The sequence below is a fragment of the Streptosporangium sp. NPDC049046 genome (genome assembly GCF_040649155.1).
Taxonomy (GTDB): Bacteria; Actinomycetota; Actinomycetes; order Streptosporangiales; family Streptosporangiaceae; genus Streptosporangium.
Map to the genome: position 1 here is coordinate 286,500 of NZ_JBEZEZ010000009.1, position 42,671 is coordinate 329,170.

General features: G+C 69.1%; 38 protein-coding genes and 2 tRNA genes (1 of these 40 only partly in view). 19 read left to right on the plus strand and 21 right to left on the minus strand.

Translation table 11 applies throughout. The annotated features are described in order from the left end of the window. Positions 1-45 carry the end of a hypothetical protein gene (locus AB0B96_RS15630; RefSeq protein ID WP_362899132.1) on the plus strand. It extends 366 nt beyond the left edge of the window, so 45 of the gene's 411 nt are visible here — the last part of the coding sequence; its start codon lies off the left edge, out of view; the stop codon is at positions 43-45. Continuing rightward, positions 42-812, plus strand: coding sequence for an ATP-binding protein (locus AB0B96_RS15635; RefSeq protein ID WP_362899134.1), 771 nt, complete (start codon positions 42-44; stop codon positions 810-812). The genes AB0B96_RS15630 and AB0B96_RS15635 overlap by 4 nt, the downstream gene beginning before the upstream one ends. Positions 813-913: 101 nt before the next feature. Here AB0B96_RS15635 and AB0B96_RS15640 read toward each other — a convergent pair whose 3' ends face one another. The 10 genes from AB0B96_RS15640 to AB0B96_RS15685 all read right to left on the minus strand — a co-directional run bounded on the left by AB0B96_RS15640 (position 914) and on the right by AB0B96_RS15685 (position 9,802). Further along, complete coding sequence (locus AB0B96_RS15640) at positions 914-1,831, minus strand: nucleotidyl transferase AbiEii/AbiGii toxin family protein (RefSeq protein WP_362899137.1); 918 nt, start codon at positions 1,829-1,831, stop codon at positions 914-916. Continuing rightward, positions 1,828-2,961 carry a type IV toxin-antitoxin system AbiEi family antitoxin domain-containing protein gene (locus AB0B96_RS15645; protein WP_362899139.1) on the minus strand — a complete coding sequence of 378 codons (1,134 nt, stop codon included), beginning with the start codon at positions 2,959-2,961 and terminating at the stop codon, positions 1,828-1,830. The genes AB0B96_RS15640 and AB0B96_RS15645 overlap by 4 nt, the downstream gene beginning before the upstream one ends. Before the next feature lie 129 nt (positions 2,962-3,090). Further along, positions 3,091-3,981, minus strand: coding sequence for an ABC transporter substrate-binding protein (locus AB0B96_RS15650; RefSeq protein WP_362899141.1), 891 nt, complete (start codon positions 3,979-3,981; stop codon positions 3,091-3,093). Then, positions 3,981-5,093: an LLM class flavin-dependent oxidoreductase gene (locus AB0B96_RS15655; RefSeq protein WP_362899143.1), complete on the minus strand. Its 1,113-nt coding sequence runs from the start codon at positions 5,091-5,093 to the stop codon at positions 3,981-3,983. Before AB0B96_RS15655 ends, AB0B96_RS15650 begins: the two co-directional genes overlap by 1 nt. Beyond that, positions 5,083-5,961: an LLM class flavin-dependent oxidoreductase gene (locus AB0B96_RS15660; protein WP_362899145.1), complete on the minus strand. Its 879-nt coding sequence runs from the start codon at positions 5,959-5,961 to the stop codon at positions 5,083-5,085. The genes AB0B96_RS15655 and AB0B96_RS15660 overlap by 11 nt, the downstream gene beginning before the upstream one ends. Before the next feature lie 141 nt (positions 5,962-6,102). Beyond that, positions 6,103-6,252, minus strand: a complete 150-nt coding sequence (locus tag AB0B96_RS15665) for a hypothetical protein (RefSeq protein WP_362899147.1) — start codon at positions 6,250-6,252, stop codon at positions 6,103-6,105. Further along, complete coding sequence (locus AB0B96_RS15670; RefSeq protein ID WP_362899149.1) at positions 6,249-6,971, minus strand: ABC transporter ATP-binding protein; 723 nt, start codon at positions 6,969-6,971, stop codon at positions 6,249-6,251. Before AB0B96_RS15670 ends, AB0B96_RS15665 begins: the two co-directional genes overlap by 4 nt. Next, a complete protein-coding gene (locus AB0B96_RS15675; RefSeq protein ID WP_362899151.1) occupies positions 6,968-7,810 on the minus strand; it encodes an ABC transporter permease in 843 nt (280 codons plus the stop codon). Before AB0B96_RS15675 ends, AB0B96_RS15670 begins: the two co-directional genes overlap by 4 nt. Further along, on the minus strand, positions 7,807-8,820 hold the full coding sequence (locus AB0B96_RS15680; protein WP_362899153.1) for an ABC transporter substrate-binding protein: 1,014 nt from the start codon (positions 8,818-8,820) through the stop codon (positions 7,807-7,809). The genes AB0B96_RS15675 and AB0B96_RS15680 overlap by 4 nt, the downstream gene beginning before the upstream one ends. Further along, positions 8,813-9,802, minus strand: coding sequence for an ABC transporter substrate-binding protein (locus AB0B96_RS15685; protein WP_362899155.1), 990 nt, complete (start codon positions 9,800-9,802; stop codon positions 8,813-8,815). Before AB0B96_RS15685 ends, AB0B96_RS15680 begins: the two co-directional genes overlap by 8 nt. A gap of 126 nt (positions 9,803-9,928) precedes the next feature. On the opposite strand from AB0B96_RS15685, the gene AB0B96_RS15690 reads away from it, so the two are divergent. Both AB0B96_RS15690 and AB0B96_RS15695 read left to right on the plus strand, forming a co-directional pair. Further along, positions 9,929-10,705, plus strand: a complete 777-nt coding sequence (locus tag AB0B96_RS15690; RefSeq protein ID WP_362899157.1) for an IclR family transcriptional regulator — start codon at positions 9,929-9,931, stop codon at positions 10,703-10,705. Between the two features lie 156 nt (positions 10,706-10,861). Then, positions 10,862-14,110: a penicillin acylase family protein gene (locus AB0B96_RS15695; protein ID WP_362899159.1), complete on the plus strand. Its 3,249-nt coding sequence runs from the start codon at positions 10,862-10,864 to the stop codon at positions 14,108-14,110. Positions 14,111-14,166: 56 nt separating this feature from the next. Here AB0B96_RS15695 and AB0B96_RS15700 read toward each other — a convergent pair whose 3' ends face one another. The 3 genes from AB0B96_RS15700 to AB0B96_RS15710 form a co-directional block, all read right to left on the minus strand. Next, positions 14,167-15,933: an IucA/IucC family protein gene (locus AB0B96_RS15700; protein WP_362899161.1), complete on the minus strand. Its 1,767-nt coding sequence runs from the start codon at positions 15,931-15,933 to the stop codon at positions 14,167-14,169. Next, positions 15,930-17,681 carry an IucA/IucC family protein gene (locus AB0B96_RS15705; protein ID WP_362899163.1) on the minus strand — a complete coding sequence of 584 codons (1,752 nt, stop codon included), beginning with the start codon at positions 17,679-17,681 and terminating at the stop codon, positions 15,930-15,932. The genes AB0B96_RS15700 and AB0B96_RS15705 overlap by 4 nt, the downstream gene beginning before the upstream one ends. A 215-nt stretch (positions 17,682-17,896) precedes the next feature. Continuing rightward, a complete protein-coding gene (locus AB0B96_RS15710) occupies positions 17,897-19,060 on the minus strand; it encodes a siderophore biosynthesis protein (protein WP_362899165.1) in 1,164 nt (387 codons plus the stop codon). A gap of 375 nt (positions 19,061-19,435) precedes the next feature. Here AB0B96_RS15710 and nudC point away from each other — a divergent pair, with 375 nt between their 5' ends. Continuing rightward, positions 19,436-20,413 carry an NAD(+) diphosphatase gene (gene nudC / locus AB0B96_RS15715; protein WP_350947840.1) on the plus strand — a complete coding sequence of 326 codons (978 nt, stop codon included), beginning with the start codon at positions 19,436-19,438 and terminating at the stop codon, positions 20,411-20,413. Positions 20,414-20,629: 216 nt separating this feature from the next. Here the strand turns inward: nudC and AB0B96_RS15720 are convergent, their stop codons facing one another. Both AB0B96_RS15720 and AB0B96_RS15725 read right to left on the minus strand, forming a co-directional pair. Then, positions 20,630-20,884, minus strand: coding sequence for a glutaredoxin domain-containing protein (locus AB0B96_RS15720; protein ID WP_350947839.1), 255 nt, complete (start codon positions 20,882-20,884; stop codon positions 20,630-20,632). A gap of 58 nt (positions 20,885-20,942) precedes the next feature. Further along, positions 20,943-22,154 carry an alpha/beta hydrolase gene (locus tag AB0B96_RS15725; protein WP_362899168.1) on the minus strand — a complete coding sequence of 404 codons (1,212 nt, stop codon included), beginning with the start codon at positions 22,152-22,154 and terminating at the stop codon, positions 20,943-20,945. A 175-nt stretch (positions 22,155-22,329) separates the two neighbouring features. On the opposite strand from AB0B96_RS15725, the gene AB0B96_RS15730 reads away from it, so the two are divergent. The 5 genes from AB0B96_RS15730 (at position 22,330) to AB0B96_RS15750 (ending at position 26,381) form a co-directional block, all read left to right on the plus strand. Further along, on the plus strand, positions 22,330-24,402 hold the full coding sequence (locus tag AB0B96_RS15730; RefSeq protein WP_362899170.1) for an ATP-dependent DNA helicase UvrD2: 2,073 nt from the start codon (positions 22,330-22,332) through the stop codon (positions 24,400-24,402). Then, on the plus strand, positions 24,399-25,265 hold the full coding sequence (tesB, locus tag AB0B96_RS15735) for an acyl-CoA thioesterase II (protein WP_362899172.1): 867 nt from the start codon (positions 24,399-24,401) through the stop codon (positions 25,263-25,265). The genes AB0B96_RS15730 and tesB overlap by 4 nt, the downstream gene beginning before the upstream one ends. Positions 25,266-25,380: 115 nt before the next feature. Next, positions 25,381-25,683, plus strand: a complete 303-nt coding sequence (locus AB0B96_RS15740) for a hypothetical protein (RefSeq protein WP_362899174.1) — start codon at positions 25,381-25,383, stop codon at positions 25,681-25,683. Between the two features lie 127 nt (positions 25,684-25,810). Next, positions 25,811-26,080, plus strand: a complete 270-nt coding sequence (locus AB0B96_RS15745) for a WhiB family transcriptional regulator (protein ID WP_329085648.1) — start codon at positions 25,811-25,813, stop codon at positions 26,078-26,080. Between the two features lie 145 nt (positions 26,081-26,225). Then, positions 26,226-26,381, plus strand: a complete 156-nt coding sequence (locus AB0B96_RS15750) for a hypothetical protein (protein WP_350947834.1) — start codon at positions 26,226-26,228, stop codon at positions 26,379-26,381. Positions 26,382-26,963: 582 nt separating this feature from the next. Here AB0B96_RS15750 and AB0B96_RS15755 read toward each other — a convergent pair. Together AB0B96_RS15755 and AB0B96_RS15760 are read right to left on the minus strand one after the other, a co-directional pair. Next, a complete protein-coding gene (locus tag AB0B96_RS15755) occupies positions 26,964-28,301 on the minus strand; it encodes an AarF/UbiB family protein (RefSeq protein WP_362899176.1) in 1,338 nt (445 codons plus the stop codon). A 136-nt stretch (positions 28,302-28,437) separates the two neighbouring features. Beyond that, positions 28,438-29,538, minus strand: a complete 1,101-nt coding sequence (locus tag AB0B96_RS15760; protein WP_362899178.1) for a ThiF family adenylyltransferase — start codon at positions 29,536-29,538, stop codon at positions 28,438-28,440. A 480-nt stretch (positions 29,539-30,018) separates the two neighbouring features. On the opposite strand from AB0B96_RS15760, the gene AB0B96_RS15765 reads away from it, so the two are divergent. Both AB0B96_RS15765 and AB0B96_RS15770 read left to right on the plus strand, forming a co-directional pair. Further along, positions 30,019-30,534, plus strand: a complete 516-nt coding sequence (locus AB0B96_RS15765) for a M48 family metallopeptidase (RefSeq protein WP_350947831.1) — start codon at positions 30,019-30,021, stop codon at positions 30,532-30,534. Beyond that, complete coding sequence (locus AB0B96_RS15770) at positions 30,531-31,130, plus strand: hypothetical protein (protein ID WP_350947830.1); 600 nt, start codon at positions 30,531-30,533, stop codon at positions 31,128-31,130. Before AB0B96_RS15765 ends, AB0B96_RS15770 begins: the two co-directional genes overlap by 4 nt. A gap of 15 nt (positions 31,131-31,145) precedes the next feature. Here AB0B96_RS15770 and AB0B96_RS15775 read toward each other — a convergent pair whose 3' ends face one another. From AB0B96_RS15775 to AB0B96_RS15785, 3 genes are all read right to left on the minus strand, one after another. After that, positions 31,146-32,063 carry an endonuclease/exonuclease/phosphatase family protein gene (locus AB0B96_RS15775; protein WP_362899181.1) on the minus strand — a complete coding sequence of 306 codons (918 nt, stop codon included), beginning with the start codon at positions 32,061-32,063 and terminating at the stop codon, positions 31,146-31,148. A gap of 259 nt (positions 32,064-32,322) precedes the next feature. Then, on the minus strand, positions 32,323-32,868 hold the full coding sequence (locus tag AB0B96_RS15780; protein WP_362899183.1) for an NUDIX hydrolase: 546 nt from the start codon (positions 32,866-32,868) through the stop codon (positions 32,323-32,325). Further along, entirely contained in the window at positions 32,865-34,169 is a 1,305-nt protein-coding gene (locus AB0B96_RS15785) for a zinc-dependent metalloprotease (RefSeq protein WP_350947827.1), read from the minus strand. Before AB0B96_RS15785 ends, AB0B96_RS15780 begins: the two co-directional genes overlap by 4 nt. 79 nt (positions 34,170-34,248) lie before the next feature. Here AB0B96_RS15785 and AB0B96_RS15790 point away from each other — a divergent pair, with 79 nt between their 5' ends. The 7 genes from AB0B96_RS15790 to AB0B96_RS15820 all read left to right on the plus strand — a co-directional run bounded on the left by AB0B96_RS15790 (position 34,249) and on the right by AB0B96_RS15820 (position 41,298). Further along, positions 34,249-35,325, plus strand: a complete 1,077-nt coding sequence (locus AB0B96_RS15790) for an NAD-dependent epimerase/dehydratase family protein (protein WP_362899204.1) — start codon at positions 34,249-34,251, stop codon at positions 35,323-35,325. Positions 35,326-35,426: 101 nt separating this feature from the next. After that, positions 35,427-35,852: a molybdenum cofactor biosynthesis protein MoaE gene (locus AB0B96_RS15795; protein ID WP_350947826.1), complete on the plus strand. Its 426-nt coding sequence runs from the start codon at positions 35,427-35,429 to the stop codon at positions 35,850-35,852. Positions 35,853-35,935: 83 nt separating this feature from the next. Next, positions 35,936-36,982, plus strand: coding sequence for a PDZ domain-containing protein (locus AB0B96_RS15800; protein WP_362899186.1), 1,047 nt, complete (start codon positions 35,936-35,938; stop codon positions 36,980-36,982). A 320-nt stretch (positions 36,983-37,302) separates the two neighbouring features. Beyond that, positions 37,303-40,245 carry a UPF0182 family protein gene (locus AB0B96_RS15805; protein ID WP_362899206.1) on the plus strand — a complete coding sequence of 981 codons (2,943 nt, stop codon included), beginning with the start codon at positions 37,303-37,305 and terminating at the stop codon, positions 40,243-40,245. A gap of 71 nt (positions 40,246-40,316) precedes the next feature. Beyond that, positions 40,317-40,393 (plus strand) — tRNA-Met (locus tag AB0B96_RS15810). Between the two features lie 225 nt (positions 40,394-40,618). Further along, positions 40,619-40,695 (plus strand) — tRNA-Met (locus AB0B96_RS15815). 174 nt (positions 40,696-40,869) lie between these two features. After that, positions 40,870-41,298, plus strand: a complete 429-nt coding sequence (locus AB0B96_RS15820) for a PH domain-containing protein (RefSeq protein WP_362899188.1) — start codon at positions 40,870-40,872, stop codon at positions 41,296-41,298. A 402-nt stretch (positions 41,299-41,700) separates the two neighbouring features. On the opposite strand, the gene AB0B96_RS15825 is transcribed toward AB0B96_RS15820, so the two are convergent. After that, the gene (locus tag AB0B96_RS15825) at positions 41,701-42,111 is read right to left on the minus strand and encodes a hypothetical protein (RefSeq protein WP_362899190.1); all 411 of its coding nucleotides are present in this window, start codon (positions 42,109-42,111) and stop codon (positions 41,701-41,703) included. Between the last annotated feature and the right edge of the window lie 560 nt (positions 42,112-42,671).

Below are 42,671 nucleotides of genomic sequence, written 5' to 3' on the forward strand. Positions count from 1 at the left end.
CGGAGGCCGTACCCGGGCATGCTGCGGCAGGGAAGAGCGGCGTGAGCGGGCGGCATCGGCGGGGCGAGCCCGTCGACCAGCGCGGTCCACGGCGGTGGGACCGCGAGCAGCGGGAGGTCGCGGACCAGCTGGATCGGGCCGAGACCGGCTGGCTGGTCATGTACGGGGTGGGCGGGCGCCGGTTCTACGCGATCGCGGTGGGAGGCGAGCCGCTGGTCGTGCAGGCGGGCACGGCCGAGGAGTTGTGTGCGCTGATGCGCGAGGCGGAAGAGACCAAAGCGGAAACCCACCGGTACGGGCAAGGAGATCTGATGGTCGCAGGCACCCCTGACGGACTCTGGACCGTCTGCTGGGACATTCCCCGTGACCCGGCGACCGTCGCCGAGGCCCGCCGGATGACGCGTGACGTCTTCACCCGTTGGGACCTGCCGCCGGAGTTCGTCGACGACGCGGTCCTGGTGGTCGGCGAGCTGGTGGCGAACGCCACGGTGTACGGAGAGGAGCCGATCCGGCTGTCGCTGTGGAGCACGGCCCAGGGAGTCTGCGTACGGGTCACCGATCACGGCTCCGAGCGGCCCCGCAAGCTCAGCCTGGGCGAGGATGCCTCGCACGGCCGAGGGCTCGCGATCGTGGAGGTGCTGGCCGACCGGTGGGGTGTGATCCCGGTAAGGGGCGGAATCGGCAAGACGGTCTGGGCCGCCTGGGGAATCTCCTACGTGGAGTCCGACCCGTCCCACGCCGTCGACTGCGCGGGCTCGACGCCTGCCGGGGTACGCGCGGTGGTGTCCCACAGGAGTGACCGGCTCCTTTGATGGTGGCGGAATCGGCTGCCCTCTGCGTACTTCGGCTTGCAGATCTGGGAGATGGCACTGCCCGGCCTTGCCGCCAGGTCGGCTTGCGCTTGAAACACCACTCAATCAGCCATCGACCATACTGCCGAACGAGGATTCCACCGCCCCACGGACGTGCCGGCAAGTATGGGAGTGATGAACCTGTCTGCGGCTACCTGAGCATCAACCAAGGAAAGGCACCCCCTGAGTCCAACGACCTCGGCCGCGGCGGTGGGATAGCCCTTGATCCAGGAGGAATCGGGTACGGTAAATCGATCCGGCAACGTCAAATCCGTTCCCATCCCGGTGCGGCGATGGACTTCGCTCTTCAGTGCGATTTGTACGGCGGCTCCGTGCAGACCTTCCCGTTGGCTGATCAACAGCAGGTCCGCGAGGTCGCGGAAACGACTGGACGCGACGCCCTGGTGACGCTCGTACATGGCGCAGATTTTATCCGCAACGTGATCGGCGAGCGGATACAACTGCACGAGCGGCCAATCGTCCGGCCATGGCATGAGAGCGCTTGATGCGAGGCTTACGGTCTCGGGGGTGTCGGTAGGATATCGGCCGACAACAAGATCAACCTTGATCGTGTCCAGCGTGCGCGTTCCCAAGGTAACGGTGAAGGTTTGTTTTGCTCCACCTGTTTCATCGGAATGTTCAATCGTGCTGGTGGGGCTGAAAACGAAAAAGTCCCCCAGGTCGAGTGCGGCGGCATCGAGTAATGCCCTGAGCGCTTCTTGTGCGCTCGAAGCTGTGAGGCGTTGCAGATCGATGTCCCGACTCAGTCGGGCCTGGATCGGATAACGCAGCAGGAGGGATTGGCCTCCTTTGAGCAGCCATCCGTCGGGGTCGTGACGAAATACTCGTGCAGCCAAGCGACTGAAGTAGAAGCTACGGAAGACCAGGGAGGGGTTGAGTCCATGCTGCTTAGCAAGAGCTCCTAGGCGTTTTTTCATAGCCATCTCAACGGCTCGGGGGGTGGTGTAGAGATCACTCACTGGGCATCTCCGGAAGGTGAGTCGTCGCTGCTGCCCGTAGTCGATCTTTGTTTAAAACGGTTAGAACTGCCTGCCTTCGTTTTTGTGGCGGGAGAGCGGCAAGCGGCGGTTCGGGAAGTTTTGGAAATCTGATGATTGTCTATTTTTGGTGATCCGGCATCGCGCGCTATTCGTTCGGTCAGTGATGAGATCAGTTGAGCTTGCAGGCCGGAGAACAGGGTGTTGTGGATGTCGGTGGAGATCTGTTTTAGCGATTCTCGGGATGCTGATCTGATCGAATCAAGAGCGCCACTCTTGGCTATTTGTTCGGCCAGTGATGAGATCGCTTGAGCCTGTATTTTGGAGAGTTGGAGGTTGGGGCGTTCAGTGGAGATCCGGTCCGCTCGCTCGTTTTCATTTTCAGAAAGCAGTGCGAGTGCGGAGATGAAACCTTGAGCGACACCCTCTTGCCTAAGTCGCGCGGCTTCCTCGATGGGCATCTCCGTACCGGACTGTTCCACCAGGTATTCCAGCAGTTGCCGTCCCGAGGCGGAGCGAGGTAGCCCATAGGAGGCCGTGAACCGGTCAACCCGTCGAGCGAGAGAGTCACGGTTTGTCAGGCCGCGCCGATCGGCGTCGGCGATCACTCCGCCGATATGCGCGCCATCCACATGTGCGGTCAGTAGGTCGACCACGGTTCGCTCGGCCGTGGTGACCGGCAGTCCGTCGACCAGTACGACATCGGCCGGTTCGAAATCGGCGCGATGTATGCGTACTCCCTGTTCGCGGGTGGTGCGGCGGCGAGGTGCCGAGATCTCCACCATCGACGTCGGGAGATCCCCGAGCTGATGGAGCTCGCAGGCCGAGCCGTGGGAGATCACTCCCCCGTACGTCTCAATGCTGTGGCGTCGCCATGCCGGCTGCCTGGGTTCAAGTCGCAGCCAGGCGACCTTGATGTCCAGATGTTCAGGCTGCACCGCACTCGTGATGAGGTAGACGCCGTGGCCGACGCTTTCCAGGAAACCGGCGTCAACCAGTCGCAGTAGATCCACAGCGCTGAGACCTGCGGTTTTGGCCTGGGCCGCTGTCACCAGACCCCACTGATCAGCAGTCAGCTCACCCACCGTCCTGAGCGCCCGATCTCTTCTCATGCAGCAAAGATTACACTCATGATGCAGCGATGGTTGCAAATAGATGTAACCATCGCTGCATCATGGGGTAAAAATGCGGAGGCGGGGCGGCCCTCCCGATGCCCGGAGCCGCGGGATCACAGTGAGAGGTCAGCCCGTGACCAGCTTGCCGAGTTCGGGGAGTACCGCGTCGGTGACGGTGATCCTCTTCTCGATCAGCCCGTTGGCGTGGAAGAGGTCGGCCACGTGCTGCTGCTCGGCGACGAACTCCTCACTGATCGGGTGCAGGCCCCACGGGCGGGTGCGCAGTGCGTGCTCCCAGGCGTCCAGGTCGCCGCCGTCGTCCTTGGCGAACAGCTCCGCCGCCGCGCGGGGGTTTCGCCGTGTCCACTCGTCGGACTCCTGGAGCGCGGAGACGATCCTGGCCAGTTCCTCGGGCTGTTCGAGGGCGAAGTCGCGGCGGGTGAACCACAGGGAGCGGTGGCTGAACAGGCCGTCGGTGGCGACCAGTTCCCGGACGGCCGCCCGCTGCTCGACCCCGGTGAGGTAGGGGTAGGAGCCGACCCACGCGTCGACCTCGCCGGACAGGAACAGCTCGGCGGCGTTGCCATAGGCGTCGACCGGGACGATGTCACTCCAGCCGAGGCCGACCCGCTCCAGAGCGAGCAGCAGCAGCGTGGTCTGCCACGAGCCGTGCCCGAGGGCGACGCGCTTGCCCTTCAGGTCTTCCAGGTTCCGGATCGGCGAGTCGTCGAGGACGACCAGGCGGCCGTTCTCGATCCGGGGTTCGGAGATCGCGACGTAGACGACGTCGTGCCCCTTGGCCTGGGCGGTCACCGGGGGCGTGGCGCCGGTGCCGATGAAGTCGTAGCCGCCGTCGAACAGATGGTCGCTGTGCACCGACGGCAGCGCCCTGGTGGGGTCGACCCGCTCGCCGGTCGGCAGGGAGCACAGGTTCACCCACTCCACGTCGGGGAGTCCCCGGTGACGTAGCACCCAGAGCGAGTTGTTCTGGGGGAAATATCCGACTCGGGTGGTCATCAGGACCGTCCTTTCAACAGGGGGAGTACGTGTGTGCCCACCCGGTGTGCCTCTTCCAGGTGCGGGACTCCGGCGAGGATGAGGGCGTCCACGCCGAGCCCGATCAGTTCGTCGAGCCGTTCGGCGACCTGGTGGTAGTCGCCGACCAGGCCGAAGGCGGGGCCTTCGCGCAACTCGCCGAACCCGCCCCAGACGCCTGGCGAGACCTCCAGGTCACGGAGGTCCTCACCGGCCGAGGTGAGGAAGGACCGGCTGCGCCGCACGCCGACCGAGTCGCCGGAGCAGGCCTCCCCGCCGGAGTCGCGGGGCACCCTGGCTGCCCAGCCACGGCGGAGCTCGTCCCACGCCTCCTCCTCGGTCTCGCGGGCGAGCACGTCCACCCGGACCGCGAACTTCGGCGGGGTGTCGCTGTGCGCACGGACCAGGTCGAACTTCTCCGCCAGCGCGGGGTACGGCTCCAGCCAGGACAGGTAGTAGTCGGCGTGCCGCCCGGCGGCGGCGATCGCGGCGGGGGAGGAGCCGGAGAAGAAGATCTCCGGGAACGGCTGCCCGGCCAGTTCCTCGGGCAGGCCCGCGTTCTCCACCCGGTAGAAGCGGCCGTGGTGGGTGTGGGAGCCGTGCCACACGCCCTTGAGCACGTCGAGGAACTCCGAGGTGCGCGCGTAGCGGTCGTCGTGGTCGATCCGGTCGCCCCACCAGAGCTGTGCGGGTCCACCGCCGCCGGAGATGACGTTGTAGACCACCCGCCCGCCGGTGGCCCGCTGCAGAGTGGCGGTCATCCGGGCCGCCTGCACCGGATGCAGGAATCCCGGCTGGAAGGCGATCATGAACCGGTAGGAGCGGGTCTCCCTGGCAAGGGTGGCCGCCGCGGCCCACGGGTCGTCGGTGTGCGGGAAGGACGGCAACAGTCCGCCGACGAAGCCGGAGTCCTCGGCCGCCCTGACCACCTCGGCCATGTAGTCGGCATGACTGTAGCCGTCGGGGGCACCGTCCCTGAATCCCGGCGCGAGGGCGCCCGGCAGGTCGGCGAAGCCGCCGCGGCTGCCGCCCCTGCGGCGCAGCGAGGGCTGGTCGCCCTCCATGTGGATGCGCCAGTAGATGTCAACCGACACGGGTGTTCTCCTTCAGCAGCGGAAGCAGGTGCTCGCCCAGCCGGTAGGTCTCCTCAGGCTGCCGTCCGGCCTCAAGGAAGAACTCCGAGACGCCCCGGTCGGCGTACTCCCCGATCGCGGCGGCGACGGTGGCGTAGCCGCCGGTCAGCCCGGTGAAGCCGGTACGGCGAGCGGCGGCCAGCGCCTCGTCGTCGTCCTCGCGGGCCAGCACCGGCAGCCGCAGGCCGTACGCCACGCCGGGCAGCCGCGCGGTCAGCGCCTCCAGATCGTCCTGGGGTGAGAAGACGTGTACGTCGGCGTGGCGGGCGGAGAGGTCAAGCGCCTCCTGCGAGGTGCCGCCGAGATAGACGGTGGGGAAGGCCCGCCCGGAGAGCGGGGGCGCGAAGCCGCCCCCGGCCACCTGATAGAAGCGGCCCCGGTACTCGAAGTCTCCCCGATAGACGCCTTTGGCGACGGTGAGGAACTCCTCGGCCCGCGCGTACCGGTCGGCTCCGGTGAGAAAGTCCCCCTGGGCCCTGGCCACCGCGGGATCGAGGGCCGCCGCGAGCCACCAGCCGAGCCGGTCGGCGGAGAAGCGCCGCAGCGAGGCCGAGAGCTTGGCCAGGTAGACCGGGGTGGCGATCCCCGGGTGGAACTCCGCGATCACCCGCAGGTGGCGTGAGTCGCGCAGCACCCCGGCGGCCAGTACCAGCGACTCCCGCCCCTCGGGATCGAAGGGCACCAGCGCGCCGGAGAATCCCGCCAGCTCGGCGGCCCTACCCGCCGGTCCCGCCGGATCCGAGCGGGCGGGCCGTACGTCGGTGATGAAGCCGGGCAGCACGGTACGGGCGGCGCCCCGGGTGGGCAGCGTGACGTTGAACCTGGCCATCACGCCACCGTGCCGAGCGGAACGTCGTGCGGCTGTGACACCGTGTCCGAGGAGACGTCGTGTGCCCATGCCATTGTGCCGGGGCGTCGTGCCGCGCGGGAATGCTCTCGGGGGCCGGCCGGAATCGGTGGGACAGCCATGTCAGATCTTTCCTAGAGGTTCGGTGGAGATGGGAAAGGGCCGCGCTGGGAGGGTGAACTCCTGCCTGGTCTCCTTCAGGAAGCCGGACAGGCCGGTCAGCACGGGCTCGTTCGCAACGATCCGGCTCAGCGCGGTCGCCTCCGTGCTCACCGTGCCACCCTCACGGGCCCGGGTTCCTTGGCGGAGACCCCGAGGTCGGCGAGCAGGCGGCGGCGGAGCGCCACGAAGTCGCCGTCCGCCCGGTCGCGGGGGCGGTCCAGTTCGACGGTCAGGTCGGTGACGAACGCGCTTTCGCGGAGCACGGCGATCCGGTCGGCGAGCAGGATGGCCTCCTCGACGTCGTGGGTGACCAGGACCACGGCGGGGCGATGCCTGGCGCACAGTTCGGTGATCAGGTCCTGCATGTGCAGCCTGGTCAGCGCGTCGAGCGCGGCGAACGGCTCGTCGAGCAGCAGCAGTTCGGGCCCGCGGACCAGGGCACGGGCCAGCGCGACCCGCTGCGCCTCACCGCCGGACAGCGTCGCGGGCCAGGCGTCGGCGTGGCTGCTCAGGCCCACCTCGGCGAGCGCCTCCAGGCCCTTGGCGCGGGCGCCGCGGCCCTGCCCGAGGATTACGTTCGCCAGCGCGCGCTTGGAGGGGATGAGCCGAGGCTCCTGGAAGACGACGGTCCGCACCGGCGGGACCAGTACGCTCCCGCTCGTGGCGGCGTCCAGTCCGGCGAGGATCCGCAGCAGCGTCGTCTTGCCGGTACCGCTGGCACCGAGCAGCGCGAGGAACTCACCGCGCCGCACCCGCAGGTCGATCCCGTCCAGCACGGCGCGGTCGCCGAAGACCTTGCGCAGGCCCGTGGTCTGTACGGCCAGGCTCATCGGGCCGCCACCGCCTTCCGCCACGGCATGGTGAATCGCTCGGCCAGTCGGAGGACGACGTCGGCGGTCAGTCCGATCAGCGCGTAGAGGATGACGCACAGGGCGAGGATGTCGGTGCGCAGGTAGTCGGTGGCCCTGGCCATCAGGTATCCCAGACCGGCAGTGACGTTGATCTCCTCGGCGGCGATCAGCGCGATCACGCTGAGCGTGGTCGACAGCCGTAGTCCGGCGAAGATCGAGGGCAGCGCGCCCGGCAGTACCACCTCCCTGACGAGAGCGAGGCGGCCGAGCCCGAACGAGCGGGCGGCCTCCACCACCTTGCGGTCGACGTTGCGCACCCCGCTGGAGACGTTGATGTACATCGGGAAGGTGCAGGCCACACTGATCAGCAGGATCTTGGAGGTCTCCTCGATCCCGAACCAGACCATGAACAGCGAGGTCAGCGCCAGGAACGGGATGGCACGCAGCGCCTGCATGGAGGAGTCGAGAAGCTCCTCGCCGAGCCTGCTCAGCCCGGACAGCACCCCGATGACCAGTCCGGCGGAGGCGCCGAGCAGCAGGCCGAGACCCGCGCGGGTGAGCGAGACGCCCAGCGCCTCCTGCATCTGCCCGTCGGCCCACAGCTCACCGAAGGTGCCGACCACCTCCTGCGGACCGGCCAGCACGTCAGGGGTGATCATCCCCGACGCGGTTCCCGCGTACCAAAGTCCGACGAGCAGGACCGGGCCGAGGGCGCGCAGGGTCAGGCTCGCCGCCGGATGGCGGCGGGCGTTCCTGGGCGGATCCGGCGGGACGAGCCCCGCCGTCTCCCGCCCGACGGACGTGGCCGATGTCGTCATGAGGCCGCGTCCGGCAGCGCGGTGATGTCGACGACGTACTGGGAGACGTCCAGCGGCGCGGTGAGGACCTTCTGGTCGAAGAAGAACTTGGCGACCTCCTGGTACTTGGCGATCTCGGCGGCGGTTACCGGCTGGGCGGGCTTGCCCTGCTTCTGGATCTGGACCACCAGGTCCTTCTGGACACCGGCCACGGCCTGCGGTCCGGTGGAGGTGAAGACGTTTAGGTAGGCAGCCGGGGCGGCGTTCTCCTTGACGGTGCCCTCCTCGATGAACGCGTACAGCGCCTTCAGTACCTCGGGGTGCTCGTCGATCAGGGTGTTGGAGGCGGCGTAGATGACGTAGTTGTCCGACCCGATCTCCTCCCCGTCGGCCAGGATGCGGGCGTCCAGGCTGGTCACGGCCGGGACGAGGAAGGTGGAGAAGGTCGACCAGGCGTCCACCTTGCCGGAGCCGAAGACCGGTGCCGTCTGCGGAGGGGCCAGGTAGACCCGCTTGACCTTCTCGACCGGCACGTTGAACGTCTGCAGTGCCTTGAGGAGCAGGTATTCGCTGGTGCCGCCGTGGCCGACCGCCACGCTGTGCCCGGCGAGGTCGGCCACGGACTTGATCGGGGAGTCCTTCTTGACCACGATCCCCTCGCCCGCGAGGTCCGGCGGGACGGTGGCGAAGATCTTGAAGCTGGGCTTGACGGCCAGCGCCGTGACACCCGCGGTGATCGAGCCGACGGCGATGTCGAGCGACCCGGCGTTGATGGCCTGCGCCGCCGGAGCGAAGACGGAGAAGTCGCCGGCCCACTGGACCTTCGCGTTCGCCTTGGCCAGGGCGGCGTCGAGGCTTCCGTCCTTCTTCGCGACCGCCAGGAAGCCGCTGTTGCCCGGATCGGAGATCCGCACCACCACCGGCTCGGCCTTGGCGTCCGGCGCGGCGGCCGAGGTGTCCGCCGAGGGAGTGGAGCCGCACGCGACCAGCAGGGCGAGGGGCAGTACGGCGGCCAGGGGGAGTCTACGCATGGGATTCTCCGTGGGTTCGGGCATTGGCGAGGGGGGTGTGGTCGGCCCAGGAGGCGACGTCCACCGCCGACTCCAGGAAGCCGTGGCCGCGCAGGAACCGCTCCTGCTCGGCGAGCAACTCCAGGCGTTCCGCGGACAGGTCGAGGTGCAGGGAGGCTCCCGAGTGGTAGGCGCCGGCCACTCCCGCCGAGCCCGCGCCGGTCTCGGCGCCCAGGATCCTGGCGACGTCGGCCGGGTGGTCCGCCGCCCAGTCGGCCGCCCGCAGCAGCACCGCGAGGAACCGGGTGACCAGGTCGGGGCGCTCGTCGAGTAGCCGCTGGTGGACGGTGATGGGGCGCGGCGTCCCGTTGTTGATCCGTGCTCGCCGGTCGGGAACGGCGTCGAGGTCGACCGCCACCTCGGCGCTGTGGCGCAGGGCCGCCTCGACGGCGAGCGCGCCCTTGACATAGACCGCGTCGACCTTGCCGCGGGCCAGGGCCGCCAGTTCGGCCTCCCACTGCCCGTGACCCGGGGTGGCCTCGACGTCCACCAGGTCCGCGTCGCCCAGGCCGAGTCCGGCAAGGGAGAGCGCACCCCGGAAACCCTGCAGCGCCATGGCCCGCCAGAAGTCGATGGCGAGGTGGTGCCGGGGGACGGCCAGACGTAGCCCCTTGAGCTGCTCCGGGCTCTCCAGGCCACTGCCGTCACGGGCCAGGATGACCTGGCGCTCCTCGATCCAGGTCAGGCCGACGAGCCGGGTGGCCTCGCCGCGTGAGCGGGCCCAGAGCGCGGGGACGTTCCCGCCCTCGCGGAACAGGCCGGTCAGCTCGTGGGTGAAGTGGTGGTCGGCGGAGACGTCGGCTTCGGCGTCCTGCAGGGACCGGACGCCGATCCCGTCGGGTGCGAACTCCTCGGTGAGCCAGCCCCGGTCGGCGGCGACACCGGTCGCGGTGGGCACCGGACACCGGGTGAACCAGATCGTGTCTGGCACGGCTGTGGTCATGCGAAAGAGTTTGCTAGTAAATTGGTAGGAAATGCAAAGTATGTCCCGCGATACGGGAAACCTTGACCCCATCAACCGCTTCTACCTGCTCATATCCCTCCCTACCTGAGAGAAGGAGATTCCCGCATGACGGCATCGAGCCGCGTGGACGGCGTCCAGTCGGTCCTGCGGGCGGTCGGGATACTCAACTGTTTCCGCGAGGGCGAGCCCGCCCTGACTGTCTCGGAGCTCGCCCGGCGGACGGGCCTGTCCACCTCCACCGCGCACCGGCTGGCTCGCAGCCTGCTCGACACCGGATTCCTGGAACAGGACGTCGAGACCGCCCGCTACCGGCTGGGTCCTTCGATCGCCGAGCTGGGCCAGCTCTCCTTCCACCGGCGCGGCCTGCACAAGGTCGCCCCCGAGCTGGGGCAGCTCGCCCGCGTCACCTCGGCCACCGTGGACCTGGCCGTCCGCAACGGCCCGCACGCGGTCATCCTGGTCGGAGGGTCCCTCAACCCCGATCGGGGAATCGGCCTGCACCGCCCGCTCCACTCGACGGCGCTCGGCAAGGTCCTGCTCGCCTGGGCCCTCCCGGGGAACGGCGACCTCGCCGCGCTCGGCCCGCTCCAGGCCCAGACCCAGCGGACGATCATTGACCACGCCGCCCTCCGCGCCGAGCTGGACCAGGTGCGCCAGAGCGGCTACGCGCTCAACGACGGCGAGTCCTCGGAGGGCGTCCGCACCGTAGCGGTCCCCGTGCTGGACCGCGCCGACCACGCCCGCTATGCCCTCGCGGTACGGGCCACCCCCCGGCTCATCGGTGACGCGCGGATCCCCTGGTTCGTCAAGCAGGCCCGCGCCTGCGCCCGTGTCCTGGAGGTCCTCCTGTTGCCTCCCGCCGAACGTCGCTGGCACTCGTGATCCGGCGATGACGGCGCCTCCGGCTTCGACCGATCGCCTTGACGGCCGGTCATGAACCGGAGATGACGATTATCACAGCGGCCATTGATTCGGTGTTGGCCGGAACGTATGTTCCTCTCAACATCCGAGTACGCCTCATGTTTAGGGGATCCTCCTATGCATGCACGCCTCCGGCGGATGACCACGGCGGCCTCCGGGCTCCTTCTGGTCCTCACGCTGGCATCCCCCCTCGTGCCCGCAGCCGCCGCCTCCACGACCTTATCCACGACCGGCGAAACGACCGGCAACACGGCCGGAGCCGCGACCGCGGCCGTCCTCCCTCCCGACGACTACTGCCTCGGAGAGTGCGCCGACATCCTGCCCCCGGGGCAGAACGGCAACGCCACCCTCGCCGGGATCCTCGCCCACCAGGCCCTGGGCACCAAGCCGAAGCACAGCGACGACCAGCTCGGCAAGTACGCGAACCTCCTGTCCGGCTACACCGGCCTCACCAACGACCAGATCGCCGACTTCTTCAACGACGCCTCGTTCGGCGTCCCCGCCGGACAGGTGGAGAGCACCACGAGCCCTCGTTCGGACGTGACGATCGTCCGTGACAAGGCGACCGGGACCCCGCACATCACCGGGACGACCCGCGAGGGCACGATGTTCGGCGCCGGGTACGCGGGCGCGCAGGACCGACTGTGGGTGATGGACCTGATGCGGCACGTGGGCCGCGGTGAGCTCACGCCGTTCGCCGGTGGCGCGCCGGGCAACCGGGCGCTGGAGCAGAGCGCCTGGCGCAACGCCCCCTACACCGAGGCGGACCTCCAGGCGCAGATCACCAGGCTGAGGGACTCCGGCCCCCGGGGCGCGCAGCTCTACACCGACGTGCAGCACTACATCGCCGGTGTCAACGCCTACATCGACCGCTGCATGGCGGACCGGAACTGTCCCGGAGAGTACGTACTGACCGGGCACCTCGACGCGATCACCAACGCGGGCGGCCCGGTGAAGTTCACCATGACCGACCTGGTCGCGATCTCCGGCGTGATCGGCGGGTTGTTCGGCGGTGGCGGCGGTGCGGAGATGCAGTCCGCGCTCGTGCGGGTCGCTGCCCGAGCCAAGTACGGTACGGCGGTCGGCGACCAGGTCTGGGCGGCGTTCCGCGCGCAGAACGACCCGGAGGCGACGCTCACCCTGCACAACGGCCAGAGCTTCCCGTCCGGCGCCGCGCCCGCCGGAGCCACCGGGGTCGTCCTGCCCGACCCGTCGACGGCGCCCGTGGACATCACCGCGAACGAGACCGGCTCCGCCACCTCTGCGGCGGCGACGGCCCAGAAGGGCGTGCTCGACGGCCTGCTCGTCGACAACTCCAAGCCCGGAATGTCCAACGCCGTGGTGGTCTCGGCGGCGAAGTCGGCGACCGGGAACCCGATCGCGGTGTTCGGCCCGCAGACGGGCTACTTCGCCCCCCAGTTGCTCATGCTGCAGGAGCTCTCCGGGCCGGGCATCCGCTCGCGCGGCGCCGCCTTCGCCGGGCTCAACCTCTACGTGCTGCTCGGCAGGGGCACCGACTACGCCTGGAGCGCGACCTCCAGCGGCCAGGACATCACCGACACGTACGCCCTCCAGCTCTGCGAGCCCGGCGGCGGCGCGCCCACCACCGCGTCCAACCACTACCTCTACCGGGGCGTCTGCACGGAGATGGAGACGCTGAGGAAGACCAACTCGTGGAAGCCCACCGTCGCCGACTCCACCGCCAAGGGCTCGTACGACCTCGTCATCCAGCGCACGAAGTACGGGCTGGTGAGCTGGCGCGGCAGCGTCGGCGGGCAGCCCACCGCCTTCACCGCGCTGCGGTCGACGTACCAGCACGAGGTCGACTCGGCGGTCGGCTTCCAGATGTTCAACGACCCGGCCCAGATGGGTGACGCGGCGGCGTTCGCGAACTCGGCCTCGACGATCGGCTTCGCGTTCAACTGGTTCTACGTCAACTCCAAGGACGCGGCGTACTTCATGTCGGGCAACACCCCGGTCAGGTCCGCGGTGTCCGACCCGAACCTGCCGATGACGGCCGACGCGGCCCATGAGTGGGCGGGCTTCGACCCGGCCACCAACAGCGCGACCTACACCGCTCCCGCCACCCACCCCCAAGCGGTGAACCAGGACTACTTCGTCAGCTGGAACAACAAGCAGGCCAAGGACTACGGCGCCGCGGACGGAAACTTCAGCTTCGGGCCGATCCACCGGGCCGACCTGCTGGACGCCCCGATCAAGGCCGCCCTGTCGGGAAGCGGCAGGCTCGACCGGGCGGGCACTACGAAGATCATGGCTGAGGCCGGTGTGACCGACCTGCGCGGGAAGAGGGTCCTGCCCGACCTGCTCCGGGTGATCAACAGCGCGGCCGTGACCGACCCGGCCCTCGCCTCGGCCGTCTCCAAGCTGTCGGCCTGGACGTCGGCGGGATCTCGCAGGCTGGAGACCTCGCAGGGCGGCAAGACCTACGCCCACGCCGACGCGATCCGCGCGTTCGACGCGTGGTGGCCCAAGCTCGTCCGCGCGCAGTTCAGGCCGGGGCTCGGTGACGGCCTCTACCAGTCGATGGTGAACGCGATCCAGATCAACGAGTCACCCTCCGGACACCAGCAGGGCGACCTTTCCACCCTGCCCACCTCGGCGAACGAGGCCCAGGCGCACAAGGGTTCGGCGTTCCAGTACGGCTGGTGGGGTTACGTGAGCAAGGACGTCAGGAGTGTGCTCGGCGATGCGGTCTCCGGACCGCTGCCCGCCAAGTACTGCGGGAACGGCACGGTGGCGGGCTGCCGTACCGTCCTGCTGGAGAGCCTGGCGGCGGCGCTCGCCGAACCCGCGGCGACGACCTACCCCGGAGACGACGTGTGCGCGGCGGGCGACCAGTGGTGCGCCGACGCCGTCGAGCAGTCTCCGCTCGGCGGGATCACGCACTCGCTGATCTCCTGGCAGAACCGGCCGACCTACCAGCAGGTCGTGTCGTTCCCCGCCCACCGGGGCGACACGATCAACAACCTGGCGGAGGGGAGGAGCGCCTCGGCGTCGAGCACCCAGCTCTTCTACCCGGCGAGCAGGGCCGTCGACGGCGACCCGACCACCCGGTGGTCGAGCTCGTCCAGCGACAACCAGTATCTCCAGGTCGACCTCGGGTCGGCCACGACCGTGGCGAGGGCGCTGCTGCGCTGGGAGGCGGCCTACGGGGCGGCCTACTCGATCCAGACCTCGACCAACGGCTCCACCTGGACCACCGTCTACTCCACCACCACGGGAAACGGGGGCGTGGACAACGTGAGATTCACCCCGACCACCGCCCGGTACGTCCGCATGCAGGGTGTCACGCGGGGGACGTCGTACGGCTACTCCCTCTACGAGCTGGAGGTCTATCCCCGGTGACGAACACCTGACGTGAAGAGGTGACGGTCGCCGCCGGCAAGACGGCGGCGACCGTCTCAGGTCGTGGCCAGCGGGTTGGCGACCGTCACGTATCCCGCGGAACGGTCCGCCGAGCGCGTCCACCGGACCGACAGGTTGGCCTTGGCCGGTAGCGGCGCTCCCGACAGCAGGTCCGACAGCGGCCGGGGCCACCCGCGCGACGCCGCGTACTTCGCCAGGACGTCTCCCGCCACCGCCCACAGCTCCCGGGTGGACCCGGTCCCCGCGAGGGAGGCGGCGATCTCGGCGAGGTGGTTGACCATCAGGCAGTAGACCACCCGGTTCCAGCCGGAGGCCGCGTCGTAGGCGAGCGCCTCGGCGACCCGGTCGGGCACCCCGGACAGGTCGTGCCGCCCCGCGACGAGCTTCGTGCCCTCCAGGTCGCGGAAGACGGCCTCCACGGGCAGCCCGTCCGCGTCCACACCGATCAGGACGTTCTGCAGGTGAGGTTCCAGCACCACGCCGTGACTCACGTAGGCGTCGAGCACCGGCGGCGCCACGCGTTCCACGTACGCCCGCCACCAGCGCACCGGATCGGCCGTCGGCACCCCGGCCAGGCCCACTGACACCCCGGCGATGCCCGTCGGCACGCCGCCCGGCACCGTTCCGGTCATCGGCGGCCCGGCCACGCCCGGCACCGCTCCCGCCGCCCGCCACCGGGCGACGTCCGGCACGCCGCTTCGCACCGCTCCGGTCACCGGCGACCGCACCGTGCCCGGCATGTCGCCCGCCACCTGCCACCCGGCGGCCAGCGCGCCGCTCAGCAGCGGGGTCACCCCCGGCCTGCACACCGACCACGGGCCGACCCGGACGATCACGCCGAGCCCTTCCAACAGCCGGGTGCCCAGCTTCGCGGAACGGTAGCCGGGCTCGGGCAGCCAGCGGGTGCCGGGGAAGGCGGCGGCCAGGTCGAGGAAGACCGGTTCGAGGCGACGGCTCAGCTCGACCGCGCCCGCCAGCTCGTACCAGGAGTTCTTCCGCACGCAGTTGGTGATCCGCACATCCAGGCTGAACTTCAGACACCGGTCGATCAGCGGCTCGTAGACCGTGCGGACCGACGACGTGGGAACCGCCATCCGGGCGCTTTCCCCCAGGTCGATCAGGCGGCCGTCGGCGAGTGGCGCGGCCAGGTCCGCCGCGAGCAGTTCCAGCTGCCACGGGTGCGCGGGCAGCGGCGAGTAGCCGGGCGGCGCCTGGCCGAGTTCGTCGAGCACGCCGGTGTCACCCTCCCCGGCCAGCACGTCGTTCCTCACCCCGAGCAGGCGCAACGGGAAGCTCGCGTGCGCCTCCGGCGCGTATCGCAGCCAGTCCGCGCCGCCGCGCGCCTTCGGGCTGGGATGGAACGGATGCCCGCCGACCAGTGCCTGCTCCGAGGCGAGCCACGGGTCGGTGGGCGGCGGCACCTCCTGCCGGGCCGCGACCAGTGCCGCGATGGCGTCCCTGCTCGCGGCGACCTGGGCGGCGAACTCGTCGTTGCCCTCGCCGAGTCCGGTGCCGAGCTCGGTCTCCACCAGCCGGACGAGCACGTCCACGGAGAGCGGCCGCCAGGAGCCGTCCTCCAACCACTCGGGCCGCCCCTCGAAGCGCAGCGCGAGCCCGCCGTGCGCGCGGACCCGCAGGCGAGTGCCGGCGACGCGCAGCAGCACGTACGGCCCCTCGTGCCCGACCTGCCCTCGGGGGCCCGCGATCTCCCTCACGCAGCAGCGCAGCAGCGCCGCCAGCGAGACGTCCTCGGCGGCGGCGGTGGCGACGGCGGCGGGTGCGCCGAGGGCGAGGCTGGTCATGTCGTCCTTCGCGGGAGCTGGGGGGTTCGCGGGAGCTGGGGAGGGTGGCGGAGATAGTTCGGCCCGCTCGTGCCGTAGAACTTGTTCACGTCCCGCGCGCCGGTGCGGGCCTTGTCCACCAGGGTCCCGGCGGTGATCATCGATTTGCCGACGAGCCGGTCGGCGTCGAGGGTCCTGGCCCGCAGCAGCCGGGCCATCGGATCCTCCCCATACTCGTCGAGCGCCTCGGTGAGCGTGTCGCGGACCAGTTCGAAGGCCCTCGGCGAGGGCAGCGCTCCGAACGTCACGGCCGCCGCGGCCAGGTGCAGGGTGATGGTCACGAACACGTCGGCGAGCGCGTGCGGGTCGTCGGTGAACATCCGCGCGTCGGTGAGGTCCGGCACCGCGAGCCCGGAGGACCGCAGCCTGTCCGGCGAGGTCAGCAGGCCGTCGTTGTCCTTGACGAGCAGCCGCAGGACACCGTCACCCGAGCCTCCGTCACCCGCGATGTCGCCTCCGGGGGCGTTCCCGTTCGCGGTCTCGGCGCCGAACACCAGCGAGAGGTTCTGCTGGTGGGCCTCCAGCGCCGTGCCGTACCTGACGAAGAGCCGCACGTGGAAGCGGAACAGCACCCGCAGGTATCGGCCGAGCAACCGGGTGACGTCCCCGCCGAACCACCGCCCGGCGAGCTCTTCGACGACCAGCCCGCCTCCGGGCAGCGGCGCGGGCAGCGCCGCGACCGGGACGACCTCCCCGGCGGGATGATGGCGCAGCAGCCAGCCCAGGTATTCGTGCCCGGCGTGCCCGTACATCTGCTCGTCGGCGAGAAGCACCTCGGGATCGGGCATGGCCCGCAGAAGCAACTCGGCCCGCGCCCCGTCGGCCAGTGTGTCCGGCTTGATCGACCTGCGGTTGCGCAGCCCGAGGGTGCTGGTGGTGAGCGGCAGCTTCAGGTGCGTGCCGGGGACGATCTCGACCGTCCGCATCGAGAGCGTGGGCCTGACCTCCAGGTGCGCCGACGGAGCCATGATCGCCCACGGGATCTCCTCGACCGCGGGGACCGTGAGCGGGTGTACGGGGAACAGCACGTGAGTCCGCGCGAGATCCCCGGCCAGGCCGACGGCGGCGAACCCGGGCGCCACCGGGGGCTCCGTCCCGACGAGCCGCTCTCGCGGCACCGCCGCCCAGCGCAGCTCGAAGGCGGGCGCGAACTCCGGCGCGTACGCGGTCAGGTCCTCGTCGGACAGGCCGCTCCTGGACCGGGCCGTCGGATAGACGGGGTGATCGAGGAACGCGGCCAGCGTCTCGTACCACACGCCGTCGCGCCCGTTCCCGCTCGCCGTCGTGTGCGTGAGGCCGGGACGCGTGGCGACGGCGGTGGCCGCCAGCCGGGCGAGTACGTCCTCACGGTGGGTGTCGTGGAGGTCGAGGGCGCGCAGCGCCTCGCGGCACTCGGTGACGAACGACTCCACCCCGGCGGTGTCGGCGAGAGAGGAGATCTCTCGCAGGGTGCGCAGGACCTCCTCCAGGTGAAGTGTCTCCTCCGGGGCCACCACGAAGTCCTGGAACAGCGAGCCGGGGGTCAACCGCACCCGCCTGCCCCCGGGCAGGAGCAGCGCGACACCGGTCTTGTCGCGGGTCACCCGCGCGGCCAGACCGCCGTAGTCCTCGCGCAGGAGCGCGTTCAGCACCCGGGTTGCGAGGTATCGTTCCCGTTCGCTCCCGGAACCTCCGCCGGCCGCGCGGGCCGTCGCGACGCTCCGGTTCACCGGGTCGCCCGTGGATCGCCGGCCCGCCGGCACCTCCGCGGGACCTCCGCGGACCACGCGATCGGTCGCGCGTTCCCGGTCCGCGTGGTCGCCCGTGCTTCCGGGGTGTACCCGGTCGTTCGCGGGGTCTCGGTCCGCGTGGTCGCCCGTGGTTCCAGGGCGCACTCGGCCGCCCGCGGGGCTCCGGCTCACCCGATCGTCCACGCTGTTCCGGCTCACGCGATCACCCACGGGTTCTCCGAGGTGAAGGCCGCGACGGCCGCGTCAACGCGGGCCCGGTCGGGGCCGATCGCGCGGACGATGCCCACGTAGTCGCGGTTGGTGTTGCTCAGGTCGATCCGGTCGCCCGTCGCGCGCAGCGGCCGGTGCCAGACGCGGACCGGGTCGCCGGGCGCGGGAACGACCGTGCCCGGAGCGCTCACCACGGTTCCAGGCCGGTCGGCGACGAGGCTCAGCGCGGTCGCGTGCCCCTCGCCGGAAGACCGCGGTCGCGCATCGAGACGCGCCCCGAGATGCACGCCGAGAACGAGCTCGAACAGGGGCGCGTCCAGCATGCTCGCCAGCAGGAAGTCGCAGTGGTCGCCGATCACCCGGTAGTTGACCTCGACGATCCTCGGCCCGGCCGGAGTCATCACGTACTCGGTGTGGCAGGCCCCGAACCCGACCCGCAGTGCCCCGAGGGCCCGAAGCACGTGGTCACGGCCGGGGGGCGGCTCCCAGTCGAGCCGTTCCTCCACGAAGTACGGCAGCGGCCCGAGGGTGGTGCGGAAACCGCCGAGCACCCTGATCCGCTCGCCGTCGCCGAGCGTCTCCATCGTGTGCAGAGGGCCGTCGAGATACTCCTCCACGACCAGCGTCTCTCCGGGGCGCCTGTCCCGGATGGCCGCGACGGCCTCCGCGAGCTCGCCCGTGTCGCGGACCAGTACGACGTCCTCGCTCGCCACGCCCTCGCGGGGCTTCACGACCGCGGGGAACGGCAGGTCCGCGGGCGGCGGATCGTCCGGTGCCAGCCGTGCGGAACGGACGGTCTCGACTCCGGCGGCGGCGAGCCGCCGCCGGGTGAGCGCCTTGTTCTTGGTGTCGACGCAGGCCCGCCAGTCCTTGCCCGGCAGGCCGAAGTACGCGGCGGCGAGCGCGGTCTCCGCCTGGATGTGGTCGGAGTTCGAGAAGATCGCGTCCGGGGCGTGGTGGTGCGCGACGGTGTCGATCACCGCCCGCGCGTCGCGCACGTCGCAGCGGAGCACCTCGGCCCCGGAGTCGCGGTACCGCTCGGGCCGGTCGGTGAGGACGGTGACCTCGCAGCCGAGCGCGCGGGCCGCAGGGAGAAAGCCGTCGGTGACCGAGTCGGTCGGTTTCAGCGCGGTGAGGTACAGCCGCAATGCAGGGACCCCCGATATCAGGCAAGGCTAACCTAACTCGGAGATCCTAGCCTGCGGCCGAACAGCGCGCGGAGGCGATCAGCTTATTGACAGTAGATGTCCGTGTCGCCCAATGATGAGAGCCCGCGGAGCCCGCTGTACAGGGCGGGAGAACCGGACGAGGGGTGAGGAAGGAGGAGAACCGGTGATGCACCGAGGCGTGTGTCGCCTCTCCCGCGCGTACGCAGAGAAAGGGGGAGGGTTCGTGCGCCGAGACGTGTGCCACCTTCCTCGCGCGCATGCCGAGAAGGAGGGAGGACCTGTGCGCGCAGAGGGGCGGATGGGGGCTTCGTCCTGCGGCGTAGTATGTGCACTCGGTGGGGGAGGCTGAACGGCGTGGAAATCGCGGCACAAGAAGAACTGTTGGGACCGCTGCTGCTCGCGCGCAGTGCCATTGACCGGTCGGCGGCGCTTCGCGGCGACGCCGAGTGGCTCGAAAAGGCCTGGGCGGACACCGCGACCAGGGTCGTGGTCATCGACGACGGACAGGCGCTGGTCCGGCGCAGCGGCGGAGAGGCCAAGCTGGTCCTGCTGCCCACGGCGGAGGCGCCGGACGGGGAGCGTTACCTGCTCGGCGTCGACGCCGAGGGCATCGCCTACTTCGCCGTGGCGGCACCGTTGGCGGACAGCGTCCACACCGGTTCCTTCAACCGGATCGTCGCCCCGCTCGCCTCCTCGGAGCTGGAGGAGGGCCAGACCCTCACCGCCGGACTCCGCCAGGTGGGGGCGATGCTGGAGGATCTGGACGCGGGGCTGCTGGTGTACGCGGTCGCCCTGGAGGCATGGCACTCCACCCACGAGTTCTGTCCCCGGTGCGGGAGCGCCACCGAGGTGCGCGCGGGCGGGCACGTACGCGTCTGTCCCAAGGACAACAGCCAGCACTTCCCCCGGGTCGATCCCGCGGTGATCATGCTGGTTCGCGACGAGGACGACAGGTGCCTGCTGGCCAGAGGGCCGCAGTGGCCCGAGGGGCGGCTCTCGGTGCTGGCCGGGTTCGTCGAGCCCGGCGAGTCGCTGGAGCACGCCGTGGCGCGCGAGGTGGTCGAGGAGGTCGGTGTGCGCGTCGTCGAGCCGCGCTACATGGGCAGCCAGCCCTGGCCCTTCCCGCGCAGCCTGATGCTCGGCTTCTTCGCGCGGGCCACGTCGACGGAGTTCGTCCTCGATGCCGAGGAGATCGCCGAGGCCCACTGGTTCAGCCGTGCCGAGCTGCTGGCCGCGGTGGAGAGCGGCGAGGTGCGCCTGCCGCCCGAGGTGTCGATCGCCCGCAGGCTCATCGAGGCCTGGTACGGCGAGCCGCTCACCGGCGACTGGTGACCCTCTCCGCGGGAAGGCCACGACCCGTCCCCGCCGAGGAGAAACGCCGGGAAAAGACCTCGCCGCCCTCGGGATCTCCCACCTTGCGGGGGAAAACCTCCGACAGGCGGCGGATCGCCGGGTCACGAGGTCGAGGACGTCCCGGCATACGAGAGCCCCGGTGTCCATGGAAGCGATACCGGGGCCCGGCAGTGGACCTGACAGTGGAGAGGGCGGTTACACGCCCGCGCCCGCCAGGATGCGCTTGAGCTCGATCACCGAGGGGTTGGTCCTGACGACCTGGCCGGTGGGGGAGTCGACCACGACGGTGGGGACGACCTGGTTACCGTTGTTCACGCTCATGACGAACGTGGCCGCGTCCGGGTCGCTCTCGATGTCGACCTCCTTGTAGGAGATCCCCTCGCGGCTGAGCTGGCTCTTCAGCCGCTTGCAGGGACCGCACCAGGTCGTGGTGTACACAGTGAGCGCCATGTCGTGAAAAATCCCCTCATGTGATGTCCGGCGCCATTGGCAACACAGCGAGGGCCGTTCATCTTCCCAATGGGAGCAGTTTCTCCGCGACCCACTGCTGAACCCGGTCCGCCACACCGGGCAGCCGGTAAAGAGGTGAGCTGTGCGCGATGCCGGGCTCGGTGACGATCGTCACCGGCACGCCGACCTTGCGCAGGTGCTCCTTGAGCTGCTCGCTGTGCTCCGGCGACACGAACTCGTCCTCGGAGTGCACGACCAGCATGGGCGCGTCACCGCGGCTCGCGTGCCAAGGCACCTCCATGCTCGCCCAGACCCTGGCGCACTTGCCGGTGGGCTCACAGCCCCCGGCGAGCCTGATGGCCGACTCGCGAAGCTTGCGCCTCTCCAGGTCGAAGGTGTCGATGCCCTCGGTGTACGCCGTGAGCGGGGACATCACCGGGGAGATGCCGACGACGCCGCGCATGCCGGGCCAGCCGTTCTTGTAGGTGCCCACGGCCCCGGCGAGGTGGCCTCCGGCGGAGAAGCCGACGACCACGTAGTTGTTCGGGTCGAAGGACCACAGTGCCGCATTCCGTCGTGCGGTGGCGATCGCGCTCAGCGTGTCGGTGCGCTGTGCCGGCCAGGAGGCGTCGGTGGAGAGGCGGTAGTTGATGTTGAAGACGACGTAGCCCTGCTCGGCGTAGCTGCGGCTTATCTCGGTCATGTACTTCTTGTCGCCCGACGACCACCAGCCGCCGTGGATCAGGAAGACACCCGGCCGCTTCAGCTCGTCGGTCTGGTACCAGACGTCCATGCGCTGGCGGACGTGCCGACCGTACGCGACGGTGTTGACGACCGTGCCCTGCACCAGGGGGTCGGGCTGGCCCACCGGAGGGGGCGTCGGGTTGCCCGCGCGGGTCTTCTGGGTGGAGGTCTTCTTGGGGTCGCCCGTGCCCGTACCGCCCGTGCTTGTTCCGCTCGTGCCCGTACCGCTCGTGCCGGCCTTGCTCACGCCGGTCCCCGTGCCGGTCGTTCCCGCGGTGGCCGTACCGATCTCGGCGACCCCGGTGGTCGCCTTCGCCGTGCCGTACGTGCTGCGATCCGTATCGTCCGCGCCGGCCTTCGCGGTACCGGTGGTGGCTCTGCCTGTGGGGGCCTCCGCCGAGCCGGGTGCGCCGCCGGTCTGGGCCGGAGCCGAGACCGTGTGGGCGTGCGCGGTCGTGTACGCCACCGCGGGTACAACCATCGCCGTCGCCAGGGCGAGTGCACCTACGGTTACCCCAGTTCGCACGAGCCTCTTCCTTCCCCCGGATCGGTCGCCCCCATTGTGGAGCAAAAAGCCCGCTTTGTGCATCTCGGCGAACCACATAGGTTGACGGCGGCATGTTGCCAGAATGACTGATGCTTGGCCAGTGACTGGGAGGATGTTGCCGCCCGGTCCGTTCGACTGCGTGTAAGGAGGCTCCGTGGAGCCCGACAACGTTCTGGCGGCACTGGACCCCGAGCAGCGTGAGGTGGCGGAAGCCGTCAGAGGACCGGTCTGCGTCCTCGCGGGGGCGGGGACGGGCAAGACCCGTGCCATCACCCACCGCATCGCGCACGCGGTCCGCAGCGGAGTGGTCGACGCCCAGGGCGTGCTGGCGGTGACGTTCACCACTCGCGCGGCCGGTGAGCTCAGGCAGCGGCTGCGGCACCTCGGCACGCCGGGCGTGCAGGCACGCACCTTCCACGCCGCCGCGCTGCGCCAGCTCACCTACTTCTGGCCGCGCGTCATCGGTGGCGACCCGCCCAGGGTGATCGAGTCGAAGCTGCCGCTGCTGATCGACGCCTGTCGCGTCCTGCGCAAGAACCAGGACCGTTCCGAACTGCGTGACATCGCCTCCGAGATCGAATGGGCGAAGGTCACCCAGATCGCCCCCGAGGACTACGCGGAGGCCGCGAAAAAGGCGGGCCGCGTCTCGCCCGTCCCCGCCGAGGAGGTCTTCCGGCTCTACGAGGCCTACGAGAACCTCCGCCGCGACCGGCACCTGGTCGACTTCGAGACCATCCTGGAGCTCACCGCGGCCGTGATGACCGAGCACCGCGAGGTGGCCTCCCAGATCCGCCAGCAGTATCGCTACTTCGTGGTCGACGAGTACCAGGACGTCAACCCCCTGCAGAAGCTGCTGCTCGACACCTGGCTCGGCGGACGCGACGACCTGTGCGTGGTCGGCGACCCCAACCAGACGATCTACTCCTTCACCGGGGCCACCCCCCGCTACCTGACCGGTTTCTCGGTCGAGCACCCCAACGCCACCGTGATCAAGCTGGTCCGCGACTACCGTTCCACGCCCCAGGTCGTCTCCCTGGCCAACCGGGTGCTCGACAGGGCACGCACCCCGCACAAGCTCGCCCTGATCGCCCAGCGCCCCGACGGCCCCGAACCGGTCTTCACCGAGTACGACGACGAGACCGCCGAGGCGGAGGGCGTGGCCCGGGCGGTGAAGAAGCTCGTCGGCACCGGGGTGCCCACCCGCGAGATCGCCGTGCTGTTCCGGGTCAACGCCCAGTCCGAGGCGTACGAGCAGGCCTTCGCCAAGGCCGGCCTGCCGTACGTGCTGCGCGGCGCCGACCGCTTCTTCGAGCGTCCCGAGGTCCGCCAGGCGGTCGTGCTGCTGCGTGGCGCCGCCCGCTCGGCCGAGCCCGGCGACACGCTCGCCTCGACCGTGCACGACATCCTGGCCGGCATCGGGCTCACTCCCGAGGCCCCCGGCGGCGGCAAGGCCCGCGAGAAGTGGGAGTCACTGAAGGCACTGGCCGATCTCGCCGAGGACCTCGCCGCCACCGGCGCCGATCTGCCCGCCTTCGTGGCCGAGTTGGAGCGCCGGGCCGGAGAGCAGCACGCGCCGCCGGTCGAAGGGGTCACCCTGGCCTCGCTGCACGCCGCCAAGGGCCTGGAGTGGGACGCCGTCTTCCTCGTCGGCGTCGCCGACGGCATGCTGCCGATCATCTACGCGGAGACGCCCGAGCAGATCGAGGAGGAGCGCCGCCTCCTGTACGTCGGCGTCACCCGCGCCCGCGCCCACCTCGCGCTGTCGTGGGCGCTGGCGCGTTCACCCGGCGGGCGGCGTTCCCGCAAACCGTCCCGCTTCCTGGACGGGCTCACCGGCCGCTCCGCGCGGAAAAGCCGCGCCGACGCCCCGGCCGCGGCGGCCGACCGCCGCCAGGTCGCCGCGCCGATCAGCTGCCGGGTCTGCGGCAAGACCCTCACCGCCGCCACCGAGCAGAAGCTCGGCAGGTGCGCGGGCTGCCCCGCCGACTACGACGAGGCGCTGCTCGGCGCGCTCAAGTCGTGGCGTACGGGAGTGGCCAAGCACGAGAAGATCCCCCAGTGGGCGATCTTCACCGACGTCACCCTCCAGGCCATCGCCGAACGGGCACCGCTTTCTGAGCAGGATCTCCTCGCCATCACCGGAATCGGACGGGTCAAGCTTGATCGTTATGGTGAGGCGGTAATCGAACTATGCCGTATCGCCGCAAACCAGACGGAGGGCGCGTGAACGAGGCGTTGAAGGAGCTTCTGGATCTGCTCGACCTGGAGCAGATCGAGCTCGACATCTTCAGGGGGCGCAGCCCGAAGGAGCGCATCCAACGTGTCTTCGGCGGCCAGGTGGCCGCCCAGGCACTGTTCGCCGCAGGACGGACGGTGCCCGACGACCGCCACGTCCACTCGCTGCACGCCTACTTCATCCGTCCCGGAGACCCGGCCATCCCGATCGTCTACAACGTCGAGCGGGTCCGCGACGGCCGGTCCTTCACCACCCGCCGGGTGGTGGCCATCCAGCACGGTAAGGCGATATTCACCATGTCGGCCTCCTTCCACGTGACGGAGACCGGCGTCGAACACCAGGCGGCCACGATGCCGCAGGTGGTCGACCCCGAGGGCCTACCGCTCTTCAAGGACCGGATTCTCCAGGCGGTGGGGCCGGACTCGCCGCTGCGAGAGTGGGTCTCCAGGCCGAGGCCGGTGGACGCCCGCTACGTCACCCCCCTCACCTGGGAGGCCTACCGCGACCCGGAGCTTCGCGGTTCGAACACCAACGTGTGGTTCCGCTACGACGCGGAACTGCCCGACGATCCGCTGCTGCACGTGGTGCTCGCCGCCTACGCCTCCGATTTCACCCTGGTCGACACCGTCCTTCTCACCCACGGCCTCGCATGGGGCGCGTCCAACCTCTTCGGCGCGTCGCTGGACCACGCGATGTGGTTCCACCGTCCCTTCAGGGTGGACGAGTGGATGCTCTACGCCCAGGAGTCACCGTGGTCCGGGGCGGCGCGAGGGCTCGCCAAGGGGGAGATGTTCACCCGGTCCGGGAAACTGGCCGTGTCGGTAGTTCAGGAGGCGATGATCCGCGTGAGATAGTCGCAAAACCGCAGGTGGAAAATAGGTTGCCCACTCCCCGGGCCGGGGTTTAAGGTCATGGACATGCAAGTCGGACGCTACTGTCCGACGATCAACGAATGGAGGTGAGTCCGCTGTGAAGAGCATCCTGATGCAGTCCCAGATGGGGCTCACTTCTGCGCGCCGTAACACCGTTCTGCCTTGCGACAGTCAGGTCATCCTCGCCGGTGGCGTGGCTGCTCTGGCTCTGCAGGTGGACTCTGACCGCTTCCACGCCGAAGCCGGCCGTCGTTGGTTCGCTCCGGCCGATTTCCCGGCGACGGACGTCCCGGCTGTTCGGAGTGGGCTGGGCGGCAACTACGCAACAACGACCAAGCACATCGGAAACGGTGGACTGCGCGGTCCGCAACCCTGGGGGCAACCTCCGGTCATAACCTGACCGAGGAAAAAGCCTTCAGGCCGCGGATCCGCACACAGGATCCGCGGCCTTCTTGTTTGTCCGCGTCATTCCTGACCCCCACCCCAAGAGGTAACCGAAGATCAACACCTAGCTGAGAGGTGAACAGATGGGGGCCCAGACGGTCATGGACCTGATCGACGAAGCCACAATCCCCTGTCGTACCGACCCCGACCTGTGGTTCGCCGAGTCTCCGGAGGACGTGGAGTTCGCCAAGGCGCTCTGCGGGGGCTGCCCGATCCGTGAGGCCTGCCTGGCCCGCGCGCTGGAGCGCGAGGAGCCGTGGGGCGTCTGGGGCGGCGAGCTTGTTCTGCGGGGGGCGATCGTTCCCCGGAAGCGTCCGCGCGGGCGTCCCCGCAAGAACCCGGTCGCTGCCTGAACAACCCGGTAACCGCCCGAACCACCCAGAACTCGAATCGCCGAGAACCCGGATCACCAAGAACTCGGCCGACCACGAACCACACGTTTCCGAAGGGACCATTCCGATGAGCCACTCCAACACCAGAGGCCTCCCCCTGCCGTCTATGCAAGAAGAACTGGTCCGTGACCGAATACGGACCCTCCACCGGGAGGCGGAGGAGCATCGCAGGGCCGCAGGTCTTCAGCGCCTCCGGCGCGCCCAGCGTGAGGCGGAGCGCGCCTCGGCGCGCCTGCGGAGCGCGATCCTGCGCCTCGTCTGATCCGTCATCATCTGTCATGATCTGTCCGTCTTGATTTGTTCGACCCGACCGGTAGGGACCGGCGGCGACGCGTAGAGCACGCACGAGAAACACGCGAAGCCGCACGGAAGGAAGCCGCACGGAAGAGGACGTTAAGAGCGAGACGGGCCGGACAGAGGCGACGGACTCGAAGAGCGAGACGAACGAGGGGTGACCCGCTCAGGCGGGCCACCCCTCAAGCGTCTCGCCGGATTCACCACGCCGCGGTGTGTCGCAGGACGTTGCGGCACGTCGAGAGGCATCGAGAGGCATCGCACCGCGTCGTGGTAGGTCCCGGGAGAGGAGTATCGCGGCACGTCGTGGCACATCGAGGGGTATCACAGCACGTCGCCGCGTCACGACAAGGGGACAGCCCTCGGGCGCCGATGAGCCATCGGCGCCCTGTCCGGGTAGAAGCCGAAAAACCGGAGCGCTGTCCGGGTAGAAGCCGTAGAACCGGAGCGCTGTCCGTGCAGAAGTCGAAGAACCGGAGCGCTGTCCGTGCGGAAGTCGTAGAAGCGGAAGAAGTCGTGGGAGTGGAAAGTCGCGGCAGGGAGAGATCCCTCAGGCGCTGGTGAGGGTGGGTTCTCCCGAGTCCTCGTCGGTGAACCCGGGAACCCAGCGGATGACCTCCTCGCGGAAGCGGGCGGTGGCGCCGAGCTGACAGAGAACACCGACCCCCGCCGCGTGCACCCGGTGGATGAGAACGTACGAGGCCGGCAGGTTGAGCTGGCGCACCACATTGCCGGGACGTAGGTCGGTGGCCGTGGCGGCCTGCTGCTGGAGCCACTCCCTGCTGAAGGAGAACTCCTCCACGGCGGTCGGCTCGACGTAGGGGGCGAGGAACGCCCGCAGGGCTTCGGGGTCGATCTCGATGTGCGGCTGAATGAAGCCCTCGTCGCGCAGGCCCTGCACGACGGTCGCCATGTCGCCGTTGTTGAAGATGCGGGTCAGCTTTCCGAAGACCGGCGGGTATCCGTCGGGCATCCGGTTGACCGCGCCGAAGTCGAGCACGCACATCCGGCCGTCCTCGACGATCCGGAAGTTGCCCGGGTGGGGGTCGGCGTGCAGCATGCCCAGCCGCGCGGGTGAGGAGAACAGGAACCGGACGAGCTGGAGACCGGCCCGGTCACGCTGCTCCTGGGTGCCGTCGGCGATGATCCGCGACAGAGGGGTGCCGTCGACCCATTCGGAGACGAGCACCTGCTCGTTGGCGGCGATCACGTCCGGGATCAGGAAGTCAGGATCGTCCTTGTACTCCAGGGCGAAGGCGTGCTGGGCCTCGGCCTCGTGGAGATAGTCGAGCTCCTCGACCACCCGCTCGCGCAACTCGCTCAGCACGGCCTTGATGTCGAGGCCGGGCAGCAGCACCCCGAAGAGCTTGCCGAGCCTGGACAGCTGGGTGAAGTCGGAGAGCAGCGCCTTCCCCGCCCCCGGATACTGGATCTTCACCGCGACCGTCCGGCCGTCGTGCCAGACCGCCTTGTGCACCTGCCCGATCGACGCGGCGGCGGTGGGCCTGTCGTCGAACGACAGGAAGTTCTCCCGCCAGTCGTCACCCAACTGCTCGACGAGGACCTTGTGCACGGTCGCCGCGGGAAGCGGCGGAGCCGCGTCCTGGAGTTTGGTCAGGGTCGCGCGGTAGGGGCCGGCGACCTCGGCGGGCAGTGCCGCCTCGAAGATGGACAGCGCCTGGCCGAGCTTCATCGCCCCGCCCTTGAGCTCCCCGAGAACCTTGAAGATCTGCTCGGCGGTGCGTTCCTGGATTTCCTGGGCGACGATCTCGGCGGACTTGCCCCCGATTCGTTTTCCGAGACCGAGAGCGGTGCGTCCGGCGAACCCGATCGGCAGGGCGGCCAGCTTGGCAGAGCGCGCAACGGCGCGGCGCGGAAGGTCACTCACCTTGGTTAGCGGCGCATCCGCTGCTACAGCGAGACGCCGCTCCCTCCCTTCGCTGTGTATCCGTCAGCGGCGGGTAGCCGACCGCTGTGTCCGTCAGCTGTGTCTGTCAGCTGTGTGTTTGTGAGCCGTGCGTCCGTCAGCGACAGGCAGCCGACGCGACCATTGTCAGCGACCCCAACTCGTTTCGGAAGCAACGACATTGAGGATGAACACTCCAGGATCGCCTCTTCCAGCTCCAATCTGGCAATACTTCCACTGTGCTGTTGGTCACAGCGGGCTCACGGCCGTCGATCACGGCGAGTGCGTGACCTGCGGCAGTCGCCGCCACCAGCGTCGACAGCACCGTCCCGCACGCGATTTCTCCCGCGGGGAAACCACCCAGCCCGGCGCTGACGACAGGCCAGCCAGGGTCACGATCTCGTCGGGTCAAATCTAGGCAGTGCAGGCATGTGCTCCGTCCAGGCAGCACCAGAGGGCCGACCGACCCGGAGCCCTCGAAGGCGGTGACCAGCAGGTGCGGGATCTCCCACTCGACGAGCTCCTTGACCAGGAGACCGTCCAGGGGCCCCACCGGAGCGAGCACCGCCAGGTCGAAAGGTCTGGCCCCATCGGCCAGCTGGGCGGCCCCGTCGCCGGTCCACGCCGTGAGGCCGGGTGCGAGCCTCTTGGCCACCGCGACCGCGCCGTCCTGCCTGCTCATTCCGACCTCCGTCCAGCCGAGCCCGCCGGGGACGACGTCCCTTCGCCGGGCCGTACCGGGATCGACGACGCAGATCCGGCCGACCCCCGAGGCGGCGAGCAGGGCGACGACCTGCGCGCCGACCCGCCCCGCGCCGTAGACCCGCACCTGGGCCTCTCGCCTGCGCTCCAGCACGGCGAGACCGCCGTCGATCGTGCCCGGTGTGAGGGAGAGCGCGTCGAGATCCGGCTGGAGCCTGTCACACTCGGCCATCGCGAGTGTGCGCAGCGGACCGGGGGCCGCGCCCGCGTCGTCCACCACGCCACGGCTGACCAGCAGATCGAGCAGAGCCCGGCCGTCCTCCTCGCCGAGGCCCACCTCGGCGGCACCGGCCAGCACGCCCGCGAGGTCACGGACGCCGTCGAGACTCTCGACCCAGCGGCGGACTCCCGGCTCCAGATCGGTCAGCACCACCGCGTGACGAGGATGCAGACCGAACTGCAGGGTGCGTCCGTCGCGGGCGACGCGGCGCAGGGCGGGCTTCAGACGTGGTCTCATCGCAGAACCTTTCTCAGGAGGAACCCGCAGGTGAGCCGGGGAGAACGGCCGGGCCGGCCGGGTGGGCCGGGTGGGCCCAGCGTGGCACGGCCCCTCAAGATCCCAGACACCTTTCCCGTCGCCTGTGGATAACTCTCAACCTGTGGATAACTCGCCCCCGTGCCGCCCCCGTCCTGTCGACCGCTCAAAAGATCTCCCTGGCGGGTAAGGGGCGTGGATCTCGACGCCGCGCCGCGCCGGAAACCCCTCGCCCGGCCCGTCATGATGATCTACGACGGCATGCTTGAAGGCTCGGCAGGCCGGAGAGAACAGCGGGTCCCGCGTTTCGGCGACGCATGAGACGGCTGATATCCAGGTTAATTAGATAAGTCACGGTCATAGTTGATCATCCATGCTGAACAATCGGCGAACGGGGATTGACCAGCGGGAACGTGTTCTACCCTCTGGTGTGAATTCGCCATTCTCGGCTACCGTTCATATGTGCCCCCCGAGACAGTCGAGGTCCGTCGTAGTTCTCGCCGCCGGCGGACGGTTTCTGCGTACCGCGACGGCGAGAAAACGATCGTGCTCCTCCCCGCCGGTTTGAGTAGCACCGATGAGGAACAATGGGTGCGCCGTATGCTCGATCGCCTCGCGGCCAAGGAGCAGCGCAGACGTCCCTCCGACGACGATCTCCTCGATCGGGCCGTCGATCTGTCGGCCCGATATCTGGGCGGGGAGGCGAGACCGTCGAGCGTGCGCTGGGTGGAGAACCAACAGCACCGCTGGGGCTCGTGCACCCCCGATCACGGGACCATCAGGATCTCCACGCGGCTCCGGGGCATGCCGTCGTGGGTGGTCGACTATGTGATCATGCATGAGCTCGTCCACCTGCTGGTGCCGAGCCACGGCTCACGCTTCTGGGCGCTCGTGGAACGATATCCCAAGGCCGAGCGGGCGCGAGGCTTCCTGGAGGGATTCTCCACGGCGGCCCACGGTTCCGCGGAGGGGTTTTGACGGAAGAACGAGTGGTGGCCGTCCTGGTCACGCCCTCCGTGGCGGACGCGGCCCCCGCGGGGATCGACGCCGCCCTCTTCCGTACGGCCCTCGCCGAAGACGCCTACGAGCTCGTCGCCGGGCTCGACTTCGTCTCTCCGGTCGTGGTGACGAGCGTCCCCGGCATGGAGGAGATCGTCTGGCCGGGCACCCCGGTCGTCGAGATCCCCGATCTTTCCGGGAGCGCCCTGGTCGAGGCGGCCTTCGCGGCCCTGCCGTACGGACGACAGGCGGTCCTGCTGAGCGCGGACGCGCCCGACCTGCCCCCGTTGCTCATCGGCAAGCTCTTTCGCGAGCTGGGCCGGGCCAGGATCGCCGTCTGCCCGGACACCGGGGGCGGCACGGTGGCGCTCGCCGCCCACCTGCCCTATCCCGACTGGGCCGCGGTGGGTTTCGACGACCTCGACCCGGTCAAGGCGCTCCGCGCCGCCGCGCCCGGCAGCCGCATGGTCGCGAGGGGGCCCGGCTGGCACCGCCTGCGCACCCCCGACGACATCCGTCTCCTCGACCCCGGCCTGGAGGGCTGGGACAACACCCGGGCGCTCCTGTCGTCCTGACGTTTCGGAAAGCCGTCAGGACGGCGAAGGTAGTCGCAGGTCGGCGAAGACCGCCCGGTGGTCGGTGCCGGGCACGGTGTGCACGCTGACCGCGTCGACTCCCACCCGCCGGTCCACCACGATGTGGTCGATCGTGATCAGTGCGGGGACGCGTCTGTTGACCGGCCAGGTGGGGGTGAGGCCCTCCCCGGCGACGGCGGCCGCGTCCCGGTAACCGCGGCTCAGGAAACGCCGCATCGCCGCGTGGTCGAGGCTGGCGTTGAAGTCGCCCGCGAGGATGCGGATCGTGTCGGGTGCGGCGGAGGGCAGGGCCTCCAGCGCGGCCGTCCAGTCGTACACCTGCCTGCCCAGCGGCGGGAAGGGATGCACGTCGACGATCTCGACGGGTTTGGTGCCGGGGACCGTCATCAGCGCGGCGGGCATGTTGTGCCCGATCGCCTCGAACAGGTCCTTCCTCGGAGTCAGCGGATACCTCGCGTACAGACCGCTTCCACCGGCGCTCCACTCCGGCTCCAGCACCTGGTACGGCAGGATCTTCTCCAGCCCGGCGGCCCGCAGATCCTCGACCATTCCCGGGGTCAGCTCCTGGGTGCTGAACACATCGGGATCCAGCCGCCGGACCAGATCCATCACGGCGTCGGGCTCGGCACGTCCGAAAAGCGTGTTGAGCGTCAGCACCCGCAGCGGCGTTCCCGCCGCCGCCACCGCGGGATCCCCGGAACGAAAGGCCCTGGGGAGCACGCTGAGGCTGAGCGCCGCGGTGGTGACCAGCGCCACCGCCGTCACCGCCCGGTTGCGTGTCAGCGCCGACAGCAGCAGCGGTACGAGCGAGGCCGCGGCCACGTACGGGGTGCCGGTCATGAGCTGGGTGGTCAGCGAGTCGCGTTCGAGCCCGGCCACCCGGGCCACCGCCCAGGCGGCGAACGGGGTCACCGTGGCCCAGGCGAAGGTTTTGGGAACCTTCCAACGCCGTCGGCGCGCCGACGGCGCGGCGGTGCTCCCGGTGCTCCCGGTGCTCCCGACACGTCCGGTGCCCCTGTCAGCCGCTGTCCTCACGCTCACAGTGCCCCGATCCGTTCCGTACAGCCCGATGAGAACGAAGATATCCGGGCGAAGATGAGACAAGCGTAAAACGGTCCAACACTCTCGGGGCATGCCCGGAACAGGCCGGAGTACGGCATCGAGCTTCCGATCACCTGGAACGCAGGGCCTCACGGGCACGGCGGGCCAGCCGGCGGGTCGCCTCGTCGGAGAGCTCGGGGATCTCCTCCACCGGGAACCAGCGCAGGTCGAGCGACTCGGCGCTGATCACGGCCTCGACGTCGGCGGGAGCGACGGCGCCGTACTCGACGTCGAGATGGCTGCTGTGCGGGGGGTGGCACCAGACCCGGTGCCGGTCGAGCGCGAGCGGGCCCGGCAGCAGCCGCAGGCCCGCGATGCCGGACTCCTCGGTGGCCTCACGCAGCGCCACCGCCTCCAGGGAGGCGTCGCCGCGCTCGCAGTGACCTCCCATGGGCAGCCACATCCCGGCCTTGCGGTGCAGCGTCAGCAGCACCCGCTCACCGTCGTGGGAGAGCACCGCGGTCGTGGCCGTCAGGTGGCCGGTGACGCATTCGCGCCACATCGCGTCGTCGTTGGCGTGGACGTGCTCAAGGAACTCCTTGCGGAGGACCTCCTCCTCCGCCGTCGGGGCGACCCACCCCGTGAGCACGTCCTTCGCGTCGGCGCGCAGGCTCACGCGCTCCCGTCCTCGCCGTCGTCCTCGCGCTTCTTCTCGGCGTCGCCGCCGTCACGGGGAGGCTCCCGCAGGGTCCCCTCCAGGGACGACAGGTCGAGCTCGGGCTCGCCCCGCACGAACCTCTCGGGGTTGTCGAGATCGTCGGCGGTGGGCATCAGGTCGGGGTGGTTCCAGACCGCGTCGCGGCCGTCGACGCCCCGGTCGGCCTCCAGGGCCTGCCACAGGGTGGCGGCCTCGCGCAGGCGGCGGGGCCTGAGTTCGAGGCCGACGAGCGTGGCGAAGGTCTGCTCGGCGGGACCACCGGTCGCCCTGCGGCGCCGTACGGTCTCCGACAGCGCGGTCGCCGAGGGGAGCTTGCCGTCCGCGGCGCCGTCCACGACGGTGCCGACCCAGCCCTCGACCAGGGCGAGCATGGTCTCCAGCCGGGACAGGGCGGCCTTCTGCCGCTCGGTCTCCTCGGGCTTGAGCAGGTTGCCGCCGCTCAGGGCCTGCTGGAGCTGCTCGGGATTGTTGATGTCGAGCCCGCGGAGCTGCTCCTCCAGCGCGGACGCGTCCACCGTGATGCCCCTGGCGTACTCCTCCACCGCTCCGAGCAGGTGCGCGCGCAACCACGGCACATGCTGGAAAAGCCGGTGGTGAGCCGCCTCACGCAGGGCGAGGTAGAGGCGGATCTCCTCGGCGGGGATCTCCAGGCCCTGGCTGAACGCCGCGACGCCGCCGGGCAGCAGGGCGGCGTTGTCCGACAGCGGCAGGCCGATGTCGGTGGAGCCGATCACCTCCAGGGCGAGCGAGCCGACGGCCTGGCCGATCTGCTGGCCGACCATCATGCCGCCCATCTGTTTCATCATTCCCATCAGCGGCCCGGCCATGGCCTGGGCCTCCGCGGGCAGACCGGCGGCACCGAGCGTCCCGCTCATGGTCTCGACCATGCGGGCGGCGATCGGGTCACAGAGCTTCTGCCAGACCGGAATGGTCTTCTCGATCCACTCCGAACGGCTCCAGGCCTGAGGGTTGCTCACCCCGCTCGGCAGGGAGGTGGCCTCGTTGAGCCACAGGTCGGCCAGATTCAGGGCGTCGACGATCTGGCGCCGCTCGCCTTCCATGACACTTGGATCGCCCTCGGCGACCACCACGTGCCGTGCGATGTTCTTCGCCATGTCCCAGTTGACGGGACCTGAGGTCGGCGGAGCGGAGAGCATGTCGGCGAACTGGCGCATTGCCGCTGCGATCTGCTCCGGGTTGCCGAACATGGCGAACGGGTTCTCGTTGGGGTCGTTTTCCCGACCTGGCAAGTCAGTCACCGCTCTACCTCGTGCAGGATGGAGGAGTCCACATCCGCCACGTTATCCGTCGCATGGCGGGTCAGTGCAAAGTGAGGACCTGGTGCCTACCTCGAAACGCTCCCGGCCCCCCGTCGTCGCCGTCACCGGCGCCGCCTCGGGCCTAGGCCGTGCCTTCCTCGCGAAGGTCGCCTCGTCTGCGGATTTCCGCAGGGTCGTGGCCATCGACGAGCAGCGTGGTGACGTTCCCGACGTCACCTGGCGGGTCCTCGATGTCCGAGATCCGCTCTTGGCGAACCGCATATCTGACATCGACGTGCTCGTACATCTGGCCGCCGACTACGCGCTCGACGTCAACCCGACGGAGCGGCGCGCCTACAATCTGCGAGCGGCCCAGACGGTGCTCACCGCCAGCGCGGCCGCGCGGGTGCGACGGGTCGTGCTGCTCACCAGCGCCATGGTGTACGGAGCCGTCCCCGACAACCCGGTCCCGCTGCCCGAGGGGGCGCCGGTCGCCGCCGAGCCCGACACGGGCATGGTCGGCGACCATCTGGAGATCGAGGCGCTGGCCCGCCGCTCCCTGCGCAGCCACCCCGGTCTCGGCGTGACGGTGGTCCGGCCCGCCGCCGTGGTCGGTCCCGGCGTCGACAGCGTGGTGACCAGGCACTTCGAGGCGCCCCGGCTGCTGACCGTGAAGGGATGCGCCCCCCGCTGGCAGTTCTGCCACGTGGACGACCTCGTCTCGGCCCTTGAGATGGCGGCGCTCGGCGCGGTCTCGGGGGTGGTGGCCGTCGGCGGCGACGGGTGGCTGGAGCAGGAGCAGGTGGAGGAGATCTCCGGGCTGCGCCGGCTGGAACTGCCCGCCGGGCTGACCTTCGGCACCGCCCAGCGCCTGCACCGCCTCGGCATCACCCCGGCCCCGGCCACCGACCTGCACTACGTCGTCTACCCGTGGGTGGTCGACTGCACCGCGCTGCGCGAGGCCGGTTGGAAGCCGATGTGGAGCAACGAGGCCGCGTTCGAGCAACTCCTCAAGTTGCGCGAGGGCAGGCACGCCGTGGTGGGCCGTCGCCTGTCGGGCAAGGAGGCCACACTCACCGCGGCCGGCGCCACCGTCGCCGTCCTCGGCACCGCGGCGATCGTCCGGGCCGCCCGCAAGAAGCGCCGCACCACCTGATGTCCGCTCAGGGCGTACAGGCTCGTACGGGTCCTGGCGCGGATCCCGTCAGCGGAAGTGCGCTGCGGGGGCCGTTTTTCCCTGCCGGTACGCTTTGCGGCGTGGATGTCATCCGGTTGCTCGATATTCGCGACAGCGCGCTCTCCGTCGACGAGGTGCTCGCCGCCGTCGGTGACCACGCCGCGGGCGGCACGACGGTCTTCGTCGGCACGGTCCGTGAGCAGGACCACGGCAAGCCGGTCACGGGCCTGTCCTACTCGGCGCACCCGAGCGCCGTGGACGAGCTTCGCCGGGTGGCGGAGAAGATCGCCACGGACTTCCCGGTGACCGCGCTCGCCGCCGTTCATCGAGTCGGTGACCTGCGGCTCGGCGATATCGCGGTCGTCGTGGCGGTCGCCGCGCCACACCGAGGCGAGGCGTTCGAGGCCTCCCGGAGGCTGATCGACGACCTCAAGAGCCAGGTCCCCATCTGGAAGAACCAGTTTTTCGCCGACGGCTCCTCCGAGTGGGTGGGGGCCTGCGAGTGAGATCGACCGGCCGGTACGCGACCGTCGGCGCGGCGGCGTCCGGGTACGGTTTCATGACCTGTCGTACGGCATAGGCTTTGTCCATGTCCCGACGTGCGCTGACCCTCATGGTGGCGGGCTTCCTCACGCTCATGTTCGCGCTGGTCGGCGCCCTGCTGCCGGTGCCGTACGTCGTGCTGAGCCCAGGGCCGACCGAGAACACCATCGGGGACGTCGACGGCAAGCCGGTGATCAGCGTCGAGGGGCGCCAGACGTATCCGACGGAAGGCAAGCTCAGCCTCGTCACCGTGGCCTACCAGGGCGGACCCGGCACCAGGATCGATCTTTTCAGCGCGCTCAGGGGATGGATCGATCCCACCATCGCGGTCGTGCCCGAGGAGACGATCTTTCCTCCCGCGACCACCGCGAAGGAGGTCGAGGAGCAGAACACCCAGGAGATGACGAACTCCCAGGACGACGCGACCGCGGCGGCGCTGACGGAGTTGAAGATCCCCTACAGCTCGGTCGTGACCGTGGCCTCCACGGAGAAGGGCCTGCCCGCCGACGGCAAGTTCAAGATCGGCGATGAGATCGTCTCGGTGGACGGCACCCCCGTGTCCGACCGCGAGAGCGTCTCCGCCGCCGTCCGCAGGCACAAGCCAGGCGAGCAGGTCGGTTTCGTCGTCAACCGGGGCGCCGAGAGCATGACCATCACCGTCCCGACCGTCGCGGGCCAGGACGGCGCACCCCTCGTGGGCATCACCATGCGGGTCGGCTACAAGTTCCCCTTCCAGGTCAAGATCAACGTCGGTGACGTCGGCGGGCCGAGCGCGGGGATGATGTTCTCCCTGGGCATCGTCGACAAGCTCACCCCCGGGGCGATGACCGGCGGCAAGTCCATCGCGGGGACCGGGACGATCACCGCTGAGGGCGACGTCGGCCCGATCGGCGGCATCCAGCAGAAGATGGTCGGCGCGAGGAAGGCGGGGGCGACGATCTTCCTGACCCCCACAGAAAACTGCGCGGAGGCGGTCAAGGCGATCCCGGACGGTCTCAGGCTGGTCAAGGTCGCGACCCTGCGCGAGGCCGTCCAGGCGATCGACGCGATCCGCACCGGCTCGGGTGCCGTGCCGAGCTGCCCGGCGGGCTGACCCCAGAAGCCGGACGGGAGCTCCTGGGCGAGGGAATGAGACCTCGGGAGTGAGCGGCAGGAGAAGCCCGGAAAGCGGGACGCGCCGCCCAATTAGGTAAAAGATCCGGTTTTCCGGGTCTTGGGCCTCGTGACGGGGCACTCATCAGGGTCCTCGTACGTTGGACCTAAGGACCCGAGACCAGTTGGTGTTGTGGCCGGACCGTGCCCGAAAGGCTGAACGCGGCCCATTGCCCGCCGGTGTAGGTTGCCAGACACGGACCGTGCTCTTACGACAAGGGGTTGGCCTTGAGCTTCCGGACCCCCGGAGCCGGCAGGGCAATGCGCTTGCCCCGCCGGCCACGACTGCTAGTTCCCGTCGCGATCGCGCTGGGCGCGATAGTTATCCTTTTCTTTCTCTTTGCCGGTATTTTTACTGATTACCTTTGGTACGACTCGGTCGACTACACGGCCGTCTTCTCCGGTGTGATCGTCACGCAGATTCTGCTGTTCGCCGTCGGCGCACTGCTGATGGTCGGGATCGTCGGCGGCAACATGCTGCTGGCGTACCGCATGCGACCGATGTTCGGCCCGGGAATGTTCGGTGGCGCCAGCGGTGCCGACCGGTATCGGATGGCCCTTGACCCGCACCGCAAACTGATCTTCCTGATCGGTGTGGCGGTGCTCGGCCTGTTCTCGGGTTCGTCCTTCTCAGGTCAGTGGAAGACCTGGCTGGAGTTCATCAACGCGACGCCGTTCGGTACGACCGATCCGCAGTTCAAGATGGACATCTCCTTCTTCATGTTCACCTATCCCTTCATCCGGATGGTGCTGAACTTCCTGTTCGTCGCGGTGGTGCTCTCCGCCCTGCTGTCGGCGATCGTGCACTACCTGTACGGCGGGTTCCGGCTCCAGTCACCCGGCGTGCACGCCTCGCGCGGCGCTCGGGCGCACCTGTCGGTGCTGCTGGGCATCTTCGTGCTGCTGAAGGCGGTCGCCTACTGGGTCGACCGGTACGGGCTGGTCTTCTCCGACCGGGGCTTCAGACACGGTGCCTCGTACACCGACATCAACGCGGTGCTTCCCGCCAAGACCATCCTGGCGATCATCGCCCTGATCTGCGCGGTCCTGTTCTTCGCCGGGGTCGTGCGCGCCGGGGGCATGCTGCCCGGCGTCGGTTTCGGTCTCCTGGTGCTCTCGGCCATCCTGATCGGCGGGGTCTACCCGGCCCTGGTCGAACAGTTCCAGGTCAAGCCGAACCAGCAGGGCAAGGAGCAGGAGTACATCAAACGCAACATCGACGCGACCCGAACAGCCTACGACGTCAACGACGCCGAGGTGATCGACTACACGGCTCAGGGAGACCCGAGCAAGGTCAACGTCAGCGCCGACAGCTCCATCTCCGGCGTGCGCCTGCTCGACCCCAGCCTGGTCGCGAAGACGTACCAGCAGAAGCAGCGGATTCGCGGTTACTACGACTTCCACGATCCGCTCGACGTCGACCGCTACCCCGACGAGAACGGCACGATGCGCGACACCGTCGTGGCCGTGCGAGAGCTCACGGGGCCGCCGGCCGAGCAGAACAACTGGATCAACCGGCATCTCGTCTACACCCACGGCAACGGTTTCGTGGCGGCGCCCGGCAACGAGGTCGACTCCGAAGGGCTGCCCAACTTCGACGCCAAGGACATGCCGGTCACCGGTTCCCTGGTGGAGCGGACGAAGCTCAAGGAGTCGCGGATCTACTTCGGCGAGGCACGCGGCGCGGCCGAGTACGTCGTCGTCGGCGGCAACGGCCAGAGGAATCAGGAGCTCGACTACCCCGAGAGCGGTGGCACCGGCCAGAAGAACACCACCTACGAAGGCAAGGGTGGTGTCCCGGTCGGATCCTTCATCAACCGGATGCTCTACGCCGCCAAGTACGGCGAGATCAACCTGCTGCTGTCGGGTGACGTCAACCCGGACTCCAAGATCCTCTACGAGCGCAACCCGCAGCAGCGTATCGCCAAGGTGGCGCCGTTCCTGAGCCTGGACGACAACCCCTACCCGGCGATCGTCGACGGCAGGGTGGTCTGGATCGCCGACGCGTACACCACGTCCAACGCCTACCCGTACTCCCAGAGCAAGAGCCTGGAGGCGATGACGCGCGACACCATCACCGACCCGCGCGTAGTGGTCCCGCAGCCGCGCGACCAGATCAACTACATGCGCAACTCGGTGAAGGCCACGGTCGACGCCTACGACGGCACCGTCAACCTGTACGCCTGGGACGAGAAGGACCCCATCCTGCAGACCTGGCGCAAGGCCTTCCCCGGCGTCATCAAGCCGCAGACGGAGATGACGCCCGAGCTCAGGCAGCATCTTCGCTACCCGGAGGCGCTGTTCAAGGTCCAGCGTGACGTGCTTTCCCAGTACCACATCGCCGACCCGAACGCCTTCTACAGCGGCCAGGACTTCTGGAACGTCCCGAACGACCCGTCCTCGGGCGAGCGCGACATCAAGCAGCCGCCGTACTACCTGTCGGTCAAGATGCCGAGCACCGACAAGCCCACGTTCTCGCTGACCACCACGTTCGTGCCGCGCCAGGGACCCAACCTGGCCGCGTTCATGGCCGTGGACGCCACCCCCGGAGAGGACTACGGAAAGCTGCGCATCCTGCGCATGCCGTCCAACACCACGATCCCCGGTCCCGGCCAGGTGCAGAACAACTTCCAGAACAAGTTCTCCGGCGAGCTGAACCTGCTCGGTCTCGGCCAGGCGAAGGTCCGCTACGGCAACCTGTTGACCCTGCCGTTCGCCGACGGCCTGGTCTACGTCGAACCGGTCTACGTGGAGATCGCGGCCGCCTCCGGCCAGGAGCCGTACCCGATCCTCCGCCGCGTCCTGGTGGCCTACGGCAGCAAGGTCGGCTCGGCCGACACGCTCAAGGGCGCGCTGGAACAGGTCTTCGGTGACAGCACCCAAACCGCTCCACAGGAGCAGCAGGGGGAGGGGAAGCCGGCCGAGGAGGCGAACGCCAACCAGCCCACCACCGCGCTGGCCCAGGCGATCGACGAGGCGCAGAAGGCGTACGACAAGGCGCAGGCCGCTCTCCAGGCCGACCCGCCGAACTGGAACGACTACGGCGAGGCCCAGAAGGAGCTCCAGGAGGCGCTGTCGAAGCTGAAGGGCACCGAGGCGAGCCCCGCGCCCACCCCGTCTCCCTCGGCGTCGGGATCCCCGGCACCGTCGGCGACACCCACACCGGTCCCATCCGCCACACCGACACCCACACCGAATCCCTAGAAAGACACAGGGGCCCAGCGATCTGATTCGCGTCCGCCACCAAAGCCGGGTATGGTTAAGACATACACCGACGCGGGGTGGAGCAGTTCGGTAGCTCGCTGGGCTCATAACCCAGAGGTCGCAGGTTCAAATCCTGTCCCCGCTACCAATCGAAAGGCCCCGGTCGCCGGAAACGGCGACCGGGGCCTTTCTTGTTTTCTCTCCTCGGGATCCACCGCGTCCAGAGGCTTCTGCGGTGGGGACATCGCCTCGTGCCCGTCTGTGAAACCCCGGAGGCTTCGCGGACGGGGGCGACGTAAGGCCGGTGACCTCGCGTTCCTGTGCCGATTTGCAGCCCGAGGGGAATCCCGGATAGTGTTCAAACACACACCGACGCGGGGTGGAGCAGTTCGGTAGCTCGCTGGGCTCATAACCCAGAGGTCGCAGGTTCAAATCCTGTCCCCGCTACCAATCGGAAGGCCCTGATCTCCCAGAGATCAGGGCCTTCCGCGTTTTGGGCAGTCGAGACCTCGTCTTCTTTGCGCCTGGCCGGGGCATCCACCGCTGTGCGTGCCAAGGGACGTCGAGCCTGGCGTGCGGGATGTATTTCGAGAGATGCCAGAGTTCGAGAGGTAGCGTGCCGTTGTGAGCGAAACGTCCGGACCTGTCCTGCGCTGGCGTGTGCGCCGCGACCTCCTCATCATGAAGATCGTCGGGGCGTTCGCCCTCGCGGTGCTCACGGTCCTCACCCTCGACGACCTACGGGGGGCGATCCTGGCGGGTGCCGCGACCGCGATCCTGGCAGCGTTGGTGGTGCGTGATCTCCTCGCTCCGGTGCGGCTCACAGCCGATGGCGAGGGTCTCGTCGTGGTGAGGGGCTTCGCCGGATCCGAACGGGTGCCGTGGAGCGCCGTCGAGCGTATCCGGGTGGACACACGGACCCGCTTCACCTCGCGTACGGAACTCCTGGAGATCGACACGGGGGAGGGCATCCACCTGCTCAGCCGGTTCGACCTGGGAGTGCCGTGCCGGCAGGTGGCCGACGAACTCCGCTCGTTCCGGACGGGGGCATAGTCCGCCGGATCCCCGGGTGCCGGGACGCGAGACCGTCTCGGTGGTGCCTTCCGACTCCGAACCGGAACCCGGCGCCGATGACCGGCCGCCTGGTCCCGGCCCGCGAGGGCATCCCTCAGGCTCTGACCCTCACCCGGCGATGCCTCGGGACGAAACCAGGCCTGGTGCGGCGCACCAGCAGACTCGCCTTGTAGCAAGCCCAGCAGGTGAGGAAGGCCCCAAAGGAGGCCTGTCCTATCCACGTCCACGTCGAGGTCTCGACGGCCGCGAACATCACTACACCGGTCCAGACAAAGCCGAAGACGCCCACGAGGGTCGCCGCAGCCCAATTCAGCCCTCGCTGCAACATGCCTGGAGTCTTACAGATCTTGGTTCAAGCCCAGGTCAATGACGCGGAACGCCTCATCGTGGGAGGCTACGGCTTGTGCCGGCGCACCTCCGCGCGCGAGAGCCTCCGGTGTTCATCGGGATCGTCCCCAGAGGATTCTCCTCAAGGCAGGCCAGTAGCGCCGCCGCGGTGTGGGCGTCGCCGAGGATCCGGTTCACCTCGTCCTCGGATGTCGGGAGCTGGCCGCGCTTGGCGAGCTCATCGGTGAGGAAGGTCAACGGCTCCGGGTAGCCGGCCGCCTCCGCGGCGACCGTCGCCCGAGCCGCGGTGAGGAGACGCAGATAGTAGGCGCGGAGGGTCGCCTCTCTCATACGTGCGTCTTCAAGGTCGTTCAGCAGAGACCTGGCAACCCTCAGCAGGTCGCCTGGGTGGTCGGCCTCCGCATCGATGTGCGCGCGGATGTCGTCGAACTCCGAGCGGGTCATGTGCTCACCTCCACGGCGGAGTCAGGATTCTGACCCTCGCGCCTCTTCGTATCCAGAGTCGATTGCGGATGGCTTGACGTCTGGTTGCGCGCTTGCCTGTTTGGGACGCGCGAGTCTCCGGGATGGTTGGCAAGTTGTCTCTGTGACGTGAGAGTCCTGGTAGTGTTCTTTCCGCAGGGCAGCGAGCCTCCAGGTTTAAACCTCCAGGAGCGAACTAACTGCCCGGCAAAACCCTCTCTCCACCCCGGCAAACCGGATGTGTCCGAGTGATTGGACAACGATCGGATGTTGGAGTAAGTTAGAGGGGTTGCCCTGGAAACGGGGTGGTCGCAATCCTAGCGGGTTCGGCGGGTTCGAGTCGAGGGTCGGAAAATCCGACAGTTTGACACGAAACCGACACTCCCGATAAGATAGTGATACGAAATGGAACGCCCCGGAGTTCTGCCGGACCGGCTGGTCGGGTCAGGGTGATGGTGTACGCGTCCGTTTCTTGAGAACTCAACAGTGTGTTAAAAGCCAGTGCATGAAGCACAACCCCGTCCTACCCGCTTCGGTGGGGG

Excerpts from the sequence above, each read along its gene's own strand:
- AB0B96_RS15645 (WP_362899139.1), bottom strand. The coding sequence starts at position 2,961 with ATGAGAAGAGATCGGGCGCTCAGGACGGTGGGTGAGCTGACTGCTGAT.
- AB0B96_RS15650 (WP_362899141.1), bottom strand. The coding sequence starts at position 3,981 with ATGACCACCCGAGTCGGATATTTCCCCCAGAACAACTCGCTCTGGGTG.
- AB0B96_RS15660 (WP_362899145.1), bottom strand. The coding sequence starts at position 5,961 with ATGGCCAGGTTCAACGTCACGCTGCCCACCCGGGGCGCCGCCCGTACC.
- AB0B96_RS15670 (WP_362899149.1), bottom strand. The coding sequence starts at position 6,971 with ATGAGCCTGGCCGTACAGACCACGGGCCTGCGCAAGGTCTTCGGCGAC.
- AB0B96_RS15675 (WP_362899151.1), bottom strand. The coding sequence starts at position 7,810 with ATGACGACATCGGCCACGTCCGTCGGGCGGGAGACGGCGGGGCTCGTC.
- AB0B96_RS15680 (WP_362899153.1), bottom strand. The coding sequence starts at position 8,820 with ATGCGTAGACTCCCCCTGGCCGCCGTACTGCCCCTCGCCCTGCTGGTC.
- AB0B96_RS15685 (WP_362899155.1), bottom strand. The coding sequence starts at position 9,802 with ATGACCACAGCCGTGCCAGACACGATCTGGTTCACCCGGTGTCCGGTG.
- AB0B96_RS15690 (WP_362899157.1), top strand. The coding sequence starts at position 9,929 with ATGACGGCATCGAGCCGCGTGGACGGCGTCCAGTCGGTCCTGCGGGCG.
- AB0B96_RS15695 (WP_362899159.1), top strand. The coding sequence starts at position 10,862 with ATGCATGCACGCCTCCGGCGGATGACCACGGCGGCCTCCGGGCTCCTT.
- AB0B96_RS15700 (WP_362899161.1), bottom strand. The coding sequence starts at position 15,933 with ATGACCAGCCTCGCCCTCGGCGCACCCGCCGCCGTCGCCACCGCCGCC.
- AB0B96_RS15720 (WP_350947839.1), bottom strand. The coding sequence starts at position 20,884 with ATGGCGCTCACTGTGTACACCACGACCTGGTGCGGTCCCTGCAAGCGG.
- AB0B96_RS15745 (WP_329085648.1), top strand. The coding sequence starts at position 25,811 with ATGGGGGCCCAGACGGTCATGGACCTGATCGACGAAGCCACAATCCCC.
- AB0B96_RS15750 (WP_350947834.1), top strand. The coding sequence starts at position 26,226 with ATGCAAGAAGAACTGGTCCGTGACCGAATACGGACCCTCCACCGGGAG.
- AB0B96_RS15760 (WP_362899178.1), bottom strand. The coding sequence starts at position 29,538 with ATGAGACCACGTCTGAAGCCCGCCCTGCGCCGCGTCGCCCGCGACGGA.
- AB0B96_RS15800 (WP_362899186.1), top strand. The coding sequence starts at position 35,936 with ATGTCCCGACGTGCGCTGACCCTCATGGTGGCGGGCTTCCTCACGCTC.
- AB0B96_RS15805 (WP_362899206.1), top strand. The coding sequence starts at position 37,303 with ATGCGCTTGCCCCGCCGGCCACGACTGCTAGTTCCCGTCGCGATCGCG.
- AB0B96_RS15825 (WP_362899190.1), bottom strand. The coding sequence starts at position 42,111 with ATGACCCGCTCGGAGTTCGACGACATCCGCGCGCACATCGATGCGGAG.